The sequence below is a fragment of the Pseudomonas spirodelae genome, from assembly GCF_034653255.1.
GTDB classification, from domain to species: domain Bacteria; phylum Pseudomonadota; class Gammaproteobacteria; order Pseudomonadales; family Pseudomonadaceae; genus Aquipseudomonas; species Aquipseudomonas spirodelae.
The window spans coordinates 1-55,931 of the sequence record NZ_JAYEET010000019.1 but is presented as its reverse complement, the minus strand read 5'-3'; the positions used below and the strand labels follow the sequence as shown (position 1 = coordinate 55,931).

Annotated in this window: 51 protein-coding genes and 4 pseudogenes; 38 read left to right on the top strand and 17 right to left on the bottom strand. The window is 60.4% G+C overall.

The window, feature by feature from the left end:
* Positions 1 to 31: 31 nt before the first annotated feature.
* The 7 genes from SOP97_RS06870 (at position 32) to SOP97_RS06840 (ending at position 6,707) form a co-directional block, all read left to right on the top strand.
* On the top strand, positions 32 to 1,699 hold the full coding sequence (locus tag SOP97_RS06870) for an AMP-binding protein (protein WP_322948725.1): 1,668 nt from the start codon (positions 32 to 34) through the stop codon (positions 1,697 to 1,699).
* 64 nt (positions 1,700 to 1,763) lie between these two features.
* A complete protein-coding gene (locus SOP97_RS06865; RefSeq protein ID WP_322948724.1) occupies positions 1,764 to 2,210 on the top strand; it encodes a hotdog fold thioesterase in 447 nt (148 codons plus the stop codon).
* A gap of 143 nt (positions 2,211 to 2,353) precedes the next feature.
* Positions 2,354 to 3,163, top strand: a complete 810-nt coding sequence (locus SOP97_RS06860) for an alpha/beta fold hydrolase (protein WP_322948723.1) — start codon at positions 2,354 to 2,356, stop codon at positions 3,161 to 3,163.
* On the top strand, positions 3,160 to 4,023 hold the full coding sequence (locus SOP97_RS06855; protein ID WP_322948722.1) for an alpha/beta fold hydrolase: 864 nt from the start codon (positions 3,160 to 3,162) through the stop codon (positions 4,021 to 4,023). The genes SOP97_RS06860 and SOP97_RS06855 overlap by 4 nt, the downstream gene beginning before the upstream one ends.
* Before the next feature lie 50 nt (positions 4,024 to 4,073).
* Positions 4,074 to 4,736: a glutathione S-transferase family protein gene (locus SOP97_RS06850; protein WP_322948721.1), complete on the top strand. Its 663-nt coding sequence runs from the start codon at positions 4,074 to 4,076 to the stop codon at positions 4,734 to 4,736.
* On the top strand, positions 4,733 to 5,545 hold the full coding sequence (locus SOP97_RS06845; RefSeq protein ID WP_322948720.1) for a DUF4892 domain-containing protein: 813 nt from the start codon (positions 4,733 to 4,735) through the stop codon (positions 5,543 to 5,545). Before SOP97_RS06850 ends, SOP97_RS06845 begins: the two co-directional genes overlap by 4 nt.
* Positions 5,546 to 5,633: 88 nt before the next feature.
* On the top strand, positions 5,634 to 6,707 hold the full coding sequence (locus tag SOP97_RS06840) for an AI-2E family transporter (protein ID WP_274088603.1): 1,074 nt from the start codon (positions 5,634 to 5,636) through the stop codon (positions 6,705 to 6,707).
* Between the two features lie 11 nt (positions 6,708 to 6,718).
* Here SOP97_RS06840 and SOP97_RS06835 read toward each other — a convergent pair whose 3' ends face one another.
* Entirely contained in the window at positions 6,719 to 7,744 is a 1,026-nt protein-coding gene (locus SOP97_RS06835; RefSeq protein WP_322948719.1) for a patatin-like phospholipase family protein, read from the bottom strand.
* 231 nt (positions 7,745 to 7,975) lie between these two features.
* Between SOP97_RS06835 and SOP97_RS06830 the strand changes: the two genes are divergently transcribed.
* The 7 genes from SOP97_RS06830 (at position 7,976) to SOP97_RS06800 (ending at position 14,559) form a co-directional block, all read left to right on the top strand.
* A complete protein-coding gene (locus SOP97_RS06830) occupies positions 7,976 to 8,254 on the top strand; it encodes a hypothetical protein (protein ID WP_274088601.1) in 279 nt (92 codons plus the stop codon).
* Positions 8,254 to 8,862 (top strand): flavin reductase family protein, encoded by a 609-nt coding sequence (locus SOP97_RS06825; RefSeq protein ID WP_322948718.1) that lies wholly within the window; start codon positions 8,254 to 8,256, stop codon positions 8,860 to 8,862. Before SOP97_RS06830 ends, SOP97_RS06825 begins: the two co-directional genes overlap by 1 nt.
* A gap of 98 nt (positions 8,863 to 8,960) precedes the next feature.
* Positions 8,961 to 9,878, top strand: a complete 918-nt coding sequence (locus tag SOP97_RS06820) for an AAA family ATPase (RefSeq protein ID WP_274088599.1) — start codon at positions 8,961 to 8,963, stop codon at positions 9,876 to 9,878.
* Positions 9,875 to 10,831: a DUF58 domain-containing protein gene (locus SOP97_RS06815; protein WP_322948717.1), complete on the top strand. Its 957-nt coding sequence runs from the start codon at positions 9,875 to 9,877 to the stop codon at positions 10,829 to 10,831. The genes SOP97_RS06820 and SOP97_RS06815 overlap by 4 nt, the downstream gene beginning before the upstream one ends.
* Complete coding sequence (locus SOP97_RS06810) at positions 10,828 to 12,822, top strand: transglutaminase TgpA family protein (RefSeq protein WP_322948716.1); 1,995 nt, start codon at positions 10,828 to 10,830, stop codon at positions 12,820 to 12,822. Before SOP97_RS06815 ends, SOP97_RS06810 begins: the two co-directional genes overlap by 4 nt.
* A 67-nt stretch (positions 12,823 to 12,889) precedes the next feature.
* Complete coding sequence (locus tag SOP97_RS06805) at positions 12,890 to 13,663, top strand: CHAD domain-containing protein (RefSeq protein ID WP_322948715.1); 774 nt, start codon at positions 12,890 to 12,892, stop codon at positions 13,661 to 13,663.
* Positions 13,664 to 13,761: 98 nt separating this feature from the next.
* Entirely contained in the window at positions 13,762 to 14,559 is a 798-nt protein-coding gene (locus tag SOP97_RS06800) for an acyl-CoA thioesterase (RefSeq protein WP_322948714.1), read from the top strand.
* Between the two features lie 17 nt (positions 14,560 to 14,576).
* Here the strand turns inward: SOP97_RS06800 and SOP97_RS20355 are convergent, their stop codons facing one another.
* The 3 genes and pseudogenes from SOP97_RS20355 to SOP97_RS06790 form a co-directional block, all read right to left on the bottom strand.
* Complete coding sequence (locus SOP97_RS20355) at positions 14,577 to 15,332, bottom strand: methyl-accepting chemotaxis protein (RefSeq protein WP_411912039.1); 756 nt, start codon at positions 15,330 to 15,332, stop codon at positions 14,577 to 14,579.
* Between the two features lie 114 nt (positions 15,333 to 15,446).
* Positions 15,447 to 15,605, bottom strand: a pseudogene (locus SOP97_RS20350) (HAMP domain-containing protein); the annotation flags it as partial.
* Between the two features lie 634 nt (positions 15,606 to 16,239).
* Complete coding sequence (locus SOP97_RS06790) at positions 16,240 to 17,064, bottom strand: TatD family hydrolase (RefSeq protein WP_322948712.1); 825 nt, start codon at positions 17,062 to 17,064, stop codon at positions 16,240 to 16,242.
* Between the two features lie 234 nt (positions 17,065 to 17,298).
* Here SOP97_RS06790 and SOP97_RS06785 point away from each other — a divergent pair, with 234 nt between their 5' ends.
* Together SOP97_RS06785 and SOP97_RS06780 are read left to right on the top strand one after the other, a co-directional pair.
* On the top strand, positions 17,299 to 18,684 hold the full coding sequence (locus tag SOP97_RS06785; protein WP_274088592.1) for an MltF family protein: 1,386 nt from the start codon (positions 17,299 to 17,301) through the stop codon (positions 18,682 to 18,684).
* 124 nt (positions 18,685 to 18,808) lie between these two features.
* Positions 18,809 to 19,243, top strand: coding sequence for a DoxX family protein (locus SOP97_RS06780; RefSeq protein ID WP_322948711.1), 435 nt, complete (start codon positions 18,809 to 18,811; stop codon positions 19,241 to 19,243).
* 58 nt (positions 19,244 to 19,301) lie between these two features.
* On the opposite strand, the gene SOP97_RS06775 is transcribed toward SOP97_RS06780, so the two are convergent.
* Both SOP97_RS06775 and SOP97_RS06770 read right to left on the bottom strand, forming a co-directional pair.
* Positions 19,302 to 20,324 (bottom strand): lipase secretion chaperone, encoded by a 1,023-nt coding sequence (locus tag SOP97_RS06775; RefSeq protein WP_322948710.1) that lies wholly within the window; start codon positions 20,322 to 20,324, stop codon positions 19,302 to 19,304.
* Positions 20,325 to 20,387: 63 nt separating this feature from the next.
* Complete coding sequence (locus SOP97_RS06770) at positions 20,388 to 21,332, bottom strand: triacylglycerol lipase (protein ID WP_322948709.1); 945 nt, start codon at positions 21,330 to 21,332, stop codon at positions 20,388 to 20,390.
* Positions 21,333 to 21,866: 534 nt separating this feature from the next.
* Between SOP97_RS06770 and SOP97_RS06765 the strand changes: the two genes are divergently transcribed.
* The 3 genes from SOP97_RS06765 (at position 21,867) to SOP97_RS06755 (ending at position 25,045) form a co-directional block, all read left to right on the top strand.
* Entirely contained in the window at positions 21,867 to 22,175 is a 309-nt protein-coding gene (locus SOP97_RS06765; RefSeq protein WP_322948708.1) for a class I SAM-dependent methyltransferase, read from the top strand.
* Between the two features lie 77 nt (positions 22,176 to 22,252).
* Positions 22,253 to 23,740 carry a polyphosphate:AMP phosphotransferase gene (gene pap, locus SOP97_RS06760; RefSeq protein ID WP_322948707.1) on the top strand — a complete coding sequence of 496 codons (1,488 nt, stop codon included), beginning with the start codon at positions 22,253 to 22,255 and terminating at the stop codon, positions 23,738 to 23,740.
* A 120-nt stretch (positions 23,741 to 23,860) separates the two neighbouring features.
* On the top strand, positions 23,861 to 25,045 hold the full coding sequence (locus tag SOP97_RS06755) for a thiolase family protein (protein ID WP_274088586.1): 1,185 nt from the start codon (positions 23,861 to 23,863) through the stop codon (positions 25,043 to 25,045).
* A gap of 68 nt (positions 25,046 to 25,113) precedes the next feature.
* Here SOP97_RS06755 and SOP97_RS06750 read toward each other — a convergent pair whose 3' ends face one another.
* On the bottom strand, positions 25,114 to 25,323 hold the full coding sequence (locus SOP97_RS06750; protein WP_322948706.1) for a DUF6316 family protein: 210 nt from the start codon (positions 25,321 to 25,323) through the stop codon (positions 25,114 to 25,116).
* Between the two features lie 290 nt (positions 25,324 to 25,613).
* Here SOP97_RS06750 and SOP97_RS06745 point away from each other — a divergent pair, with 290 nt between their 5' ends.
* Positions 25,614 to 26,576, top strand: a complete 963-nt coding sequence (locus tag SOP97_RS06745) for a DMT family transporter (protein ID WP_322948705.1) — start codon at positions 25,614 to 25,616, stop codon at positions 26,574 to 26,576.
* 5 nt (positions 26,577 to 26,581) lie between these two features.
* Here SOP97_RS06745 and SOP97_RS06740 read toward each other — a convergent pair whose 3' ends face one another.
* The 3 genes from SOP97_RS06740 to SOP97_RS06730 all read right to left on the bottom strand — a co-directional run bounded on the left by SOP97_RS06740 (position 26,582) and on the right by SOP97_RS06730 (position 29,717).
* On the bottom strand, positions 26,582 to 27,202 hold the full coding sequence (locus SOP97_RS06740; protein WP_274088583.1) for an NAD(P)H-dependent oxidoreductase: 621 nt from the start codon (positions 27,200 to 27,202) through the stop codon (positions 26,582 to 26,584).
* Positions 27,195 to 28,589: a class II fumarate hydratase gene (locus tag SOP97_RS06735; RefSeq protein WP_322948704.1), complete on the bottom strand. Its 1,395-nt coding sequence runs from the start codon at positions 28,587 to 28,589 to the stop codon at positions 27,195 to 27,197. Before SOP97_RS06735 ends, SOP97_RS06740 begins: the two co-directional genes overlap by 8 nt.
* Before the next feature lie 117 nt (positions 28,590 to 28,706).
* Positions 28,707 to 29,717 (bottom strand): DUF2804 domain-containing protein, encoded by a 1,011-nt coding sequence (locus tag SOP97_RS06730; protein WP_322948703.1) that lies wholly within the window; start codon positions 29,715 to 29,717, stop codon positions 28,707 to 28,709.
* 261 nt (positions 29,718 to 29,978) lie between these two features.
* Between SOP97_RS06730 and SOP97_RS06725 the strand changes: the two genes are divergently transcribed.
* The 12 genes and pseudogenes from SOP97_RS06725 to SOP97_RS20340 all read left to right on the top strand — a co-directional run bounded on the left by SOP97_RS06725 (position 29,979) and on the right by SOP97_RS20340 (position 42,756).
* On the top strand, positions 29,979 to 30,479 hold the full coding sequence (locus SOP97_RS06725) for a DUF2059 domain-containing protein (protein ID WP_274088580.1): 501 nt from the start codon (positions 29,979 to 29,981) through the stop codon (positions 30,477 to 30,479).
* 12 nt (positions 30,480 to 30,491) lie between these two features.
* A complete protein-coding gene (locus SOP97_RS06720; RefSeq protein WP_274088579.1) occupies positions 30,492 to 30,785 on the top strand; it encodes a BolA family protein in 294 nt (97 codons plus the stop codon).
* A 199-nt stretch (positions 30,786 to 30,984) separates the two neighbouring features.
* Positions 30,985 to 31,923 carry an oxygen-dependent tRNA uridine(34) hydroxylase TrhO gene (trhO, locus tag SOP97_RS06715; RefSeq protein WP_322948702.1) on the top strand — a complete coding sequence of 313 codons (939 nt, stop codon included), beginning with the start codon at positions 30,985 to 30,987 and terminating at the stop codon, positions 31,921 to 31,923.
* Between the two features lie 2 nt (positions 31,924 to 31,925).
* Complete coding sequence (locus tag SOP97_RS06710; RefSeq protein WP_322948701.1) at positions 31,926 to 32,558, top strand: DsbA family protein; 633 nt, start codon at positions 31,926 to 31,928, stop codon at positions 32,556 to 32,558.
* On the top strand, positions 32,551 to 34,329 hold the full coding sequence (locus tag SOP97_RS06705) for an ABC transporter ATP-binding protein (RefSeq protein WP_274088576.1): 1,779 nt from the start codon (positions 32,551 to 32,553) through the stop codon (positions 34,327 to 34,329). Before SOP97_RS06710 ends, SOP97_RS06705 begins: the two co-directional genes overlap by 8 nt.
* Before the next feature lie 392 nt (positions 34,330 to 34,721).
* Complete coding sequence (hppD, locus tag SOP97_RS06700) at positions 34,722 to 35,804, top strand: 4-hydroxyphenylpyruvate dioxygenase (RefSeq protein ID WP_322948700.1); 1,083 nt, start codon at positions 34,722 to 34,724, stop codon at positions 35,802 to 35,804.
* A gap of 109 nt (positions 35,805 to 35,913) precedes the next feature.
* A complete protein-coding gene (locus SOP97_RS06695) occupies positions 35,914 to 37,053 on the top strand; it encodes a homogentisate 1,2-dioxygenase (protein WP_274088574.1) in 1,140 nt (379 codons plus the stop codon).
* Positions 37,053 to 38,036, top strand: coding sequence for a fumarylacetoacetate hydrolase family protein (locus SOP97_RS06690; RefSeq protein WP_274088573.1), 984 nt, complete (start codon positions 37,053 to 37,055; stop codon positions 38,034 to 38,036). Before SOP97_RS06695 ends, SOP97_RS06690 begins: the two co-directional genes overlap by 1 nt.
* Before the next feature lie 99 nt (positions 38,037 to 38,135).
* Positions 38,136 to 38,786, top strand: a complete 651-nt coding sequence (maiA, locus tag SOP97_RS06685) for a maleylacetoacetate isomerase (RefSeq protein WP_274088572.1) — start codon at positions 38,136 to 38,138, stop codon at positions 38,784 to 38,786.
* A 164-nt stretch (positions 38,787 to 38,950) separates the two neighbouring features.
* Positions 38,951 to 40,411 (top strand): sodium-dependent transporter, encoded by a 1,461-nt coding sequence (locus SOP97_RS06680; protein WP_274088571.1) that lies wholly within the window; start codon positions 38,951 to 38,953, stop codon positions 40,409 to 40,411.
* 389 nt (positions 40,412 to 40,800) lie between these two features.
* A pseudogene (locus tag SOP97_RS20345) lies at positions 40,801 to 41,898 on the top strand (methyl-accepting chemotaxis protein); the annotation flags it as partial.
* Positions 41,875 to 42,756: a methyl-accepting chemotaxis protein gene (locus tag SOP97_RS20340; RefSeq protein WP_411912038.1), complete on the top strand. Its 882-nt coding sequence runs from the start codon at positions 41,875 to 41,877 to the stop codon at positions 42,754 to 42,756. The pseudogene SOP97_RS20345 and the gene SOP97_RS20340, both read left to right, overlap by 24 nt.
* Positions 42,757 to 42,803: 47 nt before the next feature.
* Here the strand turns inward: SOP97_RS20340 and SOP97_RS06670 are convergent, their stop codons facing one another.
* The 7 genes and pseudogenes from SOP97_RS06670 to SOP97_RS06645 form a co-directional block, all read right to left on the bottom strand.
* Entirely contained in the window at positions 42,804 to 43,868 is a 1,065-nt protein-coding gene (locus SOP97_RS06670) for a metal-dependent hydrolase (RefSeq protein ID WP_274088569.1), read from the bottom strand.
* A 152-nt stretch (positions 43,869 to 44,020) separates the two neighbouring features.
* Positions 44,021 to 44,725 (bottom strand): methyl-accepting chemotaxis protein, encoded by a 705-nt coding sequence (locus tag SOP97_RS20335; protein ID WP_411912037.1) that lies wholly within the window; start codon positions 44,723 to 44,725, stop codon positions 44,021 to 44,023.
* A 417-nt stretch (positions 44,726 to 45,142) separates the two neighbouring features.
* A pseudogene (locus SOP97_RS20330) lies at positions 45,143 to 45,658 on the bottom strand (MCP four helix bundle domain-containing protein); the annotation flags it as partial.
* Positions 45,659 to 46,025: 367 nt separating this feature from the next.
* Positions 46,026 to 47,435, bottom strand: coding sequence for a GntR family transcriptional regulator MpaR (gene mapR, locus SOP97_RS06660; RefSeq protein WP_274088567.1), 1,410 nt, complete (start codon positions 47,433 to 47,435; stop codon positions 46,026 to 46,028).
* 64 nt (positions 47,436 to 47,499) lie between these two features.
* Positions 47,500 to 48,915, bottom strand: a complete 1,416-nt coding sequence (gene ccoG / locus SOP97_RS06655; protein ID WP_274088566.1) for a cytochrome c oxidase accessory protein CcoG — start codon at positions 48,913 to 48,915, stop codon at positions 47,500 to 47,502.
* A 199-nt stretch (positions 48,916 to 49,114) separates the two neighbouring features.
* Positions 49,115 to 50,449: an ATP-binding protein gene (locus tag SOP97_RS06650; RefSeq protein ID WP_274088565.1), complete on the bottom strand. Its 1,335-nt coding sequence runs from the start codon at positions 50,447 to 50,449 to the stop codon at positions 49,115 to 49,117.
* Positions 50,446 to 51,129 carry a response regulator transcription factor gene (locus SOP97_RS06645; RefSeq protein WP_322948697.1) on the bottom strand — a complete coding sequence of 228 codons (684 nt, stop codon included), beginning with the start codon at positions 51,127 to 51,129 and terminating at the stop codon, positions 50,446 to 50,448. The genes SOP97_RS06650 and SOP97_RS06645 overlap by 4 nt, the downstream gene beginning before the upstream one ends.
* Before the next feature lie 176 nt (positions 51,130 to 51,305).
* Between SOP97_RS06645 and dsbD the strand changes: the two genes are divergently transcribed.
* The 6 genes and pseudogenes from dsbD to SOP97_RS06615 all read left to right on the top strand — a co-directional run.
* Entirely contained in the window at positions 51,306 to 53,063 is a 1,758-nt protein-coding gene (gene dsbD / locus SOP97_RS06640; protein WP_322948696.1) for a protein-disulfide reductase DsbD, read from the top strand.
* Entirely contained in the window at positions 53,063 to 53,872 is an 810-nt protein-coding gene (locus tag SOP97_RS06635) for a TlpA family protein disulfide reductase (RefSeq protein WP_322948695.1), read from the top strand. Before dsbD ends, SOP97_RS06635 begins: the two co-directional genes overlap by 1 nt.
* 2 nt (positions 53,873 to 53,874) lie before the next feature.
* Positions 53,875 to 54,639: a thiol:disulfide interchange protein DsbG gene (dsbG, locus tag SOP97_RS06630; protein WP_274088561.1), complete on the top strand. Its 765-nt coding sequence runs from the start codon at positions 53,875 to 53,877 to the stop codon at positions 54,637 to 54,639.
* Positions 54,640 to 54,817: 178 nt separating this feature from the next.
* Complete coding sequence (locus SOP97_RS06625; RefSeq protein ID WP_274088560.1) at positions 54,818 to 55,066, top strand: hypothetical protein; 249 nt, start codon at positions 54,818 to 54,820, stop codon at positions 55,064 to 55,066.
* Positions 55,063 to 55,362 carry a cell division protein ZapA gene (locus tag SOP97_RS06620; RefSeq protein ID WP_274088559.1) on the top strand — a complete coding sequence of 100 codons (300 nt, stop codon included), beginning with the start codon at positions 55,063 to 55,065 and terminating at the stop codon, positions 55,360 to 55,362. The genes SOP97_RS06625 and SOP97_RS06620 overlap by 4 nt, the downstream gene beginning before the upstream one ends.
* Positions 55,363 to 55,751: 389 nt before the next feature.
* Positions 55,752 to 55,931 (top strand): annotated as a pseudogene (locus SOP97_RS06615) (IS5/IS1182 family transposase); the annotation flags it as partial.

Here is a 55,931-nt window from a genome sequence, read left to right as displayed (position 1 = left end):
GCTCCACAAAAATAACAAAGGAGGAAGCCCTGTGGCTGAAGAAATCCGATTGCCGCTTGAAGTGTTCTATGAGCGTGAGGCTCGGCACCCGAATAAACCATACATGGTGCAGCCGCTGCCGGGCGGTCAGCTGCTGGAGCTGAGCTGGGCCGATGTTGGCGAGCAGGCGCGCCGTGCGGCTAACTGGTTGCGCAGCCGCGAACTGGAACCGGGCAGCCGTATTGCGATCATTTCCAAGAACTGTGCGCATTGGATCGTTGCTGACCTGGCAATCTGGATGGCCGGCCACGTCTCGGTGCCGCTGTACCCCAACCTCACAGCGGAATCAGTCGGCCAGGTGCTGCGTCACTCCGAGGCGGCGCTGGTCTTCGTCGGTAAGCTGGATGACTGGCCGGGCATGGCGCCGGGCGTGCCGGAGGATATTCCGACCATCGGCCTGCCACTGCGTCCGCAGGGCGAGTTCAGCTTTATCTGGGATGACTTGCAGGCCTGCACACCGATTCAGGATAACCCCACGCCAGCCGCCAATCAGCTCGCCACCATCATCTATACATCCGGTACCACCGGCACACCGAAAGGGGTGATGCACCATTTTAGTAACTTCGGTTTTGCCGCCAGTCACGCCACCGAGCTGTTCGGCGTAGGCGAAAATGACCGAGTACTGTCTTACCTGCCGCTGTGTCACGTAGCCGAGCGCATGTTTGTTGAGCTGGCGTCGATCTACGCCGGGCAGACGATCTTCTTCGCCGAGAGCCTGGATACCTTTCTCGAAGACCTTAAGCGCGCGCGGCCGACCGTGATGTTCGGCGTGCCACGCATCTGGACCAAATTCCAGATGGGCGTTTACAGCAAGATGCCGGCGGAGAAACTGGATTTTCTACTCAAACTGCCCATTGTCGGCCGTATTGTCGGCAAAAAAGTACTGGTCGGTCTGGGGCTGGATGCGGTGCGTTATGCGCTTTCTGGCGCTGCCCCGGTGCCTGAGGCGCTGCTAAACTGGTACAAACGCCTGGGCCTGGATGTGCTGGAGGTCTACGGCATGACCGAGAACTGTGGTTATTCACATGTCTGTCGGCCGGGCAAGTTCCAGCAGGGCTGGATCGGGCAGAACAGCCCAGGTGTTGAGGTGCGGATCGCTGAAGATGGCGAGGTGCTGGTGCGCAGTGGTGCGACCATGCAGGGCTATTACAAAGACCCGGAAAAAACCGCAGAAACCATGACCGCCGATGGCTACCTGCGCACCGGCGACAAAGGTGAACAGGATGCCCAGGGCAACCTGCGCCTGACCGGGCGCATCAAGGAAATCTTCAAAACCAGCAAAGGCAAATACGTTGCGCCGGCACCGATCGAGAACCGCCTAGGTGAACATTCGCGCATTGAGCAGGTGTGTGTGGTGGGCGATGGCATGACTCAGCCCATGGCTTTATGCGTGCTCTCCGATGTGGGGCGCAATGAAGCCGTTAATGGTGGTCGCGGCGAGCTGCAAAGCAGCCTGGAAGCGCTGCTGGTGCAGGTCAACCAGAACCTCGACAAGCATGAGCGGCTGCAGCGTTTGGTCCTGGTTAAGGACGTCTGGGCGGTGGACAACGGCTTCCTTACGCCAACCCTGAAAATCAAACGTGCGGTTGTGGAAGGCGCCTACGCTGAACGCTTTGGCGAGTGGACCGAACGCAGCGAAGCCGTGCTTTGGCACGAGTGATCACGCGCGTGGCCGGCGTGTCTGCCAGCCACGTTCTCAAGGTACCTACCGTTAAGGACTGTTTATGGCCCTCTGGCAGCAATCCCCCAACCTCGAACAGCTCAATGCGATTCTGAAAAACACCATCGGCGAGCAATTGGATATCCGCTTCGAGTCGTTTGATGACGAGTCGATTACCGCGAGCATGGTGGTCGACGCACGCACTCATCAGCCCTACGGCCTACTGCATGGCGGCGCCTCCGTGGTACTCGCGGAAACCCTCGGTTCCACCGCCAGCCACCTGTGCATCGACAGCAGCAAGTTCTACTGCGTCGGTCTGGAGGTCAATGCCAACCACCTGCGCGGCCTGCGCAGTGGTCGGGTCACTGCGGTGGCGCGGCCGGTGCATCTGGGGCGCACCACCCACGTCTGGGACATTCGCTTGAGTGGTGAAGATGGCAAAGCCAGCTGTATTTCTCGGCTGACCATGGCCATCATGCCGCTGGGTGAAAACGCTCCTGCTCAACGCTAAGCAGGCACGCCGTCAGTGCGACTGCGGCTGACGGGCCTCCCATCAGCGTTGACGACAGTGCCGTCATTCACTGGCCGTTTTGTCATTGCTGCCTGGCGAACACTGCCGGACAATCAGTCCAATTTCCCTGATAAGCCCCTGCCATGACTCAGTCTGTGTTCTTCGCCCATGCCAACGGCTTCCCCTCGGCCACCTACGGCAAGTTGTTTAGCGCGCTGGCACCTGATTACCCAGTGCAGCACCTTGACCAGCATGGCCATGACCCGCGCTTTCCGGTGAATGACAACTGGAGCAATTTGGTCGATGAGCTGATTCATCATCTTGAAGCCAATCAGCAACCGGTATGGGGCGTCGGGCATTCATTGGGCGGCGTGCTGCATTACCACGCCGCCTTGCTGCGACCTGAGTTGTACCGTGGGGTGGTGATGCTCGATTCCCCAGTGCTGACCCTGGCCGACAAGCTCGTAATCCGTGCGGCCAAACGCTTTGGTTTTATTGACCGCATTACTCCCGCCGGACGCACCCTGGGCCGGCGTGAGGAGTTTGTCGATCTGGCCGAAGCGCGCGGCTATTTCGCCACCAAGAGTCTGTTCCGCCGCTTTGATCCCGAATGTCTGGATGCTTATGTCCAGCATGGCCTGCAGGCGAGCACGAATAGCCTGCGTCTGCGCTTTGATCCCGCCACGGAAATCAGCATTTATCGCAGCGTGCCGCACACCAGCCCTGGGCGCCCGCAGCAGCTGCAAGTACCGCTGGCCATGGTGCGTGGACGGCACAGCCGAGTGGTCATGCCGCACCACACGCACCTGGTGCGGCGTGTGCCGAAAGGTGAGTACCTGACGCTGCCGGGCGGCCATATGTTTCCACTTGAGCGCCCGCAGGACACCGCAGAGCTGCTGAAAAAACTCTTCCAGCGCTGGTCCGGCCAGCCCACAAATGAGCAAAGCGCATGAGCCTGAATTTCGAAGAGGTGCGCCTGCGCCTACCGCACATTGAATTAGCCGCCCATCTGTATGGCCCTGAAGATGGCCAGCCAGTGATCGCCTTGCACGGCTGGCTGGATAACGCCGCAAGCTTTGCCCGGCTGGCCCCTTTGTTGCCTGGGATGCGCATTGTGGCCCTGGACTTTGCCGGGCACGGCCATTCCGATCACCGGCCGCCCGGCGGCAGTTATGCCATCTGGGATTATGCCTACGACGTGCTGCAGGTCGCCGAGCAGTTCGGCTGGCAACGCTTTGCTCTGCTGGGGCACTCGATGGGCGCGATTGTCTCGGTGCTGCTGGCGGCGGCCATGCCGGAGCGTATCGAGCGCCTGGCGCTGATCGATGGGCTGATTCCTTACACTGGTGAAGCAGACAGCGCGCCGCACAAGCTCGGTGAAGCGCTTAAGGCGCAGCTGGCGCTGGCCGGTAAGCGTAAACCGGTATACGGCGAATTTTCCCGCGCGGTTGAAGCACGCATGCGTGGCGTTGGCGCGGTTAGCCGTGAGGCGGCCGAGCTGCTCGCCCAGCGTGGCCTGATGCCGGTGCCCGGCGGGTACACCTGGCGTACCGACAGCCGTTTGACCCTGCCATCGCCGCTGCGCCTGACCCATGCCCACGCCCTGGCATTTGCGCGCAGCCTGCAGTGCCCGACTAAGTTGGTGATGGCGCAGCAAGGGATGTTGCTGGCGCAACCGGATATCAATGCGTTGCTTGCGGGGCTGGCTGTCGAGGTGGCGCAATTGCCTGGCGGCCATCATCTGCACCTGGATGACGACGTAGGCGCGGGCTTGGTAGCAGACTGTTTCAAAGCTTTCCTGGGCGCGGCTTGACTTGCTGAAGGCAACTGGGGAAAGGTGTGGCGATAGCCACGGAGATTCGCATGATCGACCTGTATACCGCCGCCACCCCCAACGGCCATAAAGCGTCCATCGCACTGGAAGAGCTGCAGCTGCCGTATAACGTGCAGGCATTGAGTTTCGACAAGCAGGAGCAGAAGGCTGAGGCCTTCCTCAAGATCAATCCCAATGGTCGCATTCCGGCGATTGTTGACCGCGACAACGATGATTTCGCGGTGTTCGAGTCCGGCGCCATTCTGTTGTACCTGGCCGAGAAAACCGGTCAATTGCTGCCCAGCGATGCCAAAGGGCGCTCGCGGGTGATTCAGTGGTTGATGTTCCAGATGGGTGGCGTCGGCCCGATGCAGGGGCAGGCCAATGTGTTCTTCCGCTATTTCCCGGAAAAACTGCAAGGTCCCATTGACCGCTACCAGCGTGAGACACGTCGTCTGTATGAGGTGCTCGATACGCGCTTGAGTGAAGCGCAGTATCTCGCGGATGACTACAGCATCGCTGATATCGCCACCTATCCCTGGGTGCGGATCCACGACTGGGCTGGGGTCTCGGTCGACGGGCTGCCGCATTTGCAGCGCTGGATGGCTGAACTGGCCGAACGCCCAGCGGTGCAGCGCGGCTTGTTGGTTCCGCCGCGCGAAGAAGATGGCGACAAGATTGTCAAAGCCGCCCAGTCGATGTTGATCAAATGAGCCGGCTTAATACTTACTGCCTCGGCCTAAGCCTGCTGCTGGCCAGTGTCGTTGCGAGCGCAGATGTGCCGGGCAGTCATGACCTTGAGGTGCTGCCGCGTTTTGCCGGGAGCACGATTGTCAGCTTCAAGGATGTGGCTGAGCAGGAGCGCATCTACCCGCAAGGCTCGATACGGCGCATCAGTGGCACCTTGCGCTACGAGCGCGAAGTCGCCGCTCAAGGCCATCTAACCGCTGTGACCTATGAGTTGCCGCGCACCCATTCGGCTAATGAGGTGTTCGCCAATGCCCGCGAAGCCCTGCAAGCGCAAGATGCTGAGCTGCTGTACTGGTGCGTGGGCCGTGAGTGCGGCTCAAGCAGCCTGTGGGCGAACGCGGTATTCGACAACACCAAGCTGACGGGTGCGGATGACGAGCAAACCTATGCCTTGATGCGCCTGGCTGAACCCCGCCAAGACAGCCTGTTGGCGTTGTACAGCATCACCCGCGGCAACAAACGCGCCTATCTGCATGCCGAATTACTCACGGCCAATGCGGCACTGGGTGAGGTCTTGCCATCCCCAGCGACGCTGCAGCGCCAGCTGAAAAGCACCGGTGAACTGCGCCTGGCCAAACAGGTCGAACCCAGCGCGGCGTGGGCTGAATTACTGGCGCGTAGCCTGCGGCTCGACAGTACTTTGCGTGTAAGCATCAGCGGTGCCCAGGCTGAAGCCTGGCGTGAAGCGCTCGTTGCACAACGTGTACGTGCCAGCCGTCTGGAGTTGGGTGAGCCTGATGTCAGCGGTGTACAACTTAACGTGCTGCGTTAGAACCTGAGTGGCGTAGGCTTGTCGCACTAAAACCTTCCGGCTCTGCCCTTATGGCAGAGCCTTTTTTGTTGTGCAGGGAGCAGGGCGAATGGCCAATAACGATCGGCTGCTGGTGCAGATACTGCTGCTTTTCTTATTAGGCGCGAGCCTATGGGTGTTGGCGCCGTTCTGGTCGGCGCTGTTTTGGGCCGCGGTGCTGTCGTTTGCCAGCTGGCCGGTGATGCGCGTGCTGACGCGTTTGCTCGGCGGGCGTCAGGCGTTGGCGGCGGGGCTGCTGACGCTGGTTTGGACCGTGGTGGTTGCCGTACCGCTGGTCATGCTTGGGTTCAACCTGGCGGATCACATCAAGGATGTCACCGCCTTGCTCAAGGGCTTTCAGGTCGAAGGATTACCGCCGGCGCCTGTTTGGCTGGCCGGCGTACCGCTGGTGGGGGACCGCCTGGTGAGTTTCTGGCTGACCATCGACCAACAGGGCGCCGCGTTTTTCGCCACGCTACGGCCTTATCTCGGGCAGGTGGGTAACTGGCTACTGGCACGCAGTGCGCAGATTGGCGGTGGCATGTTGGAGCTGGCGCTGAGTTTGATTCTGGTGTTCTTTTTCTACCGTGATGGGCCGCGCCTTGCCGCATTTGCTCAAAGCCTGTTGCAGCGTTTGATTGGTGATCGCGCCGACCACTACTTGGAACTCGTGGCCGGCACGGTGCAGCGGGTGGTTAACGGGGTGATCGGTACGGCCACCGCGCAGGCCATTCTGGCTTGGGTTGGCTTTACCATTGCGGGAGTGCCCGGTGCGTTGGTGTTGGGGATGATGACCTTCGGCTTCAGCCTGATCATGGTGCCACCACTGATCTGGGGCCCCGCTGTGGCCTGGTTGTTCTGGCAGGGCGAAGTCGGCATGGGCATCTTCCTGCTGATTTGGGGCGTCTTTGTGATCAGCGGCGTCGACAACATCCTCAAACCTTACCTGATCAGCCGCGGCGGCAACTTGCCGTTGATTGTGGTGCTGCTTGGGGTGTTTGGCGGCATCCTGGCGTTTGGCTTTATGGGCCTGTTCCTTGGCCCAACGTTGCTGGCAGTGGCCTACAGCCTGCTGAGTGACTGGGTAGGAACTCCCGTTTCGAGCACCAGCAGTGCTGAGCCTGCCGAGCCGCCGCGCAGTTAGCTGCTCAGTGGCTAGCGCTCACCGCGCTCGTATTTATCCAGCGTGTCGCTGGCTATCTGCCGGCCGAGCATGATCAGCTCCGGGGCCTTGTAGAACTCAAAGAAACGGCAGACCCGCTTGGGCACGTTGATCAGGATGTCCGGCGGGTAGCCGGCAATCTTGTACTGTGCCAATGAAGTCTGCATGACCTCAAAACTTTGGTTGATCAACTCAAGCAGCGAGGCAGGGCCGCTGAGATCGGCAACTCGCGAGCCGCTGGCGGATTTTGGTGCGGCGGGCTTGTTCAAGCTGCTTCGGGCATTCTGCTGCCAAGGATTCATGGCTTCCGGTTGCACGCTGCTGTCGCGCTCTTCGAGCAAGAGCATTTCGTCATCTTCGCCGTGTTTGCGTTTGAACGAAGGCAGGTGCGAGCCCAATGAACTCATCAGCAGGTCGAAACGCCCTTTGAGTGCAGGTGTGCGCTCGATTATCGGCAGCTCGTACTGGCGCTGATTATTCGAGTTGAGGTTTACCGCGACAATCAAATCGCAGTGGCTCGACACCACCGGCACGATGGGCAGTGGGTTAAGCAGGCTGCCATCGACCAGCATGCGATTGCCCTGAATCACCGGGGTGAACAAGCTGGGAATTGCCGCAGAAGCACGCATGGCCTGGTGCAGGCAGCCTTCCTGAAACCAGACTTCCTGCTGATTGGTGAGGTCGGTGGCCACAGCAGTAAAGGGGATCGACAGGTTTTCGATGTCGATCTCACCGACCATTTCGCGAATCTTGCCGAAGACTTTTTCGCCGCGAATCGCCCCCAGGCTAAAACTCACATCGAGCAGGCGTAATACGTCCAGATAATCCAGGCTTTGCGTCCATTCACGGTATTCATTGAGCTTGCCGGCGGCGTAAATCCCGCCGACCACCGCCCCCATGGAGCAGCCGGCAATGCAGGCAATTTCATAGCCACGGGCTTCCAACTCTTCGATGACACCGATATGCGCATAACCACGCGCACCTCCGGAACCCAATACCAGCGCAATACGCTTACTCATCAGCCTGTCCTCCGTAACTCGTTATGCAGTGAACATACGCGCGGTAGAGCGCGCCGCCAAGGCGCGATTTGCTAGTATCCACGGCATTCACGCGTGAGTGCCGGTTGCATGAGGTGTGGGCACTTTTATCTGTTTTGTGCGTCTGAAAGGCTGTGTGAAAGCGTGGCGATCAGGTGTGGCTAAGCGTCCTGATACGCAAGCAAAGTATGTCTCTCTTCCTGGAGTTAGCTGATGAAACTGTGGATTGTGTTGCCTATGGTGTTGCTGGTGCTCAGCGGCTGCGCCGGAAAAACCGCTTATCGCGACAGCTGTGCCAACCAGTTAGATGCCGCCTGGCGTGAACTGGACCTGGCCAAGGCCGAGGGTTTTGCCGGCACCGTGAGTTATTCCAAAGCCTTGTCGCTGCTGACCGCGGCGAAAACCCAGCAGCAATTTGAAGCCTACGAAGGCTGCACAGCGAAGTCTGAGCGGGCGCGTTTCTACATCCGTGAATCGCGAGCGGGGCGCTAATGCAGCTTAATTTCAGCACCCTTGAACCGCTTGACCGTTACCGCTGGTTAGCCTCGACCATCACGCCGCGGCCGATTGCCTGGGTCTCCAGCCTGTCGGCAGACGGGATCAGTAACCTGGCGCCGTTCAGTTTTTTTACCGTGATCAGTGATGACCCCGCGACCCTCTTGATTAACGTCAATCACCGGGGCGATGGCAGCCTGAAAGACACCTTGCTGAATGTGCAGGCCAGTGGCGAGCTGGTGATTCAGCTGGTGTCCTTCGAGCAAGCCGAGGCGATGAACGCCAGCGCGGCGCTATTGCCTCACGCCATCAGCGAATTCGAACACTGTGGCATCGCCAGCCTGCCGTCGGTGCAGGTGAAGCCGCCGCGGGTGGCCGGGGCAGCGGTGGCTCTTGAGTGCCGCTTGGTTGAGGCCATGCCTTACCCAAAGGCGGCACCTAACTGCCACCTGTTGTTTGCCGAAGTGCTGTTGGCGCATATCGATGAGCGCGTGCTCAATGAGCAGGGCCGCATTGATGCCGGCAAGCTCGACCTGATAGGCCGTCTCGGCGGCGCGGCCTACTCACGCACCACCGAGCGCTTTGATCTAAAACGGCCGTCCTGAGCTGTTTGCGTCACAAGTTCGTCAGTAAAGGTTTCCAGTGGCTATGCCCTGGCCGCGTCGCGCAGTAGCATCCTCCGCTAGCCTTTAAGGAGTGGTTCATGCGCGCCAAACTGGAAACTGTGCTGCAGACGGTCAATCACGTGCTCTTGGGCAAGGAGCCGCAGGTACGCCTGGCGCTGACTTGCCTGTTAGCCCAAGGCCACTTGTTGATTGAGGACTTGCCCGGTATGGGTAAAACCACCCTCAGCCATGCCCTGGCCAAGGTGCTGGGGCTGAGTTTTCAGCGTATCCAGTTCACCTCTGACCTGCTGCCGGGGGACATCCTTGGCACCTCGGTGTTCGACAAGGACACTGGGCAGTTCATCTTCCATCCAGGCCCGATCTTTGCCGAGCTGGTGCTGGCCGATGAGATCAACCGTGCTACGCCGAAAAGCCAGAGCGCATTGCTCGAAGCTATGGAGGAGGGCCAGGTGACCATCGAGGGCGCAACCCGACCGTTGCCTGAACCGTTTTTTGTCATTGCCACGCAAAACCCGGTGAGCCAGGGCGGCACCTTTGCCTTGCCCGAGTCGCAGCTGGACCGCTTTCTCATGCGCTTGTCGCTAGGCTACCCCGGCAAAGCAGCAGAAAAAGCCCTGTTGCTTGGTGATTCGCGGCGTTCCTTGTTACCCAGTTTGCCAGCGCTGCTGGATCACGCTGAATTGGCGCTGATTCAGGCTGAAGTGCCGAAGGTGCGCGCCAGCGATGCGTTGGTCGATTATGTGCTGCGTCTGGTCGATGCTACCCGCACCCAGCCGCAATTTGCCTGGGGCCTGTCCCCGCGGGCCAGCCTGGCATTGCTCGCCGCGGCGCGGGCTTGGGCGTTTCTCGCCGGGCGTGATTATGTGATTCCGGAAGATGTGCAGGCGGTGTTGCCTTCGGTGGTCGGCCATCGCCTGCGTGAACGTGCCGACCCGGCCGGGCATGGGGCGGGTAGTTTGGTGCAGTGGCTGCTGCGTGAGGTGCCGGCGCTTTGATCGCTCAGCTCAGGCCACGCTGGAATCGCTGGCTGACTCGGCGCATTCCGCCCGCCGCCAGTGTGCGGCTCAACCAACGGCGGATTTTTATCATCCCCAGCCGGGTCGGCGCGGCCTTTATCTCGGCGTTACTGTTGATGTTGCTGGCCGCAATCAATTACCAGAACAGCCTGGCTTACGCCCTGACGTTTTTGTTGGGCTCGGTGTTTGTTGTCGCCATTCTGCATACCTACCGCAACCTGGCCGGGCTGATCATCAAGGCCGGCAGCACCCCGGCGGTGTTTGTCGGCGAGCCCGCCGGTTTTCGCGTGCGCCTGGAAAGCAGTCAGCGGCCGCATCAGGCGGTCAGCCTGGGTTGGCCGCCGGCCGAGTTGCAGACCCTGGACGTGCCGGCTCAAGGCGTGAGCGAGTGTCAGTTGAGCCTGCCCGCGTTGCAGCGCGGCTGGCTGCGGCCAGGCCGTTTGCGCGTCGAAAGCCGTTTTCCGCTGGGGATTTTGGTGGCTTGGAGTTGGCTCGATCTGGATCAGCGTGTATTGGTCTATCCGCGTCCCTTGCCGGGTGAGTTGCCGCTGTCCGCCGGGGCCAGTGACGATCAGGACGAGGAGGGCAGTCGTGCCCATGGCCAGGGTGTCGATGATTACCAAGGGCTGAAAAACTATCAGCCCGGTGATTCCAAACGGCGCCTGCACTGGAAGGCCTATTCCAGAGGCCAGGGCCTGTTGGTCAAGGATTTTGCTTCGATCAGCGGACGCGATCTGCATCTGGATTTCGACGCCATGGCCGGTGATGTTGAAACGCGCTTGTCATTACTCTGCCATTGGGTGCTGCAATTGGCCGAGCGCCAGCAGCCATTTGCCCTGAGTTTGCCGGGCCAGCTGTTGAGCGCCGACAGCGGCGAGTTGCATCGTGATGCCTGCTTGCGCGCGCTGGCGCTGTTTGGCCGTGCGTCATGAGCCGAGTCATGACAATTCCCCGGGTCAGCCTGACGTGGCTGCTGGTGGCACAGCTGCTGGTAATTATTCCGCACCTAAGCCATTTGCCGTTGTGGATCATCGGCCTGTGGTTGGGCAGTGCGGCTTGGCGGATTCAGATATTCCGCATGCGCGCGCGCTACCCGAATGCCTGGGCCAAAGGCGCGTTGATGCTGGCGGCAGCTGTGGGGGTGTTTGTGTCCCGCGGCAGCCTGGTCGGACTGGATGCCGGGGTGGTGCTGCTGATCGCCGCGTTTGTGCTCAAGCTGCTGGAAATGCGCACGCGGCGTGATGCGCTGGTGCTGATCTTCCTCGGCTTCTTCGTGGTGGTCACCGCCTACCTGTTCGATGACAGCATGCTGATGGCCTTTTACAGCCTGTTGCCGGTGACCGCCTTGCTTGCCGCGCTGATTGGCCTGCAGCAGAGCAGCCTGGCCGCCCAACCGTGGCCAACCGCGCGCCTGGCTGGCAGCCTGATGCTGCAAGCGCTGCCGGTGATGCTGCTGCTGTTTATATTCTTCCCGCGCATGGGGCCGCTCTGGTCGTTGCCGGTGCCCAACGACAAGGCCACTACCGGCCTGTCAGACAGCATGGCGCCGGCGGATATTGCCGACCTCAGTCGCTCCGCCGCGTTGGCGTTTCGCGCCAGTTTCGACGGTGCAACGCCGCCACGCAGTGAGCTGTATTGGCGTGCCTTGACCCTGGATCGCTTCGATGGGCGGCGCTGGTCACAATCCGATTACGCCGAGTTTGCTCCCGGTGCGCAGTGGCAGAAGCGCGGTGAGGCGTTGAACTACAGCATCGTTATGCAACCGAGCGGGCAGCGCTGGCTGTTCGCCCTGGATGTGGCGCAAACCAATCTAGAACAGACGCGGCTGATGAGTGATTTTCGCCTGCAGCGTCGGCAGCCGGTGGATCGCTCGTTGATCTATCAGGTCAGCTCCTGGCCGCAAGCGTTGCGGGAACCGCAGTTGGCTGCTGGGCTCATGCACCGGGCCTTGCAGCTGCCTGCGCAAGGCGAACCGCGCAGTCGCGCCTGGGCTGAGAAGCTCAAGCGCGACTATCCGCAGCCAGAGCAACTGGTGCAGGCGCTACTCAGCCACTTCAACCGTGAGCCCTATGCCTACACCCTGCGTCCGCCCGCGCTGGGGGTGAACAATATCGATGACTTTTTGTTCGAAACGCGCAGCGGCTTCTGCGCTCACTATGCCGGCGCGATGACCTTTGTGCTGCGCGCGGCTGGGATTCCGGCGCGGGTGGTAGCGGGCTATCAAGGCGGCGAGTTCAACCCGGCGGGCAACTACGTGCAGGTGCGGCAATTCGATGCCCATGCCTGGGTCGAGTATTGGCAGGCAGGACGTGGCTGGGTCAGTGTCGATCCAACCTTTCAGGTGGCGCCCGAGCGGATCGACCAAGGCCTTGAGGAAGCCCTGGCCGGTGAGCAGAGTTTTCTCGAAGACTCGCCCTTTTCGCCACTGCGCTATCGCAATCTCAGTTGGCTGAATGAGCTGCGCCTGGCTTGGGACAATGTGAATTACGGCTGGCAGCGTTGGGTACTGGGCTACCAGAGCCAGCAGCAGTTGGAGTTTCTGCAGCGCTGGTTGGGCCGGGTCGATGCCCAGTCACTGGTCATCGGCTTGGTCGGTGGTGGTGGCGTGCTGCTGGGTATGCTCGCGCTCTGGCTGTTCAAACCCTGGCAGCGAGAGCGCGATGTGCAACAGCGCTTGTTCCGCCGTTTCGAGGGGCTGCTGGCGCGTCATGGTGTACCGCGACATCCCGGCGAAGGCCCGCGAGACTATGCCGCTAGGGCATGCTTACTGTTACCTGAGCAGGCGCAGGCGATTGCAGAGTTTGCGGCGGCATTCGAGGCGCAGCGCTATGCCGGTCAACTGCTCAGTGCGGTGCAGCTGCGTCAGCGTCTAAAGGCACTGCGCCGGGCATTACCGTGGCGATTTACCCGTGCGCAGCCCTAGCGGTTGAGCACTTGTGGCAAATCAATAAGCGCATAAGCTGGGGGCACGATTTCACAGGAGTGAGGCGATGCAAGGCTTGATGGGTGAGATACAGCAGCACGTTGTGCGCACACAGGTTCGCCTGTTTGCCTGCCGTGAGCGGCTGCAGGCGGACACAGACAGTGAGGCGCTGCATGATCTGCGCATTGCCTTGCGTCAACTGCGCAGCCTGTTGCGGCCGCTAACGGCACTGACGGCCTGCGCGGACCTGCAACAGCGTGCGGCCGAGCTGGGCCGCTTGACGGGGCCGCTGCGTGACCTTGAGGTGCTGCACGGTTATTTGCATGAGCAAGGGCTCAGCATGGCCGCGCAGGCGCGCCAGCCATTGTTGCGTCAGGGCTATAGCGCGCTACTGAGCAGTGCAGCGCTGACACAGCTAATGAGCGCCCTGGATGAGTGGCCGCAGCAGTGGCGAGAAGCGGCCGGCAGCGCAGAGCTGCGTGGCCTGCATAGGTTGATTGGTAAGCGCTTGCGCAAGGATCGCCAACGTTTGCTGCAGGCGTTGCATGATCCGGCCCATGACCGTCACCGCCTGCGCTTGCTGGTCAAACGGCTGCGCTATGCGGCTGAGGCTTATCCGCAATTGAGCGATTTATCCAGGCGCACGCGCATGCATTTGAAACAGGCCCAGTCCGCACTGGGTGATTGGCACGACCACTGGCAGTGGTTGCTACGCGCCGAGAGCGAGGCCGATTTACAGCCGTGCGTGCCCGCTTGGCGCGCAGCCATGCAGCAAGCTGAGCAAGAGGCTGATCTGGCCTTAGTGCAATTGGCTAAGGCCTTTGCCCGCGTGAAGGGCTGATCAGCCGATATACCTTCGGCTTATTTGGCTGAAATGGCGTGCCAATCTCCCCTGTCTTTGTCCTAAGATCACCGACATCTTTAGTGATTGAGGTGGTTATGGTCTTTTCCGAGTTACTTCAAGCCGTGCGCGACAACCCGCAGGCCGTGCATATTCCCGCGCAATGGGGGCAGGGTCGCGCCAGCTTTGGCGGCCTGGTGGCGGCGTTGGTGTACGAAGCCATGCGTGCTCAGGTGCCCGATGGTCGGCCGCCACGCTCTCTGGCGATCACTTTTGTCGGCCCTGCTGCGCCGGATGTACCCATCAGTTTTAGCGTGGAAGTGCTGCGTGAAGGCAAGGCCGTCAGCCAGGTGCTGGGCCGGGCCGTACAGGATGGTCAGGTGGTGACCATCGTGCAGGGTAGTTTCGGCGCCGGGCGTGATTCACGTATTGCGGTCCAAGCCGAGCCGGCCCCGCAGGCCAAACCGGTCGATGAGTGCCAAGAACTGCCCTATATCCCCAACGTAACCCCAGAATTTACCCGTCATCTGGCCATGCGCTGGGCCTTTGGTGGCATGCCGTTTAGCGGTAACTCATCGCGGGAGATGGGCGGCTGGGTGCGTTTGCGCGATCAATCCCGCATCGAGGCGGCCGATGAAGCCCATTTGCTGGCCCTGGTTGATGCCTGGCCGCCTGCGGTGCTGCCGCATCTGACTGCACCGGCACCCGGCAGCTCGCTGACGTGGACCATTGAGTTCGTGCAGCCCATGAGCACGTTGAGCACAGCGGATTGGTGCCTGTATCGCGCGCAGATCGAGCACGCTCGCGATGGTTACGGGCATGTGGCTGCAGCGTTATGGTCGCCAACAGGGGAGCTGTTGGCGATCAGTCGCCAGACCGTGGCAGTGTTTGCCTAGGCCGCGTTAAGCACGCTCTAGAGCTTGAGCTGGCGAATAGCGGTATTTAGCTCGCCCGCCAGGTTGGCCAGGTCGGCACTGGTGACGGCCGACTGGCCGGTACGACTGACGGTTTGTTCGGTTACATCGCGAATGCGGATCACCGCGCGGTTCATCTCTTCGGCCACCTGGCTCTGTTGTTCAGCCGCGACGGCGATTTGCGTATTGCTTTCCCGCATGTGCGCCACTGACTCGGTGATAGCGGCCAGCGCCTGACCTGCTTCATCGGCTTGTTTGACGCACTCATCGGCCTTGATCGAGCTGTCCTGCATAAAGTCCACGGCATCACGGGTGCCACTTTGCAGGGTGTTGATCATCTGAGTGATGAGGTCGGTGGAGTCCTGTACGCGCTTGGCCAGGTTGCGGACTTCATCGGCGACCACGGCAAAGCCTCGACCCATTTCGCCTGCGCGGGCCGCTTCGATTGCGGCATTAAGAGCAAGCAGGTTGGTTTGTTCGGCGATGCCATGAATTTCACTGACCACGCCGCCGATCTTCTGGCTGTCGGCAGCCAGTTGTTCGATCATCTGCGCGGTTTGCTGCACGCCGCTGGACAGCCCGGAAATGGACAGCGCCACGCGGTTGACGACCTGCTGACCGCTACGGGTCAGTTGCTCGGCGGTTTTCGATTGATCGCGGGTGTCAGCGGTGTGCTCGGCAATATGGTGAACCGTGGCGGACATTTCGTTGATGGCCGTGGCGGCCTGTTCGGTTTCGCTTTGCTGCTCCAGCATGCCGTGGCGCACATCACGCATATTGCCGGCCAGGCGTTCGGCGCCTTCATCCAGCTGCGCTGCCGACTGCGCAACAATGCCCACCACACGCTGATAACCGGCTTGCATGGCATTGAACGCGCTGGCCATTTGGCCCACTTCGTCACGGCAGTCGAGTGGTACGCGGGCGCTCAGGTCGCCGCTTTTCTCGACCTGTAGCATCACGTCCTTGAGGGTGTTTAGGTGGCTAAGGAGGAAGCGAATCAATAATTGCGACGCAGCCAGCAACAACATCATTAACAGCGCGACGACCCCGGCATAGCTGAGGGCGCGGTCGAAAAACACGTCGCTGAAGCTCGGCGCCACTGCGCTGATGGCCAGGCGCTGACCGTCTTCACGGACAATAACCTCAGCCCCGATCAGACCCTCACTGCCGTTTAACTCGACCCAGCCGCGCGCGTTGAGCAAGGCGCTGCCCTGGTTGTCAGGCAGGCGTGGTGCCTGATCTGCGCTAAAACTCAGCAGGTTGTTGGCGCTCGGCAAGGCCTGGCCTTGAGGCCATTGGCTTAACAAGCGGGCCTGTTGCTGCGCCGCCTGCTTGGCCGCGTCGTAATGCGATTGTTGCTCCAGGTGCAGGGCGTAGAGCACCAGTAACAAGGTGGTGAAGAAGGCCACCGCGTTTACAGCCCAGAATTTGTATTTCAGGGAAAGATCGCTAATCCAGTGACTCATGCACATCTCTTCCTTGTGAAGGTTGATTGCCGCTATTCAGATTTGCTGGGTAATCGAAGGCAATTGTTCGACAAGCTTTATATCGGCGAAGAGCCCATCGGGTTTAGGCCGCCGGCTAAAAATCATTTTTGGCAAAGTGCCAGCAGTATCGGCTAAAGCCAATCATGGCCTATTGATCCTTATCAATAGGCCCCACTCAACTGGCCGATTGAGCACTATTCAGGCTTGGTAAATTGAAGAAGGCCTGTGCGCTGGCACTGCTGTGAGCGGCCACGTCGTGCTCAGTTTCACCGCGGTGCAGGGCCACTTCACGGAGCACTTCAACAAGAAAGGCCGGCTCATTGCGGCCGCTCTTGGGCTTCGGCCGCAGGCTGCGTGGTAGCAGGAAGGGCGCATCACTTTCCAGCATCAGGCGGCCGCGGGGGATTTCCTTGACCAGTGGATGCAGGTTGCTGCCGCGGCGTTCGTCACAGATCCAGCCGGTAATGCCGATATGCAGGTCCATATCCAAGTAGTTGAACAGCGCGCGTTTTTCCCCTGTGAAGCAGTGCACCACGGCTGCCGGTAGCTGGTCGCGGTAGTGGCGCAGGATTGCCAGCAGGCGCTCGTCGGCATCGCGTTCATGCAGGAACACGGGCAACTGCAGCTCCACCGCCAGGGCCAACTGCTGCTCGAGCACCAGTTCCTGTTGCGGGCGTGGTGAGAAATCACGGTTGAAGTCCAGGCCGCATTCGCCCACTGCACGCACCCTGGGGTCGGCCAGAAGTGCCTTGAGTTCGGCGTAGCTGTCGCTGTTCCAGCTGCTCGCATCGTGTGGGTGCACACCGGCGGTGCTGAACAAATGCTCGGCGCTATCATCCAACTGTCGGCAGAGTTCCAGGGCGTGCTGGCTTTCGCCTAGGCTGGTACCGGTGAGCAGCATTTGCTGGATGCCCGCCGCATAAGCGCGAATGAGGAGTGCTTCGCGCTGTTCGGCAAAGCTTGGATGAGTCAAATTGACGCCGATATCGATCAGTTGCATGGTGCTACCTGCTGAATTGACAGGCCAGCATAGCAGAGCTTTTTAAATAGATTAAAAGTCAATAAATACAATAGCTTAAAACGTTTATATGATGTTGTGTGTGATTGCTGGCTGGTATCCGCGGGCAGGCTGTGCCAACCTCCGCGCCCCGTGCGAGGGGCCGTTGCCCTGTTCGTAGGCTGTTTCAATGGGCTGCTGCACTGAGCGATCGGCCGACTTTTCCCTGGAGCCTTGATGGTGCGAGTGCTGCTCACCTGCTGCCTATTGCTGCTGTCATGCACGGCAATTGCGCGCGTGGCTGGGCCATTAGAGGTTGAACGGGCCAAAGCCGCCCGTGACCTGGCGAGCATCCGTAGCAGTGGTGAGTTGCGCGTGCTGGTTAACCAGAGCCGCAACAGCTCCGGTGAGGTCAAGGGGCAGAGTATTGGTGTTGAGTACCAGCGCATGCGCGCCTTCGAGCAGTACCTCAACCGCAACGCGCGTGATGGCCGTACGCTCAAGCTCAAGGTCATTCCCCGTGCCAAGGATCAGCTACTCGCTGCCCTGCAGCGTGGTGAAGGTGACTTGGTCGCCCCGGGTGAGCTGCTGAACATCCCGCCGGGCAGCAAACTCAGCGCCAGCGTGGCGATCCGCAGCAATGTGCCGCTGATCATCGTTGCTAAGCAGGGTAACCGGCGTTATCAGAACCTTGAGCAGTTGTCCGGACGCAGCCTGGCGTTGCCTGCGGGCAGCGTAGCGGGTGAGGCCATCCGGGCGCTTAACCAGCGGCTGATCGCCAGCAAGCGTTCCCCGATTATTGTCGAGTGGGTCGACCCGAGTTTGGCCGTCGAGGATGTATTGGAAATGGTCCAGGCGGGCATCTTCAGCGTCACGGCGGTCGAGCAGCCGATTGCCGAGCGCTGGGCCAAGGTCATGCCCAAGCTACGCCTGGATCGTCATTTGCCGCTGTCCAAGGACGGCGACATGCGCTGGTATGTGCGCCGCGATACGCCAATGCTTGGCGCGAGCATCGACCGTTTTCTCAAGGGCTACCGCGACCCAGCGGACCAGGACGCGGCGTTTCAGCGTGTTTACCGGCGCTTGTACAAGGTGCATTACCCGCTCGGTCGCACTGAGCGTCAGCGCCTGGAGCGGGTGCGCTCGGTGCTGCAGCGCTATGCCAGCCAAAACAACTTCGACTGGCTGGCCCTGGCTGCCGTGGCCTTTAAGGAATCTACCCTTAACCCGGCTGCACGAGGGGCGGGTGGTGCCACGGGGCTGATGCAGATTACCCCGGCGGCGGCCCGCAGCGTGGGTGTCAGCAATATCAATGTGCTGGATAACAATGTGCAGGCCAGCGCCAAGTACCTGGCGATGATCCGCCGCAACTACTTCAATAGCCCACGGCTCAATGAGCGTGAACGCATGGCTTTTATCCTGGCCGGCTACAACATGGGCCCGCAACGGGTGCAAAGCCTGCGTGCGGAAGCGCGCAGGCGCGGCCTGAACCCTAACCAGTGGTTCTTTCAGGTGGAGCGTGTGGCCATGGAGCAGATCGGCATGGGCGTCGTCAGCTATGTGAATAGCGTCAATAAGTACTACCTTGCTTATGATCGCGAGCGCTATTTGCTGGAGCCATAGCGCCGGGTAGAAGGGTAAATATATTTATTTTTTAGATTGTTTGTAGCGATTTTATCCGCTTTAAGTATTAGTAAATTTGTTTAGTCTGCACGCCATCAACTCCTCACTACAAGGACCGCTGCATATGAACACGCTGATTAAATCTGTTGTTGCTACTCAAGCGGGCTACGGCCTGACCGTGCTGCGCATTATCGCTGGCCTGACTTTTGCCGCTCACGGCGCACAGAAGCTGTTTGGCTGGTTTGGCGGTTATGGCCTCGAAGGTGTAGGCCAGTGGATGGAAAGTATCGGCCTGGCCCCGGGCTACCTGCTGGCGCTGATGGCAGGCAGTGCAGAGTTCTTCGGCGGCCTGGCCTTGGTCATCGGTCTATTAGCGCGCCCTGCGGCTGCTGTGTTGGCAGTGACCATGGTGGTGGCGATTGCTACGGTGCACCTGGCCAATGGCTTTTTTATGAGCAACAACGGCTATGAGTTCGCTCTGGCGCTGCTGGCCATCAGTGTGGCGATTCTGCTTGAAGGTGCTGGCAAGCTGTCGCTGGACAAGCGCATCGCTGGTTAAGCGTTAAACGATTCGGCAGCAGCCTGCTAAAAGCCCACTTCGGTGGGCTTTTAGCGTTTTAGGGTTGGGACGTATTCTGCGTTGCCAGCTGTTCGGCGGCTTCCAAACGCAGTTGTTCACGCTCGTTGAAGTTTTCTATGACCAGTTGGGCAATGGCACTGCGTTTGTCACTGTCGCTTAGGCCGGTATTGTTCTCGATGGTGGCTTTGTCGCGGCGGTACTGAGCGATGCGTTTTTTCCAGGTTTTGCGCTGTTGATCGAGTGCTTCCAGGCGCTGAGTGGCTTCGGCCCCCACCAGCTGCTGACGCAGTTGGCGAATTTGTTCGGGTTTGGCACCGGCAGCCTTTAATTGAGCCGTCTGCTGGCGCAGATCGTTCTGCAGTTGTGGCAATACCGTGTCTTGCATCTCGGCAGGCAGGCTGTTGCGCAGTTGGTCGACAGCGGCGGCTTTACCAGCATCGTTCAACTGCGTGTTATGCAGGATGGCCAGGCGCTGCAGGGTGAACTGGTTGTAGGCCGTTTCCCGGGCAAAGAACGCTTGCTGGGTTTGAGTATCAAAGATACGTGCCCGTAGGGCCTGCACCGCAGCCTCGCGCTGGCGCAGGGCTTCCAGGTTGGCCGACTGTGGCAGGTCGCGCTCGAGCAGCACCAGTTCGCGTTTGTAGTCGAGGTATTGGTTGAGCAGGGCCAGCGCCTGCCCCCGGGCATTGGCCGGCAGCTGCGCGGCAATGTAGGCACGCAATCGCTCGACACTGGTGCGCAGCGGCTCTTCGCCTGCGGCGGCGAGGAAATAGTCGAATATCCGTCGAATGTCTTCGCTGATGAGCAGGTTGCCATCGGCATCCAAACGAAAGGTGCCATCCACCGTTGTGCCCCCGAACGAGGCAGGCAGGTTTTTCAAGGGGCCAACCGCGCTATTCAGCTGCTTTTGCGGCGGCGCAGTGGGCTGTGTTGTTGCGGGTTCTGAGGCGGATAATGTGTTGCGGCTGAGCTGGGCAGGTGTTTCCAGTGGTTGCAGGTAAAGCACCAGTGCCAGGCATAAGGCGAACAGCAGCGGGGATAGCAGCAGGATTTTTTTCACAGGCACTCTTTAGACGGTGGTTGTAGAGACGCCAGGGGCGGATTGCAGCCCCTGGCTCATCTATTACAGGCCGTCGTTTTTCAGACGGTTGGCATGTTGCCGATAGACCGTGACCGGGTCGGTCTCGAACAAGCTGGTTAGCCCCAGCGTCTGGTTGACCTCATCGAGGTGGTTCATCCGGTAGTTGTCGCGAATCACCTTACCCATGTGCGAGCTGCAGCGGCCGACCAGACCATCGTTGGCTTCGCCGTTGAAGGTCAGCGCGGTGGCACCCAGCAGCAGGTCACTCGGGTCGATGATGTTGGTCACCGGGCTAGTCCCGCTCCAGGAGTAGTAGCGCACGCCGCCTACGCTGTAAGCGCCTTCACCGCAGGCGGTGGTTGGAATGCCTTGCGGGAACTTGGCGTTGAAACGCGCGGCACCTTGGCTGTTGAGTGATTCCAATGAGCCCAAGGCGTTTTGCGGGCTGGTGCTAGAGCTGCCAGAAAGGAAGTTGATCAACGTGCCGAGGCCATTGACGATGCCCGCGAGCAAGGCTTCACCGGCCGAGCCGGGCGGCACCTGACGGATAAAGTCGGCAGTTGCAGAGCCCTTATGCGGTGCGCCGACACTGGTGGCTGAGGCAATCAGGTTAGGGCTGACGGCGGCGACATAGCGAATGGTTGGCCCACCATGGCTATGCCCGATCAGGTTGACCTTGGGCTTGCCGCTGATGGCGACAATCTCCTCTACCTGTGCCAGCAGTTCTTCGCCGCGCGCTTCGGAGGTGTTTAGTTGGCTGACCTCGGTGATGTACACGCTGGCCCCGTCGCGACGCAGCGCGCCTGGAATGCCGTACCAGTAGTCGACACCGAGCAGGCTGTCGAAACCGAGCATGCCATGGGCCAGGACGACCGGGTATTTGGTTTGCGTGTAACCGGAGGAGCCAAACCAGAAGGCCTGGGTGTTGCCAGAGGCCAGTAAACCGGCGCCGAGGCAAAGGGCGAGCAGAGTCTTATTGTTGTTCATGGGGGCTCTCGCTAGGGTTGATCGGGCTGTTCAAGGCAATCCATGCAGGCAAAACGCCGATCCTGCGGCGTGTACATCAGCTGAGGGTTATGGGCAGAAAGCATGCCAGTAGTAGGCAGAGTGGTCTTTAGCGCTCTATTTCAGGTGTTTTGTCTGATTTTTGCCGCTTTTAGCCGCGTGTTAGTGGAGGGGGTTGTTACGCAGCGTAACGTTGCAAGGGCGTCGCGAGGCCTCAATAGTGTGCTGTGGGGCTGCGCCTTGCATGCCACTTCAAGCCGCGCGAGGTGAATTCCCCCTGACTGAACGGCCAACTGGCTACGCGGGCTTGATGCTGTGTATTGACAGCTTTACGCGGGCTTCTCTAGGATGCCAACCAATGCGCCGATTTAAACAGCTACTTGCGGGGCGCCGGGTTGCTTGCTCACAGCACAACCCTAAGAAGTACTCCACAGAGGCTTCGAAATACCGCTAAAGCGCTGGTTCGGTGTCGCCTCTCACCGCTGCCCAGCGGATCCAATGAGGCGGAGACACACCATGACCTGTCCCCAACCGCTTATTCGCCTGGCCCCAATCACCTCTGGGCTGGTGCAACGCAATCCAAAAATCCTGCTTGGCGGCAGCCACCAGCCAACACTGCTGCGTTACCTCGACGGCTGGCCAAAGCGCTGGGCGGGGCCGCGTACCTTTCTGATCAATTTTGTTCACGATGGTGAATCCTTGGCGCGCTTTGCCAGCAATCACTTCGACATGGCGGTGATCCAGGCGCCGACGGCGGCGCAGCTGGAAGAGACTGTGCGCCAGCTGACGCGCGTGGCCAAGCAAGGGCTGATTACTCGGCGTTAGCCGCAAGGGGCGCGTGCTTGGCCAGCCAAGGCACGGCTTATCCGCTAGGCTCAAGCGATATTGTCAGGGAGTGAAGCATGTTCGAATCTGCCGAGATTGGCCGCTGCATCGATAAAGACACCTTCGACGCTGAGGCACCAGCCCTTCGCGAGGCGCTGCTGGAGGCGCAGTACGAGCTGCAGCAGCAAGGACGCTTTGCCGTCCTCATCCTGATCAATGGGGTTGAAGGGGCGGGCAAGGGTGAGACGGTCAAGCTGCTCAACGAGTGGATGGACCCTCGACTGATTCAGGTCAGCACCTTCGACCAGCAGACCGATGAGGAACTGGCGCGTCCGTCGGCCTGGCGCTACTGGCGACAACTGCCGCCCAAGGGGCGCATCGGCGTGTTTTTTGGCAATTGGTACAGCCAGATGCTGCAAGGACGCGTGCATAAGCGCATCAAGAATGCGGTGCTCGATCAAGCCATCGACACCACGCTGGGCATGGAGCGCATGCTCTGTGATGAAGGCACGCTGATCTTCAAGTTCTGGTTTCACCTGTCCAAGCAGCATATGAAGGCGCGCCTTAAAGCGCTGCAGGATGATCCGTTGCACAGCTGGCGGATCAGCCCGCTGGACTGGCAGCAATCGAAAACCTACGACAAATTTGTGCGCGTTGGTGAGCGCATCTTGCGCCGGACCAGCCGCGATTACGCACCCTGGTATGTGGTGGAGGGCGTGGATGAGTATTACCGCAGCTTGACTGTCGGGCGCATTCTGCTTGATGGCTTACAAGCCGCGCTGAAGGCAAAGAGCCGGCCGCTGCCTCATCCCCATTCGGCACCGCTGACCTCAAGTCTGGGGGAGCACGGGCTGCTGGATAGCCTGGACATGACCCAGGCCTTGGACAAGGACGCGTACTCCGAGCAGTTGATCAGTGAGCAGGCGCGGCTCTCTAGTTTGATGCGTGACAAGCGCATGCGTCGGCATTCGCTGATCGCGGTGTTTGAAGGCAACGATGCTGCCGGCAAGGGCGGGGCGATTCGCCGGGTGATTGGCGCGCTCGATCCACGCCAGTACCGTATCGTGCCGGTGGCCGCACCAACCGAGGAGGAGCGTGCACAGCCGTATCTCTGGCGTTTCTGGCGGCATATTCCTGCGCGCGGCAAGTTCACCCTGTTCGACCGCTCCTGGTACGGCCGGGTGCTGGTGGAACGGGTCGAAGGCTTCTGTGAACCAGGCGACTGGTTACGTGCCTATGGCGAGATCAATGACTTTGAAGAGCAGCTCAGCGAAGCCGGCGTGGTGCTGGTGAAGTTCTGGTTGTCGATTGATCAGCAAACCCAGTTAGAGCGCTTCAAAGCCCGCGAGCAGATCCCCTTCAAACGCTTCAAGATCACCGAAGATGATTGGCGCAACCGCGAGAAGTGGCCGCTGTACCGCGATGCAGTGGGCGATATGGTCGACCGCACCAGCACGGAAATTGCCCCGTGGACGCTGGTGGAGGCCAATGACAAGCGCTTTGCCCGGATCAAAGTGCTGCGCACCATTAACGAGGCGCTCGAGGCCGCGTTCGACAAGCACTGAGTGGCTGCGCGTCAGCGCTAGAGGATGGTTGCGCATACGCCTGATGAATGATCATCGCCCTGCGAGATTTTTCGGTCTTATTCTCATTGGCAACTTAACCCGATGACAATGAGGTGCAGCATGCGTGAAGTGGTGATCGTTGACAGCGTACGGACTGGTTTGGCTAAGTCTTTTCGCGGCAAGTTCAATCTGACCCGTCCAGACGACATGGCGGCCCATTGCGTCAATGCACTGCTGGCGCGCACTGGCATCGATCCAGCCTTAGTGGACGACTGCATCGTCGGCGCCGGCTCCAACGAAGGCGCGCAGGGCATGAACATCGGCCGTAACGTCGCCGTGCTGTCGGGGCTGGGCATCAATGTCGCCGGCATGACCCTCAACCGTTATTGCTCCTCGGGTCTGCAGGCCATTGCAATTGCGGCCAATCAGGTGGCGTCCGGTTGCAGCGATGTGATCGTGGCCGGTGGTGTCGAGTCGATCACCATGACCCTGAAAAGCATGAACACGCAGAACCTGTTCAACCCGGTGCTGCAAAAAGACGTGCCAGGTATCTATTACCCCATGGGCCAGACCGCCGAGATCGTCGCGCGCCGTTACAACGTCAGCCGTGAGGCGCAGGACGCCTACGCCTTGCAAAGTCAGCAGCGCACCGCGCGAGCTCAGGCTGAAGGTTTGTTTGACGATGAAATCGTGCCGATGCACGTCAAGTATCAGGTCGAGGACAAAGCCAGCGGTGAAAAGAGCATTGTTGATGGCATCGTCGCCCATGATGACTGCAATCGCGCCGACACCACTCTGGAAAGCCTGGCCGCGCTCAAGCCGGTGTTCGCCGATGACGGTTCGGTCACCGCGGGCAATGCCTCGCAGCTGTCCGACGGGGCGTCGATGACCCTGGTCATGAGCCTGGAAAAAGCCCTTGAACTGGGCCTCAAACCACTGGCGTTTTTCCGCGGCTTTGTTGCTGCGGGCTGTGAGCCGGATGAAATGGGCATTGGCCCGGTGTTCTCGGTGCCCAAGCTGCTCAAGGCCAAGGGGCTGAGCATTGCCGATATTGACCTGTGGGAACTCAATGAGGCGTTCGCCTCGCAGTGTCTGTACGCGCGTGACCGTCTGGGGATTGACAACGCCAAGTACAACGTTAATGGCGGCTCCATCTCCATCGGTCATCCGTTTGGCATGACTGGCTCGCGCCAAGTCGGCCATCTGGTGCGTGAGTTGCAGCGGCGCAACCTGCGTTACGGCATCGTCACCATGTGCGTGGGTGGCGGTATGGGGGCAACAGGGCTGTTTGAAGCGGTGCGCTGATCAGCATCTGCGTGAACCCACAAAAAACCGCGAGTGATCGCGGTTTTTTGTTTATAGGGTGCGATGACTCAGAACGCACGGCTCTCGATGATCTCGTTCGCCTGGATCATCCGGCGAATGTAGAAAGCAATCTCACGCTCCGCATCCGTTCGCGTGAAATAGGGCCCTTCCAATGACCCCTCGCGGGTGGAGAAGAAGTATTGGCCGTTGACCGCGCTGACACGCTCGCTGCGATAGTGAGTGCCAGGGCTGTGATCGATAGCGCGTTGACCGAACATAGATGAACTCCCGCAAGAATAAGTTGCTAAATGGAGTCTAAACCTCACCGGATCATCTATCTGAGTTAACGATGGATGGTCGTTTTTGCAGGTTATTTGCAGGGTTTTACGTGCTTTTGGTGAGTTTTGGCGCCAATTCGCTGGCCTGATGTTGTTCGGCTATCAGTACAGTTACGCTTTTTGCTGGCACTTCGCTGTAGCTGTGCCGGTTAGGGCAGTCGCTCTAAACTGTACGTTCGCCGTTGTAACCTGCACTGGGCAAAGGTTGAGGCGTTGATTGCGGAACCGGTATGCATATTTCTTCTGGTCGTTGGCTCTACGGTCTGTTTCTCGCGTTGCTGACCGCCGTGTTGTGGGGCGTTCTGCCGATCAAACTCAAGCAAGTGCTACAGGTCATGGACCCGGTTACGGTGACCTGGTTTCGCCTGCTGGTGTCTGGCTCTATTCTGCTGGCTTATTTGGCCGCCAGTAGGCGCTTGCCGGCGTTCCGCCCGCTGGGCAAAAAGGGTGCATGGTTGCTGTTGCTGGCGATCGCCGGCTTGACGGCCAACTATGTGCTGTACCTCGTTGGCCTTAATTTGCTCAGCCCTGGCACCACTCAGCTGGTGATTCAGGTGGCGCCGATTTTGTTGCTGATAAGCAGTTTGTTCGTCTTTCGCGAGCGCTTCAGCCTGGGCCAGGGGCTTGGCTTGCTGGTCCTGCTGGTTGGTTTTGCCTTGTTCTTTAATCAGCGTCTGGATGAGCTGTTGAACTCGCTGACGGCTTACACCACCGGCGTATTGACCGTGTTGCTGGCCGCCTTTGTGTGGGCGTTTTATGGCCTGGCGCAAAAGCAGTTACTGACGGTGTGGAACTCGCTGCAGGTGATGATGGTGATTTATCTGGCGTGCGCCTTGCTGTTAACCCCCTGGGCGCATCCACTGCAGGCGCTGGAGTTGAGCCCGCTGCAGGGTTGGCTGCTGTTGGCCTGCTGCCTGAATACCCTGGTGGCCTATGGCGCATTTGCCGAGGCGCTGGCCCATTGGGAGGCCTCGCGGGTTAGCGCGGCGCTGGCCATTACGCCGTTGGTGACGTTTATCTCGGTGGCGCTGGCAGCCAGTTGGTGGCCTGAATATGTGCAGCCGGAGCAGATCAACTGGTTGGCTTACGCTGGCGCGGTGTTGGTGGTAATGGGTTCGGCGCTAACTGCGCTCGGGCCTTCGCTACTGGCGGGTTGGCGCGCTCGGAAGGCGCGCTTGGCCGCGCTGGCTTGATCGGTTTAAGCGCGCACGCCCAGTGCTTCCGCACGGCGTAACCAACTCTGGCGTTGTTCTTCGCTGGAGGGACGTACCGGAGCGAATTCGGCCAGGCGGCGGGTTTTGATGCCGCTGAAACCGAGAATGGTACGGGTCATTTGTCGATGCCCGGGCGCGCCATAGATCCAGCGGAAGTACCAAGGCGGGGTGTCCATGGTCACCAGCAGGTCCGCGGTGCGGCCGCTTAGCAGTTTGTCCCAGCGTTGCGAGCGGTTGCGGTACTTAAAGGCAAAGCCGGGCAGAAAGGTGCGGTCAAAAAAGCCTTTGAGCAGCGCCGGAATACCGCCCCACCAAACCGGGTAGACGAATACCAAGTGTTCGGCCCAATGAATCTGCCGCTGCGCTTCCAGCAGGTCGGGTTCCAGTTGCTGGCTTTGTTCGTAGCCATCGCGCAGCACCGGGTCATAGTTCATTTCCCCCAGTTTCAACTGGCGCACCACGTGGCCTTTGCTGCGAGCGCCCTGGGCATAGGCTTCACCTAATGCATGGCACAGGCTGCTGTTTTTCGGCGTGCCGAGAATCATCAGGATGCGCTTGCCGTCACCTTCCAGGGGCGTTGCACCGCTCTTTGCTGCGTCACTCATGTTGACCGGCCTCCAGCATGTTTTCCGGGCGCACCCAGGCGTCGAATTGCTCATTGCTCAGGTAGCCCAGTTGCAACGCCGCTTCACGCAGGGTGGTGCCGTTCTGGTAGGCCTGTTTGGCGATTTGCGCTGCTTTGTCGTAACCGATATGCGGGTTGAGCGCGGTGACCAGCATCAGGCCGCGTTCCAGGTGCTCGGCCATGCGCGTGGCATCCGGCTGCAGACCGGCGATGCAATGCTGCTGAAAGTTATGGCAGCCGTCGGCCAGCAAGCGTACCGATTGCAGCAGGTTGTGAATGATCACCGGTTTAAACACGTTTAGCTGCAGATGCCCCTGGCTCGCGGCAAAGGCAATGGTGGTGTCGTTACCCAGCACCTGGCAGGCCAGCATCGACAGTGCCTCACACTGGGTTGGGTTGACCTTGCCCGGCATGATCGAGCTGCCAGGCTCATTGGCCGGCAGGCGGACTTCGGCAATCCCTGCACGCGGCCCGGAGCCCAATAAACGTAAGTCGTTGGCCAGTTTCATCAGCACCACGGCGAGGGTTTTCAACGCGCCCGACAACGTTACCAGCGGCTCATGGCCCGCCAGGGCGGCAAATTTATTGGGTGCGCTGACCAGTGGCAGGCCGCTCAGTGGGCCCAGTTCGGCGGCCATGGCTTCGGCAAAGCCTTGCGGCGAATTCAGTCCGGTGCCCACGGCCGTGCCGCCTTGGGCCAGCTCGCAGACGGCGGGCAGGGCGACCTGAATGGCCCGTTCGGCGTAACCCAGTTGGGCGACAAAGGCCGACAGCTCCTGGCCGAAGGTCATCGGCGTGGCGTCCATCATGTGCGTGCGCCCCGTCTTGAGCAGATGGGCATGGCGCTCGGCCTGTTCCTGCAGGCCTTCACGCAACTCACGGATGGCCGGCAACAGTTGCTGCTGCACGGCCTGCGCAGCGGCGATATGCATGGCGGTAGGGAAGCTGTCGTTGGAGCTTTGTGCACGATTGACATGGTCGTTGGGGTGCACGGGTGACTTGCCGCCACGGCCATTACCGGCCAGCTCATTGGCTCGCCCAGCGATGACTTCATTGACGTTCATATTGCTCTGCGTGCCGCTGCCGGTCTGCCAGACCATGAGCGGGAATTGCCCATCGTGTTGACCGGTCAGCACCTCGTCGGCGGCTTGCTCGATCAGCCTGGCCAGGTCGGCGGGTAACTCGCCAATACGTTGGTTGACGCGTGCCGCAGCCTTTTTGATCAGCGCCAGGGCATGCACCACCGGCAACGGCATGCGCTCCTGACTGATTGCAAAGTTGATCAATGAACGCTGGGTCTGTGCGCCCCAGTAAGCCTCATCCGGTACTTCAATCGGGCCCAGGCTGTCGGTTTCAGTGCGGCTCATGGCGGCTCTCCTGATTGTGGCGCATGCAGCATTAAGGATGGCCGGGCCATTGCCTGGCACGGCCTTATCTCAGCTTAGGTCGCTCACTAGGCGCAGAGGTTCAACATTGAGGCTCTTCTACCAGCGTGCGCGAGTGTCGCCAAGCCAGCCAAGGGCATTTTGGACGGGCACGCGCTCGCCTTGCGGGCCATGCAAGACCCCGTCGAAATGGCCGAACCACTGCCGCGTATCGGCATAAAACGGTCCTAGCCGGCGGTAGGCCTTATGGCGTTGGCGTGGGGTAAAGGTCAAGTTAACGCTGTTATCCGGGCTACGCAGCTGCCAGGGCGCCAGCGAGCTATGCGGTGACTGGGTGATGGTGATGGGAATATCCAGATGTTGCAGTTCGCCGCCAAACCACAGGGTGTTTTCCGACAGGCCGCTGTAGTCCGTCCAGCCCGAACCAAAGTTGCCGGCAATGCCGCCTGGCGCAGCGAAGGCGGCGCGGGTCCAGTGGCTGTTGAGCGGCCAGACGCCACTACCGAAGTCCAGCGAGGCAAAACTTTGCCCGGTGGGACAGCTGTACTGCTGTTTACCCAAGCGCACGCTGCCGCTGCAGGGCAGGCCAAGATGACGGCTGGTGGCATGGAAGCACTTCGGGCCCAGCGGGGCGACCAGGTTGACTGAGTCGAGGTGAGCCGGACGTTGGACATCCAGATCAACCTGCAACGGCTGACCGCCAATGCTCGAGGCATTGATGGTAATGCAGCTGCGACCCGCTTGTTCAGCGACACGTAATTGCAGGTGAGGGTGGTTGAACGCGTGACTTTTCTGCGGTTGGTCTGGCAGATCATGGCCGCGACCGAGCAGGTGGAATTGGCTGAAAGCGGCGGCCTGACCGGTTTCCAGGTCAAGAAAATAAGCGGCGGCATAACCCAGGTAGTCGAGGTCGGCCTGGGTAAAAGACAGCATCCAGTGCGGTGTGGTGATGCACCAGTGGTTCCAGCGCTTGCGCCGACCAAAATGGCCGGGGATGGCGCAATCAACCATGGGCCGGGGTGACCAACCAATCGCTTGAGGGTTGAGCTGACCGCGGCTGTCGCATAGCGCGAGGGCGGCGAAAGGCTCAGGCAGGGTGAGGCTGTTCATTGGGCACGTCCATGTGTGTGCGAATGCTTGGCCTTTACGGGCGTGGGCATGTTGAATCTTGCGGGACAATCCACCGAGCATGCGCCGGTGCGTGTCAGCGCGACAATTACTGGCATTTTGGCCTTTAAGCAGGCTGTGCGCCAGTGCACAGTTGTAGCGTGAATTGCTTGGGCCGCCGTCCATGCTTGAGTAGGACAAGCGCTTGGGCACAAAATGCCGTCAATTGAGTCAAACAGGGCTCTTCATGTTCAGGAGTAGTACATGTCACGTTTACCCGCCTTTTGTGCTGCCTTATTGCTGACGTGCGGTAGCGCACAGGTTTTCGCCGATGCCAAGAGCCATGCCGCGGATGCCGAGCGCTTCCTGTTATTGGCGCGTGCCGACAAGCTGGCGGTGCCGGTGTATGCGCAGGTGCAGCAGATGTTTGCCCAGCGTTTTGCCGAGAGCAATGCCCCGCAAAGTGAAAAGGCCGTACTGGAAACCTATCAGGCTCAGGCCAATACGGCCCTTGAACAGGCCGTGGGCTGGGACAAACTCAAGCCGGACATGGTCAAGCTCTACACCCGCACGTTCAACGAGCAGGAAATGCAAGACCTGATCCGCTTCTACGAATCGCCGCTGGGCAAGAAAGTGCTGGAGCAGATGCCTACGTTGACGGCGCAGTCGGCGCAATTGACTCAGAGCAAGCTGGAAGCAGCAGTGCCCAAGGTCAATCAATTGCTGGCAGAAATGACCACAAAACTAACCCCTAAGAAGCCCTGAGTGAGCCCCGTGATGCCGAAGATCGATCTGTTGCAGGAAGCTTTACAGGCTCTGCAGCCCCAACACCTTGAAGTGCTGGATGAAAGCCACATGCACAGCCGTGGCCTGGAAACCCACTACAAAGCCGTGGTCGTCAGCGAGCAGTTTGCGGGGCTGAATGCGGTTAAACGCCACCAGAAGACGTATGCCTGCCTGGGTGAGTTGATGGGGCAGATTCATGCTCTGGCGCTGCACACCTACACCCCGGATGAATGGTCGCAGCAGGGCGTGGCACCTGCCTCTCCCACCTGCAAAGGCGGCCACTGAGGCAATTCGCCTCTACACGGCGTTCCTCAAGGACAGTAAACTGTCGCCCCGCCGGCCTAGCGCCGGCGTATTTGTTTGTGCACCGCTGCACCTGGCGGTCACGTTGTAACTCGCCGCGAAGCAAGGTGAACAATTGCTTGCGGTAATTTTATCTATCCCAGTCCGCCCTTTACGTGGGCGACTACTGAAGGACATACCCATGACTGACAAGATCGTTGTCGCCGCGCTGTATAAATTCGTTTCCCTGCCAGATTTTCATGAGCTGCGTGAGCCGCTGCTGCAAGCCATGCTGGATAACGGCATCAAGGGCACGTTGCTGATTGCCGAAGAGGGCATTAACGGCACCGTGTCTGGCAGCCGCGCCGGTATTGATGGCCTGCTGGCCTGGTTTGGCCTGGATGCGCGCCTGGCCGATATCGATCACAAAGAGTCCTATTGCGATGAGCAGCCGTTCTACCGCACTAAGGTCAAGTTAAAGAAAGAAATCGTCACCCTCGGTGTGCCTGGCGTCGACCCGAATCAGAAGGTTGGCACCTACGTTGAGCCCAAAGATTGGAACGCGCTGATCAGCGACCCGGAAGTACTGCTGATTGATACACGCAACGACTACGAGGTGTCGATTGGCACTTTTGAAGGCGCGGTAGACCCAAAAACCAAGTCGTTCCGCGAGTTCCCCGAGTACATCAAGGCGCACTTCGACCCGGCCAAACACAAGAAAGTCGCGATGTTCTGCACCGGCGGCATCCGCTGCGAGAAAGCCTCCAGCTACATGCTCGGCGAAGGCTTTGAAGAGGTCTTTCACCTCAAGGGCGGCATCCTCAAGTACCTGGAGGAAGTGCCGCAGGAACAAACCAAATGGCAGGGTGACTGCTTTGTGTTCGATAACCGCGTGACCGTGCGTCATGACCTGACGGAAGGCGACTACGACCAGTGCCACGCCTGCCGCACGCCGGTTTCCGTGGCGGATCGTCAGTCCGAGCTGTACACCCCAGGTGTCAGCTGCCCGCACTGCTGGGATTCGCTGCCGGAGAAAACCCGCGCCGGTGCCCGTGAACGCCAGCGTCAAATCGAACTGGCCAAGGCGCGCAATCAACCACACCCCTTGGGCTACAACCATCGCCAAGCGCGCGAGGCCTGAGCATGCATGCACGCCTGCTGTATGTGATGGACCCGATGTGTTCGTGGTGCTGGGGGTTTGCTCCGGTGCTGGAGTCCTTCGCCGAGCAGGCCGCTGCGTCCGGGGTTGGCCTGCAGCTGGTACTCGGTGGTTTGCGCCGCGACAGCGTTGCCATTGATGCTGCCGCGCGGGTGCGTTACCTGGGTTACTGGCAGGCGGTGAATGCCAGCACTGGCCAGCTGTTCAATTTTAATGAAGGTTTGCCCGAAGGCTTGGTGTACGACACCGAGCCGGCTTGCCGCGCCTTGGTGACGGCCCGCCATCTTGACCCGCAACTGACCTGGCCGTTGGCCCAGTTGATTCAGCGCGCGTTCTACAAAGAGGGCGTAGATGTCACCCGCGCCAGCGTATTGGTGGAGTTGGCTGAGCGTGCTGGGCTTGCACGTAGCGAGTTCGCCGAGGCGTTCGACAGCGCCGCGCAGCGTGCAGCCACCGCCGCCGACTTTAGCTGGAGCCAGGATTTGGGAATTGCCGGTTTCCCCACCCTGTTGGCTGAACGCAACGGCCAACTGGCGCTGCTGACGAACGGCTACCAGCCGCTTGATGTGTTGCAGCCCTTGCTGTCGCGCTGGCTGGAGCGTGTTGAACATGCTTGATCGCCTGAGCTGGGCAGAAATACGCCGGCTGGCCCTGCAGCATAAAAAAGCCTTGGTCTGGGCCAATTGTGTCGCGGTCTTGGCCACGCTGTGCAGCGTGCCGATCCCGCTGCTGCTGCCTTTACTGGTCGACGAAGTGCTGCTCAACGACGGCGATGCCGCGCTCAAGGTGATGGATAACTTCCTGCCGAGCGACTGGGAAACAGCAGCCGGCTATATCGGCCTGATGCTGGTGCTGACCTTGTTCCTGCGCGGCGGTGCATTGGTGTTTAACGTGCTGCAGGCGCGGTTGTTCGCGCGCCTCTCCAAAGACATCGTTTACCGCATCCGTATTCGCCTGATCGAGCGCCTCAAGCGGATTTCCCTGGCTGAATATGAAAGCCTCGGTGGCGGTACCGTAACCACGCACCTGGTTACGGACCTGGACACCCTCGACAAGTTCGTTGGCGAAACCCTCAGCCGTTTCCTGGTGGCCATGCTGACCCTGGCCGGCACCTCGGCGATTCTGATTTGGATGCACTGGCAGCTGGCGTTGCTGATTCTGCTGTTCAATCCGCTGGTGATCTATGCCACGGTGCAGTTGGGCAAGCGGGTCAAACACCTTAAAAAACTGGAAAACGACAGCACCTCGCGCTTTACCCAGGCGCTGACGGAAACATTGGAAGCCATTCAGGAAATCCGCGCCGGCAACCGTCAGGGCTTTTTCCTCGGCCGCCTCGGTGGCCGGGCCAAGGAAGTACGCGACTTTGCGGTGAACTCGCAATGGAAGACCGATGCTTCCAACCGCGCCAGTGGCTTGCTGTTTCAGTTTGGTATCGACGTGTTCCGCGCGGCGGCCATGCTCACTGTGCTGTTTTCCGACCTGTCGATCGGCCAGATGCTCGCAGTGTTCAGTTACCTGTGGTTTATGATCGGCCCGGTCGAGCAGTTGCTCAGCCTGCAATACGCCTATTATGCCGCCGGCGGCGCCTTAAGCCGGATCAATGAACTGCTGGCGCGCCAGGATGAGCCGCAGTATCCCGGCCAGGTTGACCCGTTCAAGGGGCGCGATACGGTGGGCATTGAGGTTAGCGGCCTGACCTTTGCCTACAACGATGAGCCAGTGCTGAATAACCTCAACTTGAGCATCGCGCCAGGGGAGAAGGTCGCAATTGTCGGCGCCAGCGGCGGTGGCAAAAGCACCTTGGTGCAACTCCTGCTCGGGCTCTATACGCCGCAGGCTGGGACCATTCGCTTTGGTGGCAGCAGCCAGCAAGAGATCGGTCTGGAAACGGTGCGTGAGCATGTTGCCGTGGTGTTGCAACATCCTGCACTGTTCAACGACACGGTACGCGCCAACCTGTGCATGGGCCGTGAACGCAGTGATGAGTTCTGCTGGCGTGCACTGGAAATTGCCCAGCTGGCCGGCACCATTCGCGCCTTGCCGCAAGGCTTGGACAGCATTGTCGGGCGTTCCGGCGTACGCCTCTCTGGCGGTCAGCGTCAGCGCTTGGCCATTGCGCGGATGGTGCTGGCCGAGCCGAAAGTGGTGATTCTCGATGAAGCTACCTCGGCGCTGGATGCCGCGACTGAATATGCCCTGCACCAAGCCCTCAACCAGTTCCTACGCGGCCGCACCACGCTGATCATCGCTCACCGCCTGAGCGCGGTGAAACAGGCCGATCGGGTGCTGGTATTCGACGGCGGCAGCATCGCCGAAGACGGCGGCCACCAAGAATTGATTGCCGAGGGTGGGCTCTACGCCAAGCTCTACGGCCATCTGCAGCACTGATAGCTGCGCTGGGCAAAACCCTACGGCTCCTAGCGAAAACAACACTTTCCCGCGGGCATTGCCCGCTCCTACGGACACACCCTAATCGTAGGTACGGGCCGTGCCCGCGATTTGTTGTGGGTTTCAAATAGGTTAGAAGCGCTGCTGTCCTGCACTTGGCAGTTAAATCGACCGCTTTGTAAATTTATCGTTACGCGGGGCGGGTGCTTTCGGTCAGCATTCCCGCTGTTTTTCTGGCTGTATTAAAAACTTGCCGAAAGCTATGAGTAAGCCTGGAGCAGTGTGCTCTGGGCCGGCTTGTGAGCAGGGCTGCGCTCGGTTGTTATGAGGTCAATCCGCACCGTGCGACGCGACGTCGCAGCGGTTGATCAAAACAACAACGAGGAGGCGCAATGAACGCCGTGAACAAGATCGAACAGCACAACCCGATTGGCACCGACGGCTTTGAGTTCGTCGAGTACACCGCACCGACCCCGGAAGGCATTCAACAGCTGCGTGAGCTGTTCACCGCCATGGGCTTTACCGAAACCGCCAAGCACCGCTCGAAAGAGGTCTGGCTGTTCCAGCAGAACGACATCAACTTCGTCCTCAACGGCAGCCCGACTGGGCATGTGCGCGAGTTCGGTCTGAAGCATGGCCCAAGCGCCTGCGCCATGGCCTTCCGCGTGCAGAACGCCGCCCAGGCGGCGGCCTATGTGGAGTCCCAGGGCGCCAAACTGGTCGGCAGCCATGCCAACTTCGGCGAGCTGAATATCCCCTGCGTTGAGGGTATCGGCGGCTCCTTGCTGTACCTGGTCGATCGTTACGGCGACAAGAGCATTTACGACGTCGACTTTGAATACATCGAAGGCCGCACGCCAAACGACAACTCGGTCGGCCTGAAAGAGCTGGACCACCTGACCCACAACGTTAAACGCGGGCAGATGGATGTGTGGTCGGGCTTCTACGAGCGCATCGCCAACTTCCGCGAGATTCGCTACTTCGATATTGAAGGCAAACTCACCGGTCTGCTGTCGCGGGCGATGACCGCGCCGTGCGGCAAGATCCGTATCCCGATCAATGAGTCAGCCGACGACAAGTCGCAGATCGAGGAATTTATCCGCGAGTACCAGGGTGAAGGCATCCAGCACATCGCCCTGAGTACCGAGGATATCTACGCCACCGTGCGCCAGCTGCGCGCCAATGGTGTGGATTTCATGGTCACCCCAGGCACCTATTACGACAAGGTCGACACTCGCGTGGCCGGGCATGGCGAGCCGACCGATGTGCTGCGTGAATTGAGCATTTTGATCGATGGCGCGCCAGGTGATGACGGCATCCTTCTGCAGATTTTCACCAACACGGTGATTGGGCCGATCTTCTTCGAAATCATCCAGCGCAAGGGTAATCAGGGCTTTGGCGAGGGTAATTTCAAGGCGTTGTTCGAGTCGATTGAAGAAGACCAGATCAAGCGCGGCGTGATCAAAGCCGATTGATCGGTAAACCGTAGGGTGGGTTACGGCGCACCGGCATCCTGGTTGATTTTGAACATCGTGCCTGCGCCTAACCCACCCTACGAAACGCCGTATTTAGGAGATACCGGCCATGAGCCGTAACTGGATCAGTTTTCCCCTGCGTGAAGGCGAGTACTCGCGTCAGGCGCACTGTGACTTTCCCGAAGGCACCTATGAACGCGAGATGGGCCGCGAGGGCTTCTTCGGCCCCACGGCGCATCTGCACCATAAACACCCGCCGACTGGTTGGATCGACTGGGAAGGGCCGCTGCGCCCGCATGCGTTCAACTTCAATGATATTTCCAGCGAGCGTGATTGCCCGCTGGCTGCGCCGCTGACTCTGCATAACAGCGATGTGAAGCTGCGCGTGTGGAAAACCCACGGCGCCATGCGCCATTTGGTACGCAACGCCGACGGCGATGACCTGCTGTTTATTCATGAGGGCGCAGGGCACTTCTACTGCGATTTCGGCCATCTGACCTATCGCGACGGTGATTACTTGCTGATTCCTCGCGGTACAGCTTGGCGCATCGAGGCCGATGAGCCGACCTTTATGCTGCTGATCGAAAGCACCGACGGCGCCTATCAGCTGCCGGACAAAGGCCTGGTTGGCCCGCAAGCGATCTTCGACCCGGCGGTGCTCGATCATCCGCGTATCGATGACGCCTTCAAGGCCCAGCAGGACGAGAACACCTGGCAGATCCGCATCAAGCGCCGTGGTCAGATCAGCACAGTGACCTATCCCTACAACCCGCTGGATGTGGTCGGCTGGCATGGTGACAACACCGTGGTACGGCTCAATTGGCGCGATATTCGCCCCTTGATGAGCCACCGCTACCACCTGCCGCCTTCGGCGCACACCACTTTTGTCGCCAATGGCTTTGTGATCTGCACCTTTACTCCGCGACCGGTGGAAAGCGACCCCGGCGCGCTGAAGGTGCCGTTCTATCACAACAACGACGACTACGACGAAGTGCTGTTCTATCACCGTGGCAACTTCTTCAGCCGCGACAACATCGAGCAGGGCATGGTCACCTTGCACCCGTGTGGCTTCCCTCATGGCCCGCACCCCAAGGCGCTGAAAAAGGCGCAGACCGATCCGGCGACCTTTATCGATGAAGTGGCGGTGATGATCGATACCCGCCGTGCCTTGGATGTCGGCGAAGCCGCCGCTGGTGTGGATGTCCCCGAATATGTGAACTCCTGGCGTGCGCCGGGCAAGGAATCCTGATGAAACTCGCATCACTGAAGCAAGGCCGCGACGGCGTGCTCGTTGTGGTATCGCGCGATCTAAGCCGCGCCACCGAAGTCCCGGCGATTGCCGCCACCCTGCAGGCCGCGCTGGATAACTGGGCGGTGGCCAAGCCCAAGCTGGAGGCGGTCTACCAGCATTTGAATGATGGTCTGGAAGAAGGTGCATTTGCCTTCGATCAGGCGGCCTGCCACAGTCCGTTGCCGCGCGCCTATCACTGGGCCGACGGCAGCGCCTACGTCAATCATGTGGAGCTGGTACGTAAGGCGCGTGGTGCCGAAATTCCGGAAAGCTTCTGGCATGACCCGCTGATGTACCAGGGCGGCGCCGACTGCTTTATCCCGCCGCACAGCCCGATTCAGATGGCCGACGAGGCTTGGGGCATCGACCTGGAGGCCGAAATCGCGGTGATCACCGACGACGTGCCGATGGGCGCAACCACTGCCGAGGCCGCCGGGCATATCCAGTTGCTGATGCTGGTTAACGATGTGTCGCTGCGTAACCTGATTCCCGGTGAGTTGGCCAAGGGCTTCGGTTTTTACCAGAGCAAGCCGTCGTCGAGCTTCTCGCCGGTGGCGATTACCCCGGATGAGCTGGGCGACACCTGGCGCGATGGCAAGGTGCATCGGCCGCTGGTCTCGCATATCAATGGCGCGTTGTTCGGCCAGCCGAATGCCGGCGTTGACATGACTTTCAACTTCCCGACCCTGGTGGCTCACGCGGCCAAGACCCGCCCGCTGGGCAGTGGCACCATCATCGGTTCCGGCACCGTATCGAACTACGACCGCAGCGCCGGCTCCAGCTGCCTGGCAGAAAAACGCATGCTGGAAATCATCGAAAGTGGCGAGGCGAAAACCCCGTTCCTCAAGTTCGGTGATCGGGTACGCATCGAGATGTTCGACGCTGCCGGGCACAGCCTGTTCGGCGCAATCGATCAGGCGGTGGAAAAGTATGAGCTTTGAATCCGTAGGATGGGTTGAGCGCAGCGATACCCATCAATCCGGGACGATGGGTATCGCAGGCTCAACCCATCCTACGCTTTGGCTCGGAGGCTATTTGCCATGTTGACGCTCTATGGCTATTGGCGCTCCAGCGCCGCCTACCGGGTGCGCATTGCGCTCAACCTCAAAGGTTTGGCCTATGAGCAAGTGCCGGTGCATCTGGTTAAGGATGGCGGTCAGCAGCACAGCACTGACTATCAAGCGCTGAACCCGCAGGAACTGTTACCGCTGCTGGTCGATCACGGCAACGGCGGGGTGCGCATTGCCCAGTCGCTGGCCATCCTTGAATACCTCGATGAGATGTTCCCCGATACGCCGCTACTCCCCCGCGCCCCGGCGCAACGCGCTCAGGTGCGCGCTCTGGCGCTGCATATCGCCTGCGACCTGCACCCGCTAAACAACCTGCGGGTGTTGCAATACCTGACTGGCGAACTGGCCGTGGGGGAGCAAGCCAAGGATGCCTGGTACCGCCATTGGCTGCACAAAGGCCTGGCCGCGGTCGAAGCCGGCCTGGTGGTCTTCAATGATCGCCTGTCACTCGGCGAACAACCCGGATATCTGGAAGCGTGTCTGATCCCGCAGTTGTATAATGCGCGCCGTTTTAACTGTGACCTTGATGCGTACCCACGCATCCTCGCCATGGCGGCGCGTTGTGAGTCTCTGGATGCCTTTAAGCAGGCTGCGCCGGAGGTGCAATCCGACGCCCAGTGATCCCAGCCGGCTTCGCCGCCACTGGGGTCTGGCGAATCCGGTTTTGCAGAGCGTGTTCGGTGGCCAGATCGGCTGCCTTACACCCTCTGGATGCCTTGCCACTCCGCCGCGCCACAAGCGCAGCGGGTTCTATTTCGTCACAGATAAAAACAAACAGGTGACGCATGACTCGTGAAAAACCCAAGAACCTCTGGCTCTCGCGCTGGGGCTTTATCCTTGCTGCTACTGGCTCCGCTGTGGGGCTGGGCAATATCTGGAAGTTTCCTTACATCACCGGCGAATACGGCGGTGGTGCGTTTGTGCTGATGTACCTGGCCTGCATTCTGGCCATTGGTATTCCGGTGATGATGACCGAGATCGCCATTGGCCGGCGCGGCCGTGGCAGCCCGATTGATGCGATCGGCCGGGTGGTTAAAGAGAATGGCGGCAACCCATTGTGGAAGGCCGTGGGCGGCATGGCCATGCTCGCCGGCTTTATGATCCTGTGTTTCTACGTGGTGGTGGCGGGTTGGGCGTTTGCCTATACGGTGAAAATGCTCGACGGTTCCTTGGCGGCGACCAGTGTTGATGCGCTGGCCGGGGTGTTTGAGGCGCACAACGCCAACCCCTGGCAGCTCGGCGGCTGGAGCGTGCTGGTGGCGCTGCTGACCCTGTGGATCGTGGCCAAAGGCGTACAAAAGGGCATCGAAAATGCCGTGCGCTGGATGATGCCGGGGCTGGCCGTCATGCTCGTGGTGTTGGTGGGCTACGCCTTCACCAGTGGCGGCTTCAGTGCGGGCTTCGACTTCCTGTTCAGCTTCGATGCCTCGAAAATCACCGGTGAAGCGCTGCTGGCTGCCTTGGGTCATGCCTTCTTCACCCTGAGCCTGGCCTCTGGGGCGATTCTCACCTACGGCTCCTACTTGCCGGATGGCCAGTCGGTGGCGCGCACCACCTTTGTTGTGGCCATCTGTGACACCTGTGTGGCGCTGTTGGCTGGCTTGGCGATCTTCCCGATTATCTTTGCCAACGGCATGAGCCCAAGCGCGGGCCCGGGGCTGATCTTTATGAGCCTGCCGCTGGCCTTCCAGCAGATGCCGTTTGGTACCGCCTTTGGTGCGCTGTTCTTCGCCATGGTGTCGATTGCAGCGTTGACTTCAGCCATCTCGATGATCGAAGCGACCGTGGCTTACCTGAATGAGAAGTACGGCGTAAGCCGCTTCAAGGCCGCGGCGGCTGCCGGTGCGGTGCTACTGGTTATTAGCCTGCTGGCCATGCTGTCGTTCAACCTGATGGCGGGCTGGACCCCCATGGGCAAGAACTTCTTCGATTGGCTGGATTACCTGACCTCACGCTGGATGATGCCGCTGGGCGGGATCTTTATCGTCTTGCTGGCCGGTTATGCACTGCGCAGCGAGATCATGCGTGACGAGCTGGGCCTGCCGCCGCTGGGCTACGCCTTGTGGCTGTTTATGGTGCGCTACGTCAGCCCGGTGCTGATCATGGTGGTGTTCCTGCATGCCCTGGGCTGGTTGATGTTTGACCCGGTTGCTCATTGGTACTGGATCGCCGGTGCCATTGGTGTGCTGGCAATATTGGGCGAAGTGCTGCGCCCTCGGGTCGTGCCGGCGCTCGCGGGGCGATAAGCCAGACGCACTGAGCAGCAAAAGCAGCAGAGGGCGCATGGGCGAAAGCCGTGCGCCCTTTTTCTTGCCGGTGGATTAGGGGGTTTCGCCATCACATTGGCGAATATTTTTTGGCGGCTACTCGCCACTGTTGCCGGGCGATCAGCGGAAACTTGCCGATGCGTCCGGCGAAAGGCGGTTTCTAGCCAGCTGCTCAACGCCGCTGCGTGACCAAAAAAACCGTGGGCTCTGGCGTTGGCGAGGCCTTTGATGTTTTGCCGAGGCACAGCAGCGAGCTGGCGCAAGGGTTGCAGTAAAGCCGGGCTAAGCTGCTAGCTGGTGTGCGTGCGCTGACCATACCGTCATTGCCATGTCGGGCTGCACTCGATAATAAAAACGGAGCTGTCGTTATGTCTTCTTCTGTCCCCCGCCTGTTGGCCGACTTGTCTGTCAGTAAAAAGCTTATGTGCGGCTTCGGCCTGGTGCTGTTGCTCACCGTTGCCGTGACCGGCAGTGGCTTTCTCGCGGTTCAAGCCGTGCTGGAAGGCAATGCCAGGACCCGTGGCCTGTCAGCAATCGATGCCGAGGTGTTGCAAGCGCGCCGTGCTGAGCGTGATTACGCCCTGCGCCAGAGCAGCGAGGCGGCGGCTCAAATGCATGCGCAGTTGGACCGTGCCAGCTCGGCATTGGCTCAACAACTGGCAGCCGCTGCCCGTGCTGACCAAGCAGGCTTGAACGGCATGCAGCAGGCACTCGACGCCTATCGCCAGCAGTTCGACAGTTTTGTTGAGCAGCAAAACAATGCCCGCGCGGCACGTACGCAGATGCGTGAGGCGGCGGGTGAAGCGCGTGATCAGTTCGATGTGATTGAGCTGGATATGTATGACGCCGTGCGTGAATTACGCCTAGAGGGCGACAAGCTGCGCGGCAGCGACCCGCTGACCCTGGCGGAAACTGCCTCGGGTCTGAGCAAACGCATGCTTGACCTGCGCGGCTATGAAAGCCAGTACATCATCGAGGGTTCAAGCGACGCCTTAGATGAGTGGACCTACATCAACGATGACCTGCAAAGCGTGGCGCGTAGCCTGATGGTCTGGCTGGATGATGAGCAAAAGCGCTCAATCGAGACCGCCTTGCAAGCCCTGACGCTGTATCAACAGGCATTTACCAATTACCGCCAGGTGCGCGAACAGAGTCAGCAGAGCGAAGCGCAGATGCTTGAGCAGGCCCGCGCGTTGCTCGCCTTGGTGGAACAACGCAAAACGCAGCAAGAGCAAGCCATGGCTGCAGACAGCCGTCAGGCCTTAATGATGCTCGGTGCCATGGGCATTGCTGCTGTGATCTTGGGCATGCTGGCGGCGCTGGTCATTTCCCGTTTGATTGTCGCGCCGTTGCAGCAAACCGTGCTGTTTGCCCAGCGTATTGCCGCCGGCGACCTGAGCCATGATCTGCCCGAAGATCGACGTGATGAGCCTGGTCAGTTAATGGCCGCCATGCAGGTGATGAGTGTCAGCCTGCGTAGCCTGGTTGGGCGTATTGGTGGTGGGGTGAGCCAGATTGCCGCGGCCGCCGAGCAGCTTTCGGCGATTACGGCACAAACCAGTGCCGGCGTGCTGAGCCAAAAAATGGAAACCGAACAAACCGCCACCGCTATGCACCAAATGGCCGCCACCGTGCAGGAAGTGGCGCAGAACGCCGAGCAAGCATCGCTGGCCGCCCGCGTGGCCGACAACGAAGCGCAGCAGGGTAATCAGGTGGTGCAGCAAACGGTCAGTCAGATCGGCCAACTGGCCACCGAGGTGGAAGAGTCCGCCGAAGCCATTGCGGCGTTGAACCAAGAGAGCGCGCGCATCGGCGGCGTATTGGAAGTCATCCGCAATGTGGCTGAGCAGACCAACCTGCTCGCACTGAATGCGGCCATCGAGGCTGCACGGGCTGGCGAACAGGGCCGTGGCTTTGCCGTGGTTGCCGATGAGGTGCGCGCTTTGGCCAAGCGTGCGCAGGACTCCACCGAGGAAATCGAAGGGTTGATCGCCAGTCTGCAGCGCCTGGCCAAGGGCGCCGTGGAGAAAATGGACAGCAGCCGCACCTTGACTCAGCGCACGGTGACTCTCGCGGGTGAAGCGGGGGACGCGCTGGGGCGGATCACCCAGGCGGTGAGCACTATTGAACAGATGAACCAGCAAATTGCGGCCGCCGCCGAAGAGCAGAGTGCGGTGGCCGAGACCATCAGTGAAAGCGTGACGCGGGTGCGCGATATCGGCGAGCAAAGCGCCAGCGCCAGTCAGCAGACTGCTGCTTCCAGCGCCGAGCTGGCGCGCCTGGGCGTTGAACTACAGGGCCTGGTGGCGCAGTTCCGCAGCTGAGTTGGCGGTTCTTAGGCTGGGCTCACTCAATGCCGGCGCACCAGACGCTATTGGCCATCGCGGCGGGCCAGCGGCGTTCTGCGTAGCTCATCGGCCCAGGCCAGCAGTGGCACTTGCACCTCAGGTTGCCAGGTGCGTGCCCACAGCAGTTTTAGCCGCGATAAATCACCGCGTTCAGTCGGCAGGCGCTGAATCTCGTCAGCGACGCGCCATTGGCCGTTTTCCCGGTTAGCGAAGGCGAAGCGGAACGGGTGAAAGCCGGTCATGCCCAGGCGAATATCGGTGACCACCAGCTGTTCGCCCAACTGGTCGTAACGCAGTACGCCATTAGTAAACCAGGCGAGACGCGCATGCGCCGGCGAGTCGGCCAGCGCGGCTGCCAGGTGCGTGCCACGCGGGATGCGCTGCAGCTGCGGTGGGGCCGCGTCGAACCAGCTGACCAGCGCCTCGTGGTAATCCTCACCGTCCAGCACAATCACCCGCCACAACAGGCTGTTGAACGGCGTCGGCGTGCTGAACAGTTGCTGCGCCTGTATGCCTTGGCGCGCCAGTTCGGCTTCTACGCGCTGTTCGGCCATGTATTTGCCGCCCAAGGTCGAGGCCAGGTACAGCGATGAAACCAGCAACGCCAGTGCCGGGGCTTTGACCGCTTTATCGCGCAAGCCAAACAGCAGCCCCAGTGCCACGGCAATCAGCAGCGGCACGGTGTAGAGCGGGTCGATGATAAAGATGCTCGACCAGGCCGTAGGAATCGGCGTTAGCGGCCAGAACAATTGCGTGCCATAGCTGGTGAAACTGTCGAGCAGCGGGTGGGTAATCAACACCAGCCATGTTGTTAGAAACAGCCGTTGTGAGGAGTAACCGGGGTTATGTCGAAAGCGCCGGGTTAGCCAGGTCAACAGCAGGGCCACGCCGGTGAGGACAAACAGCGAGTGGCTGAAACCTCGGTGGTAAGTCATGTCGGCCACGGCGTCGCCGTAATCAATCACCACATCCAGATCCGGCAGGGTGCCGAGCATAGCGCCATACAGCAGCGCCTTGCGGCCTTGCCAGCGGCCGAGCAGTGCGCCCTGAATGCTGGCGCCAAGTACCGCCTGGGTTATCGAGTCCATGCCTGATGCCTGAATTGAACAGAGAAGTAAATTAGCCGACTGACCTGATTTTGGCTGCGGCTAATGTTCAAGCAAAGGTTTCAGCTGCGCCGCAGCCAGGTGTTAGGGGCACCGCCAGTGCGCCTGGCCTGGCGGCCCAGATAGAGCGGGTGCTACAGCTTGAAGAAGCTGACCTTGTCGGTCAGACGGTTCGCCAGGGTGGTCAGTTCACGGCTGGACGCCGCCACTTGCTCGGAGCCGGCTGAGGTTTCCAGGGTGGCGTTGTGGATGCGGTTGATGTTCTGGTTGACCTCTTCGGCCACCGCGCTTTGCTCTTCCGAGGCGCTAGCAATCTGCGCGTTCATGTCGTTGATGGCCGTGACTTCACTGCGGATTTTGTTCAGCGCGGTTTCTGCCTGACCGGTTTGCTCGACGGTTTGCTGCGCCAGTTGGCGGCTGTTGCGCATCACTTCAGCGGCCTTGCCGGCACCTTCCTGCAGCTTGCCGATCATGCCGCGGATTTCCCGCGTGGAGTCCTGAGTGCGGGTCGCCAGGGAGCGCACTTCATCGGCCACCACGGCAAAGCCGCGGCCATGTTCGCCGGCCCGAGCGGCCTCAATGGCGGCATTCAGGGCGAGCAGGTTGGTTTGCTCGGCGATGGCAGTGATCACCTCGATGATTTTTTCGATGTTTTCGCTGTCGCTGGACACCTGCTGCACACTTTCGGCGGCGCTCTCCAGGGTGCGTGCGAGGTTCTGAATGGCACTGGCAGTGGCGCTAACCACCTGATTGCCGGTGGCCACCTCACTGTCAGCGTTGCGTGTCGCCGATGCCGCGCTGGCCGCATAGTTGGCCACTTCATTAACGGTCGCGGCCATTTGATTGATGGCGGTGGCCATCTGTTCGGCCTCGCTGGACTGCAGGCGGATTTGCTGATTGTTGCTGTCAGAGGTGGTGAGCAGTTGGTCTGAGGCCAGGGTCAGTTCACGGGCAGCGCTGCGCACCTGGGTGATGGTTTCGGCCAGGTGTTTGACCGTGTCCTGCAGGGCGCCCATGACGCTCTGCGGGTAACGGGTCTGGATACGCTGGTTAAGGTCGCCATTGGCCAGGCGCTGAATTGCCTGGGCGACTTCATAGGGTTCGGCCCCAAGGGTGGATTTCAGCTTGTTGATGATGATCAGTGATACGCCAACGCTCAGCAGCACAGCTGCGGCGGTGACCAGCAAAATCAGTAGGCGAAAACCGCCGGCGGCCTCGCGCACCGCGCCAATATCCTGCCCTACACCTTGTTCCTCAAGGTCGATAAAAGCATTGATACGCTTGAGCCATTCGCTGTAAGCCGGTGAGGCTTGTTCAAGCAGCAGGCTTTTCGCCGCGTCCTTATCACCCTGGCGGCGCAGATTGATCAGCTGTTCCGTCAAGACCAGGGTGCTGCGCTCGATATTCTGAATATCGCCCAGCAGGCGCTGTTCGGTGGCCGTTGGCGCTTCTTCGCGCAGCAGGCTGTCCATGGCCTGGGCCGACTCTTGATAGAAGTCTTTAAGCCGCTGAATTTCGCCTAGTTGACGGTTCAACGCGGCATCGTCATCCACCAGCGCCGCATCGCGTATCGCAATGGCGCGGTCATGCACGCTGCCACGGAAGTTAATGGCATAGCGCTGCTTAAGCGAAGCCCCTTCACTCACCGACGTCAGGGTCTCGTCGATAAAGCCAACCCGCTGCACACCGATCAGGGTCACCAGGATCATTAGCGACAGAATCAAGCCAAACCCGAGGCTCAGGCGTTGCGCAATGCTCAGTTGTGATTGCATGAAATCAATTCCTCTTGCCCTGTAGGGCGGCGACGGTGTGTTGCGATTTGAAAAGAAGGGCTATACCAGATGAACCTTTGAGTTGTGCAAATCTTATACATGAATCTTGATTTGTAGAATTATGTTTTGCGGGGTGATGAGGGTGAATGCCGTAATTATCCTGAGCATCCACCCACGCAGAACAACGTAAACCCTTAATAATTAGGTTTGCGTTGCTGTGTAGGCGATGTGGTGGCGGCTTTGGTAGCGGGACGATACGCGGCGTAACCTGTACCTGGGTTGTACAAGTTACAGCGCTAGGCAGAAACGTCTGGACGTTGCCAAATGCATGGGCTAGTGGCGTTTCAATGGGCCTGCTGGCCGGGGATTAGAAGGAGTTGATGATGCGCCCGAGCACGATCATGGCGTCTTCGCTCTGCGCATTCCACGGATGGCCGTAGTTGAGGCGGGCGCAGTTGCCGAAGCGTCGGGTGGCCGAGAAGATCGGCCCCGGGGCGAGGCTGATGCCCTGGGCCAGGGCTAATTGAAACAGGCGCAGTGCGTCGACCTGCTCGGGGAACTCGAACCAGAGAAAGTAGCCACCGCTGGGCCGGGTGACTTTACTGCTGGCCGGGAAGTGCCGCGCTGCCGAGGCCAGCATCGAGGCTTGTTGCGCTTCCAGGGCATGGCGCAGTTTGCGCAGGTGGCGATCATAGCCGCCGTGTTGCAGGTAATCCGCCAGCGCGGCCTGCGCCGGAACAGAGGGTGAGATGGTGGTCATCAGTTTGAGCCGGCTGATTTGCTCGGCATAACGCCCGCCAGCCACCCAGCCGACCCGGTAACCGGGCGCCAGGCACTTGGAAAACGAGCCGCAATGCATCACCAGGCCATCGCGGTCGAAGCTCTTGACCGGTTTGGGCGGCTGGCTGCCGAAGTACAGCTCGGCGTACACGTCGTCTTCAATCAATGGCACTTGATGACGGTGCAGCAGCTCATACAAGCCGCGCTTTTTGTCGTCACTCATGCTCGCGCCCAGCGGGTTCTGCAGGCTGCTCATAAACCAGCATGCTTTGATCGGCAGGCTGCTCAAGCGCTCGGCCAATACGTCCAGGTCGATACCTTCACGCGGGTGAACCGGGATCTCCACGGCCTTGAGCTTTAAGCGTTCCAGCACCTGCAACGTGGCGTAAAACGCCGGCGCCTCAATCGCCACCAGATCGCCGGGTTGGGTCACCGTTTGCAAGCACAGGTTCAGCGCCTCCATGGCGCCGCTGGTGATCACCAGTTCTTCCAGCGGCAGCATCACGCCGCTGACCATATAACGCAGGGCGATCTGCCGGCGCAGGTTGGGGTTGCCCTCGGTCATGTCGGCGATCACCGCGTGCGGTGACAGGTCGCGAACGGCATGGGCCATGGAGCGGGCCAGGCGTGGCAGAGGGAACAGGTCGGGGCTGGGGAAGGCCGAGCCGAACGGCACGGTGCCGGGGTCTTTCAGCGAAGCCAGCACCGAAAACACCAGCTCGCTGACATCCACCTCGGTGGTTTGCGTCGGCTGTTGGCTGGTTTCGGGTTCGGCCAGCGAATGCCGCGCCAGTTCTCTAACGAAATAGCCGGAGCGCGCCCGGGCCTGAATCAGGCCACGGTCTTCCAGCAGGTAATAGGCCTGGAACACCGTGGACGGGCTGACCCCGTAAGTGCGGCTGGCGTGGCGCACCGAGGGTACTTTCTCGCCAGGGGCGAGCACGCCAGTGCGGATCAGTTCGGCAATCTGGTCGGCAAATTTCTCGTAGCGTTTCATCGTGTCCGTCGGTGCGCTCAGCAGATCAGCGCACTCTACGGGGAGTTGCCTTGCCATGCGACTGTCAGCGCCCGCGTGGCGAGAGAAAAATGCTCTGCGTTTGCGCCTGCTCGCTGGCATCGGCCAGGTTATGGATCACAAACTTCACCGGCATCGTGCTGGCGCTGGCCGTTTCGCTCTCCAGCACCAGGGTGACCGGTACATCGAGAATTTCCCCAGGGTTCAACTGCAACTGTTGCGGAGCATCCAGGCGTAGGCCGGGGCTGTCGCGCAACGCCAGGGCATACAGCTGCGGTTGCTGAGTCTTGTTGATGACCTTGAGCAGGTAGGTGTTCTCGATCTGCCCCAACTGGTTCTCGCGGAACATGCTGCGGTCTTTGGCCGAGTCGATGGACAACATCGAGCGCGCGCTCAGCGCCCAGACAAACGCCGCGAGCATCAACACCAGGGCGATGCTGTAGCCGATCAGCCTTGGCCGCAGCCAGTGCGTCTTGCCGCCTTGCAGTTCACGCTCGGAGTGGTAGCCGACCAGCCCTTTGGCGTAGCCCATTTTGTCCATGACCGAGTCGCAGGCATCAATGCAGGCGCCGCAGCTGATGCAGTCGATCTGCAGGCCGTCGCGGATATCGATCCCGGTCGGGCAAACCTGCACGCACATAGTGCAGTCGATGCAGTCACCCAGGCCTTCGGCCTTGTGGTCGCTGTCCTTCTTACGCGGGCCACGGCCTTCGCCGCGCTTGGCGTCGTAGGCCACCAGCAGGGTGTCATCGTCAAACATCGCACTCTGGAAGCGCGAATACGGGCACATGTGCACGCAGACTTTCTCTCGCAGCCAGCCCGCGTTGAGATAGGTGGCAGCCATAAAGAACAGCACCCAGACCAGCGTGCCGCCGTCCAGTTGCAGGCGCAGCAGGTCGCTGGTGAGCTCGCGGATCGGCGTGAAGTAACCAATAAAGGTCAGCGCTGTGAGCAGGCTGACAGCCAGCCAAATGGCATGCTTGGCACTGCGCCGCAGCAGCTTGTCCAGCGACCAGGGCGCGGCATCCAGCTTGATGCGCTGATTACGCTCGCCTTCGGTGATTTTCTCGGCCCACATAAACACCCAGGTCCACACGCTTTGCGGGCAGGTGTAACCACACCACACGCGCCCAGCCACCACGGTGATGGTGAACAGGCCAAAGGCTGCGATGATCAGCAGCGCCGACAGCAGGGTGAAATCCTGCGGCCAGAAGGTCGCGCCGAAGATGTAGTAACGGTGCTCGGCGAGGTTCCACAGCACGGCTTGGCGGCCGTCCCAGTCGAGCCAGGCGGTGCCGAAGAAGATCAGAAACAACAAGCCTGCACCGTACAGGCGCAGGTTGCGATACAGGCCAGTGAAGCTGCGTGTGTGGATCGGGCCACCGGCCTGCGAAGGCGTCAGGCGGATAGGCTTGCTCGGATCGATAGTTTCGATGATCTGCGCGGGAATACGTTCGCTCATTGCGGGCCTCGTGGGCTTTATCAGGCTGCGCGAATGATGCGGCTGGAACTGATCCTGTAACAGACTCAGGTTTTCAAATAAAAAGCGGATCAGATGGCCAGGCAGGCCATGTGGCGGCGAGTGCTAGCCGGCTTAAAACGCGTGGGTGACCAACAGTCGTGTTTATGTACCGTGTTCCGGGTACTCAGGGCTGACTCTGCTAAAACGCCTCACTGGCCGGTCGGCTCGGCAGCACTAAGTTCACCCGCAGGCCGTTGGCGCTGCTGACAAACTCAAGCGCGCCACCGCAGCGCTGAACGATGGCGTTGACGATGGACAGGCCGAGGCCGCTGCCGTCACCAGCTGAGTTGCGCCAGAAGCGCTCGGTTAGCTGGGGCAGTTTTTCAGGTGCCACGCCAGGCCCGGCGTCTTGCACGCTAAAGCACACGTGCTCCCCACGCGATTGCACACTCAAACTCACGGCGGTATCGGCTGAGTTATGCCGCTGGGCGTTGTCCAGCAGGTTGCGCAGCGCGGCAATGGCCAGGGTCGGTGGCATTGCCAGGAGGCGTTGGGCGCTGGCATCGAGCAGGTGCAGTTCGATAGGCCGGCCGCCCGGTTGCTGAGCATCACTGATGGCCATGTGGGCCACTTGCGCGGCGCTGTATTGCAGGGGCTCGTCAAACGGCAGGCGGCCTTCCACGCGGGCCAGTAGCAGCAGTTGTTCCAGGGTTTGGTGCAGGCGGTCAGTGCCGGCTTCGGCATGGGCCAAGGCCTGACGGGCAGTCGCGCCTTCAGTCATGCTGGCCACTTGCAGGTGGGTTTTGATCGCCGTGAGCGGGCTGCGCAACTCATGGGCGGCGTCATCAGTTAGCCGGCGTTCGCGCTCAATCGCCTGGCCAATGCGTTGAAACAGCTGATTCTGGGTAGCCACCAAGGGTTGCAGCTCTTGCGGCAGGCCGTCGACATGTAAGGGTTCGATGCTGTCGGCGCTGCGCTCGGCCAACGCCTGGCGAATGCGCCGTAAGGGCGACAGCTCGCGGCTTAGGCCAACCCATAGCACCAGTAAACTGCCGAGCAACGCGAGCACTACAGGCGCAGCAGCTGCCAGCAAAATCGAGTGGTTGAGGGTGTCGCGCTCGTCTAGACGGTCTGCTGTGGTCACGCGCATGTCGCCTTCAATCAAGGTGAAGGTGCGCCAGGTGACGCCGTCAATGTTGCGCTCATGGAAGCCTTTTTCATCCACGCCCAGGGCGCTCCCAGGTGCGGCGCGGCTGCTGGCGAGAATCTCGCCGCGCACCGAACTGATCTGGCAGGCAATGCCTTCCGGCATACCCAGTTGTTCGGTACTGAGCGGCGCGCTGCCCTCGGTTTGCTGCAATTGCGGCAGTTGCAGGAGCAAGCCCGAGACCATCCGCGCCGACGACGCCAGGCGTTGGTCGAGGGTCAACATCAGCTGGTTACGCAGGTCGAACAGCATCCACACGGCGGCCAGCGACCAGAGCAGGACAAAGGCAGAGCCGAGAATCAGGCTGAGGCGCAAGCGAAGGCTCATGGCGTGTGTTCCTCGTTGTGGCCGGCGGGGCCGAGGCGGTAACCCAGGCCGCGTACCGTCTCAACGATGGCGCTGCCTAATTTGCGCCGCAAATGGTGAATATGCACGTTGAGGGCATTGCTCTCGACCTCGCCGTCTAGGCCGTAGACCGCATCCTTGAGCTGTTCGCCGCTGAGCACCCGGCGAGGATTGTGCAGCAGCGCTTGCAGCAGGACCTGCTCGCGGCGCGACAGATCGATGTGCTGCCCATGCAGAAATGCCTGGCAGGCCACCGGGTCGTAGCGCAGCGGGCCGTGTTCGATCAGTGAACTGGCGCGCCCAGCGGCGCGGCGTAGCAGGGCATGCAAGCGGGCGGCAAGCTCACGTAAGTCGAACGGTTTGACCAAATAATCGTCCGCCCCCTCCTGCAGGCCAGACACCCGGTCGGCCACTGAATCGCGGGCTGTCAGCAGGAGCACCGGTATGGCCACGCCGCGTTGGCGCAGGCGCCGCAGCAGGCTCAAACCGTCTTCATCCGGCAGGCCCAGATCTAGCACCCACGCATCAAATTGCAGCGTGCGCAGCAGGGCTTCAGCTTCAGCGGCGCTGGCCGCATGCGTAACGCGAAAGCCCTGGGCGGTGAGCCCGGCCACAACGCCGCTGGCAATCAGGGCATTGTCTTCAGTCAGCAATATGTTCATGACGCCGATCCGTGGAGGGGAGGTGAAGTATCCATCAGCAGGATTAAGTCAGGGTTATAGCGGGGTCACGAATGATAACGGGCTGTGGGTATTTACGCGGATTAACCCGGGTTTAATCCTGACTTAACCGCCAACTGCGATGCTCGCCGCCTGGCTATTTATCGGTGTGGTTTTGCATGCGTTGGTTTCTGCTGTTTTCGTTGTTCTGGGCTTGGCTGCTGCCCGTCCAGGCCGCCAGTTTTTCCGCCAGCCCGTTGCAGGCGGGCAACACCCAGCAGGCTGAGTTTCTCCCCGTTGAGCAGGCATTCAACCTCAGTGTTGAGCCGCAGGCCAGCGGTGAAACCCGGCTGCGCTGGGACATTGCCCCCGGCTACTACCTCTATCAGCAACGCTTGCAGTTCAGTGGCTTGTCGGCAGATGCCGTCCCTGAGCTGCCGGCGGGCTTGCCTTATAGCGATGAGTTCTTCGGTGATTCGCAGATTTATCGCGAGCACTTAACGCTGACGCTCCCCGCTGGGGTTGCCGGCAGCATTCTGGTTGGCTGGCAAGGCTGCGCCGATGCCGGGCTGTGCTACCCGCCACAGACCCAACAGGTTGATGTGTCGAGCGCCGGTGCGCCAAGCGAGCCGGGCACCAACCTGGCTGAGGACCAAGCCCTGGCTGGTGGTTTGCAAAACCAACACCTGATGTTGAACGTATTGCTGTTCTTTGGGCTGGGTCTGTTGCTGGCCTTTGCCCCGTGTTCCTTGCCGATGCTGCCGATTCTGGCGGGTATTGTGGTGGGCAGTGGGGCCTCGCCACGACGCGGCTGGGCGCTGGCGGCCAGCTATGTGGTGAGCATGGCCCTGGTGTATGCCGCGCTGGGCGTGGTCGCTGCGTTGCTGGGCGCAAACCTGCAGGGGCTGCTACAACAGCCCTGGTTGCTGGCCAGCTTCGCCGCGTTGTTTGTGCTGCTGGCCTTGCCGATGTTCGGGTTGTTTGAGCTGCAGTTGCCCGCGGCCCTGCGTGACCGCTTAGCGCATGCGGGGCGCAAGCAGCAAGGCGGCAGCCTAGTCGGTGCGGGCATGCTCGGTGTGTTCTCCGGCCTGCTGGTGGGGCCGTGCATGACCGCACCGCTGGCCGCCGCGTTGCTGTATATCGGGCAAAGTGGCGACGCCCTGCACGGCGGTCTGGTGTTGTTTGCCTTGGGCCTGGGCATTGGTACGCCGCTGGTGTTGTTGGTGACGCTCGGCAATCGCTTCCTGCCGAAACCCGGCGCGTGGATGAATCGGGTCAAGGTGCTGTTCGGCTTTCTGTTTCTACTCGCCGCGCTTTTGGTGATCCGCCCGCTGCTCGCGGAGCCGACCTGGCTGGGATTGTGGGGCGCGCTATTAATTGTGCTGGCCAGTGCGCTGCTGCACCTGTCGCGGCAAGTGCTGCAACACGCCAGCGTGGCCAAGGCGATTGGCGCGTTGCTGGGTATTTGGGGCATGGCGATGGTGCTGGGGGCTGCAGGGGGTGCCAGCGATCCGCTGCAGCCACTCAAGGTGTATGCCGGCACGGGCATTTCGGCCGCGCCGAATGCACAGCACGTTATCGGCATGAGCGAGCCGGCCACGCTTGAGCGTGAGCTGGCGGTGGCCAAAGCTGAGGGCCAATGGGTGCTGATTGATTACTACGCCGACTGGTGCGTGTCGTGCAAAGTCATGGAGAAAACCGTGTTCGCTAACCCCGACGTGCAGGCTAGCCTGCAAGGCGTTCGCGTCTTACGCCCCGACGTGACTCAAAGCAACGCGGCAAGCCGTGCGTTGTTGGAACGCTTTAAAGTGCTGGGCCCGCCCACGTTGTTATGGATCGGCCCGGACGGTGAGGAGCGCCGTTCGCAGCGCATAACGGGCGCGGTGAATGCCGAGCAGTTCTTAGATATTTGGACGACTACCCAGGAGCGCGGTTGATGCTGACGGTGAATATTGGTCCCCTGGCCCTTAGCACCGCCCACGTGCTGTTGATGATCAGCCTGCTTCTGGCGACTGTTACCGGCTGGTACGTCGGGCGGCGCAGTGCGGTCAACCCGGAAAAACAGCTGTTTCGTTTGTTGTTGCTGGCCTTGCTGGTCGCACGGCTGGCGTTTGTTGCCGTGTACCTCGAGCACTACCGCGCGCAACCCTGGCAGGCGCTGGATATCCTTGACGGTGGCTTTATCGCCTGGCCTGGCGTGCTGGCCGCGCTACTGTTGGGGGCCTGGCAGGCCTGGCGTACCCCAGCCATCAGAACATCCTTAGCCAGCGCATTGGCCGTCGGCGTGTTCAGCTGGGGTTTGGGTAGCCTGACGTTGTATGGGCTTGAGCAGGGCACCCGGCTGCCGGCGTTGTCCTTCAGAGACAGCAACGGCGCCTCAGTGGCGCTGCACGACTATGTCGGCAAACCGCTGGTGGTTAACCTCTGGGCCACGTGGTGCCCACCGTGCCGTCGGGAAATGCCGGTGTTAGCCGACGCGCAGCGCAACCATCCCGAGCTGACCATCCTGTTCGTCAATCAAGGCGAAGGCCAGGGCGAGGTTAACCAATACCTGGCCGCCGAAGCCCTCGGTTTGGACAACGTATTGCTCGACAGCGGCGGCCGCCTGGGCCAGCACGTTGGCTCCATGGCGTTGCCCAGCACGCTGTTTTACGACGCCGAGGGTCGCCAGGTTGGCAGCCACTTGGGTGAATTGTCGCGCGCCAGCCTGGCTCGCGCGCTTGAAGTACTGAAGAAGGATCAATAACCATGCTGCGACTTACCCACCTGTCGGCACTGCTCTCGACGCTCTTGGTCATGCCTCTGGCGCAGGCCGAGGAATGGCCGGCCCCGATCAAGGCGATCGAGGCGCGTGGTGCCGAAATTATCCAGCGGTTTGACGCGCCCAGCGGTTTGCAGGGCTATGCCGCGCGCTTCAACGGCCAGGGCGTTGCCCTGTACCTGACGGCCGATGGTCAGCACGTGTTGGTCGGCAGCCTGCTTGATGCCCAAGGCGAAGACCTTAGCCGTGAGCCGCTGGATAAACTGGTGTACGGGCCGCAGGGCAAGGCAATGCTGAGCAAGCTGGAAAAAAGCAGCTGGATCACCGATGGCAAGGCCAGCGCACCGCGCATCGTCTATGTGTTTTCCGATCCCAACTGCCCGTACTGCAACCTGTTCTGGAAACAAGTGCGGCCTTGGGTCGAGGGCGGTGCTGTGCAGGTTCGTCATGTCATGGTCGGCATGCTGCGCCAAGACAGCGCCGCCAAAGCCGCCGCATTACTCAGCGCCAGTGATCCCCAGGCGGCCCTGCATGAACATGAGGCAGCCGGCAAAGTCAGCACCTTGCAAGGGCTGAAAAAGATCCCCGACGCCATCCAGCAGCAGCTCGACCACAACCTTGGCCTGATGGCTGAAATGGGCGCCTCGGCTACGCCGGCGATTTTCTATCAGGATGAAGCGGGCCAGTTGCAGCAACAGCTCGGCGCACCGAGCCCCGAGCTGCTGACACAAATCCTGGGGCCGCGCCCCTGAATCCAGGGCGAAGAGCGGGGCAGGGCATAAGGACGCGCATGGCCGACGGCTTAAACGCAGGCCGCGCACTGCGCGAAGTTGTAACCCGGAAAACAGCCTGACCGTCCAGCCGCTCGCCTGGCTTCTCGCGGCGCTTTTCTTTATTCTGGCGTCCCGCAAAAAAGCTTGAGTAATCAATATGTTGGAAAATAATCTGAGTCAGTTGGAACAACTTGTCAGCGAGTTGGTGCAAGAGAACAAAGCGCTGCAAGAGGCGAACCAGCAGATTCGCAACGAATTGGCTCAACTCAAGGAAGAAAATGACGCGCTGCAAATGAGCGCACTGGAGCAAGAAGAGCTGAACAGCACCACCGCCGCACGTATTCAGGCACTGGTTCAGCTGGCTAGCGGCACTGCCAACGCGGCGCCGAGTCCTGCCCAGGCATGAGCCTCGAAGGGGATACGGTTACGGTCATTTCCATCCTCGGCAATGACTACAGCATCAAGGCGCCTGCCGGAAAACAGCAGGCCCTGAGCGACTCGGTGCGGCTGCTCAAAGAGCGCCTGGCTGAAAGCAAGGCGACCTCACCAACCCTGCTTGGCGACCGCCTGCTGGTGCTCACGGCGTTAAAACTGTGCGCCGAACAGGCCGAGCAAGAGCAGCGCCACCGTCAAGATATGCAACGCCTTGAAGAACACGTGAGTCAGCGCCTCACCAGCATCGCCAGCCTGATCCCGCGCTAACCCTCTTGCTCCGCTCTCGCCGGCTATAGCCATAAGGCTGGGCCGGCTGGCGGCGGTGTGGGTGATGCTCGCCTTGGTTGTCAGCAGGGCGAGGGTGCTGGAGAGGGTTGTATAGGCTGCCGCTGCCTTGGTTTAGGGGCGGGGTTTAGTACGTCCCAGTGAGCTAGGCCAAGGATTCAAGTCACTTGTTAGGTTTGGCCTACACAAACCATGTGACCGCACCGACAACGCAAATGATCGGGACGGACGCAATAACCAAAAATAGACCAAGGCAACCTGACTTTGATGAAGCATAAGCGCTTCGGCTTTCTTGTTGGTCTTTAGGGAAATTCTGAAGAAGACTTCCTGATTTTGGCAAAATACCCGGATTCCACCCGCTGAGTTTTCCGATGAAGCAGATGACCTTCGCCGACGCCGAGTACGCCAGCAAGCGCAAGCAGACCCGCAAAGAATTATTCCTGATCGAAATGGATCGGGTGGTTCCGTGGAAGGGGTTGATTGCCTTGATCGAACCCCATTACCCCAAGGGTGATGGTGGTCGTCCGGCCTATCCGCTGATGGCGATGCTG

Excerpts from the sequence above, each read along its gene's own strand:
- SOP97_RS06865 (WP_322948724.1), top strand. The coding sequence starts at position 1,764 with ATGGCCCTCTGGCAGCAATCCCCCAACCTCGAACAGCTCAATGCGATT.
- SOP97_RS06860 (WP_322948723.1), top strand. The coding sequence starts at position 2,354 with ATGACTCAGTCTGTGTTCTTCGCCCATGCCAACGGCTTCCCCTCGGCC.
- SOP97_RS06855 (WP_322948722.1), top strand. The coding sequence starts at position 3,160 with ATGAGCCTGAATTTCGAAGAGGTGCGCCTGCGCCTACCGCACATTGAA.
- SOP97_RS06850 (WP_322948721.1), top strand. The coding sequence starts at position 4,074 with ATGATCGACCTGTATACCGCCGCCACCCCCAACGGCCATAAAGCGTCC.
- SOP97_RS06845 (WP_322948720.1), top strand. The coding sequence starts at position 4,733 with ATGAGCCGGCTTAATACTTACTGCCTCGGCCTAAGCCTGCTGCTGGCC.
- SOP97_RS06840 (WP_274088603.1), top strand. The coding sequence starts at position 5,634 with ATGGCCAATAACGATCGGCTGCTGGTGCAGATACTGCTGCTTTTCTTA.
- SOP97_RS06835 (WP_322948719.1), bottom strand. The coding sequence starts at position 7,744 with ATGAGTAAGCGTATTGCGCTGGTATTGGGTTCCGGAGGTGCGCGTGGT.
- SOP97_RS06830 (WP_274088601.1), top strand. The coding sequence starts at position 7,976 with ATGAAACTGTGGATTGTGTTGCCTATGGTGTTGCTGGTGCTCAGCGGC.
- SOP97_RS06825 (WP_322948718.1), top strand. The coding sequence starts at position 8,254 with ATGCAGCTTAATTTCAGCACCCTTGAACCGCTTGACCGTTACCGCTGG.
- SOP97_RS06820 (WP_274088599.1), top strand. The coding sequence starts at position 8,961 with ATGCGCGCCAAACTGGAAACTGTGCTGCAGACGGTCAATCACGTGCTC.
- SOP97_RS06810 (WP_322948716.1), top strand. The coding sequence starts at position 10,828 with ATGAGCCGAGTCATGACAATTCCCCGGGTCAGCCTGACGTGGCTGCTG.
- SOP97_RS06805 (WP_322948715.1), top strand. The coding sequence starts at position 12,890 with ATGCAAGGCTTGATGGGTGAGATACAGCAGCACGTTGTGCGCACACAG.
- SOP97_RS06800 (WP_322948714.1), top strand. The coding sequence starts at position 13,762 with ATGGTCTTTTCCGAGTTACTTCAAGCCGTGCGCGACAACCCGCAGGCC.
- SOP97_RS20355 (WP_411912039.1), bottom strand. The coding sequence starts at position 15,332 with ATGCTGGAGCAGCAAAGCGAAACCGAACAGGCCGCCACGGCCATCAAC.
- SOP97_RS06790 (WP_322948712.1), bottom strand. The coding sequence starts at position 17,064 with ATGCAACTGATCGATATCGGCGTCAATTTGACTCATCCAAGCTTTGCC.
- SOP97_RS06785 (WP_274088592.1), top strand. The coding sequence starts at position 17,299 with ATGGTGCGAGTGCTGCTCACCTGCTGCCTATTGCTGCTGTCATGCACG.
- SOP97_RS06780 (WP_322948711.1), top strand. The coding sequence starts at position 18,809 with ATGAACACGCTGATTAAATCTGTTGTTGCTACTCAAGCGGGCTACGGC.
- SOP97_RS06770 (WP_322948709.1), bottom strand. The coding sequence starts at position 21,332 with ATGAACAACAATAAGACTCTGCTCGCCCTTTGCCTCGGCGCCGGTTTA.
- SOP97_RS06765 (WP_322948708.1), top strand. The coding sequence starts at position 21,867 with ATGACCTGTCCCCAACCGCTTATTCGCCTGGCCCCAATCACCTCTGGG.
- pap (WP_322948707.1), top strand. The coding sequence starts at position 22,253 with ATGTTCGAATCTGCCGAGATTGGCCGCTGCATCGATAAAGACACCTTC.
- SOP97_RS06755 (WP_274088586.1), top strand. The coding sequence starts at position 23,861 with ATGCGTGAAGTGGTGATCGTTGACAGCGTACGGACTGGTTTGGCTAAG.
- SOP97_RS06750 (WP_322948706.1), bottom strand. The coding sequence starts at position 25,323 with ATGTTCGGTCAACGCGCTATCGATCACAGCCCTGGCACTCACTATCGC.
- SOP97_RS06745 (WP_322948705.1), top strand. The coding sequence starts at position 25,614 with ATGCATATTTCTTCTGGTCGTTGGCTCTACGGTCTGTTTCTCGCGTTG.
- SOP97_RS06740 (WP_274088583.1), bottom strand. The coding sequence starts at position 27,202 with ATGAGTGACGCAGCAAAGAGCGGTGCAACGCCCCTGGAAGGTGACGGC.
- SOP97_RS06735 (WP_322948704.1), bottom strand. The coding sequence starts at position 28,589 with ATGAGCCGCACTGAAACCGACAGCCTGGGCCCGATTGAAGTACCGGAT.
- SOP97_RS06730 (WP_322948703.1), bottom strand. The coding sequence starts at position 29,717 with ATGAACAGCCTCACCCTGCCTGAGCCTTTCGCCGCCCTCGCGCTATGC.
- SOP97_RS06725 (WP_274088580.1), top strand. The coding sequence starts at position 29,979 with ATGTCACGTTTACCCGCCTTTTGTGCTGCCTTATTGCTGACGTGCGGT.
- SOP97_RS06720 (WP_274088579.1), top strand. The coding sequence starts at position 30,492 with ATGCCGAAGATCGATCTGTTGCAGGAAGCTTTACAGGCTCTGCAGCCC.
- trhO (WP_322948702.1), top strand. The coding sequence starts at position 30,985 with ATGACTGACAAGATCGTTGTCGCCGCGCTGTATAAATTCGTTTCCCTG.
- SOP97_RS06710 (WP_322948701.1), top strand. The coding sequence starts at position 31,926 with ATGCATGCACGCCTGCTGTATGTGATGGACCCGATGTGTTCGTGGTGC.
- SOP97_RS06705 (WP_274088576.1), top strand. The coding sequence starts at position 32,551 with ATGCTTGATCGCCTGAGCTGGGCAGAAATACGCCGGCTGGCCCTGCAG.
- hppD (WP_322948700.1), top strand. The coding sequence starts at position 34,722 with ATGAACGCCGTGAACAAGATCGAACAGCACAACCCGATTGGCACCGAC.
- SOP97_RS06695 (WP_274088574.1), top strand. The coding sequence starts at position 35,914 with ATGAGCCGTAACTGGATCAGTTTTCCCCTGCGTGAAGGCGAGTACTCG.
- SOP97_RS06690 (WP_274088573.1), top strand. The coding sequence starts at position 37,053 with ATGAAACTCGCATCACTGAAGCAAGGCCGCGACGGCGTGCTCGTTGTG.
- maiA (WP_274088572.1), top strand. The coding sequence starts at position 38,136 with ATGTTGACGCTCTATGGCTATTGGCGCTCCAGCGCCGCCTACCGGGTG.
- SOP97_RS06680 (WP_274088571.1), top strand. The coding sequence starts at position 38,951 with ATGACTCGTGAAAAACCCAAGAACCTCTGGCTCTCGCGCTGGGGCTTT.
- SOP97_RS20340 (WP_411912038.1), top strand. The coding sequence starts at position 41,875 with ATGGCCGCCATGCAGGTGATGAGTGTCAGCCTGCGTAGCCTGGTTGGG.
- SOP97_RS06670 (WP_274088569.1), bottom strand. The coding sequence starts at position 43,868 with ATGGACTCGATAACCCAGGCGGTACTTGGCGCCAGCATTCAGGGCGCA.
- SOP97_RS20335 (WP_411912037.1), bottom strand. The coding sequence starts at position 44,725 with ATGGCCGCGACCGTTAATGAAGTGGCCAACTATGCGGCCAGCGCGGCA.
- mapR (WP_274088567.1), bottom strand. The coding sequence starts at position 47,435 with ATGAAACGCTACGAGAAATTTGCCGACCAGATTGCCGAACTGATCCGC.
- ccoG (WP_274088566.1), bottom strand. The coding sequence starts at position 48,915 with ATGAGCGAACGTATTCCCGCGCAGATCATCGAAACTATCGATCCGAGC.
- SOP97_RS06650 (WP_274088565.1), bottom strand. The coding sequence starts at position 50,449 with ATGAGCCTTCGCTTGCGCCTCAGCCTGATTCTCGGCTCTGCCTTTGTC.
- SOP97_RS06645 (WP_322948697.1), bottom strand. The coding sequence starts at position 51,129 with ATGAACATATTGCTGACTGAAGACAATGCCCTGATTGCCAGCGGCGTT.
- dsbD (WP_322948696.1), top strand. The coding sequence starts at position 51,306 with ATGCGTTGGTTTCTGCTGTTTTCGTTGTTCTGGGCTTGGCTGCTGCCC.
- SOP97_RS06635 (WP_322948695.1), top strand. The coding sequence starts at position 53,063 with ATGCTGACGGTGAATATTGGTCCCCTGGCCCTTAGCACCGCCCACGTG.
- dsbG (WP_274088561.1), top strand. The coding sequence starts at position 53,875 with ATGCTGCGACTTACCCACCTGTCGGCACTGCTCTCGACGCTCTTGGTC.
- SOP97_RS06625 (WP_274088560.1), top strand. The coding sequence starts at position 54,818 with ATGTTGGAAAATAATCTGAGTCAGTTGGAACAACTTGTCAGCGAGTTG.
- SOP97_RS06620 (WP_274088559.1), top strand. The coding sequence starts at position 55,063 with ATGAGCCTCGAAGGGGATACGGTTACGGTCATTTCCATCCTCGGCAAT.